Here is a 53,730-nt window from a genome sequence, read left to right on the forward strand (position 1 = left end):
ACTGTGTCCCATGACTAACTCGTCGTATCGTTTTATCAGGCGGGCATCTAGCCCAGTCATTTGATATCCATGCCGTCCCTTTATAGACCAGGATCGGGAGATGTGTAGATACCAATGCCCTGTGGGGCCAGCCTGCTGGCGATTCTTACAACCACCCCGACTTTTTGAAACTCGCCCACAAACTCACGCATCCCACCGTAATAAACCCCAATACACCGAAGTAGCCGTAATGCCAGCTCAGCTCTGGCATGTTCTGGAAATTCATCCCGTAGATCCCGGCCACCGCCGTCGGGAATGCCAGAATCGCCGCCCACGCCGCAAACTTGCGCTGCACCACGCTTTGCCGTGAAGCCTCGAGCAATACGCCGATTTCGATGGTCTGGCTGGCGATGTCGGCCAGTGTCGTCAGGTCTTCCATTTGCCGCGTTACATGAATCTGCACATCGCGGAAGTACGGGCGCATGTTCTTGTCGATAAACGGGAAGCTGAGCTTTTGCAGCTCCTCACCGATCTCGACCATCGGCGCTGCATAGCGTCTGAGGCGCAACACATCCCGACGCAAGCCGTGGAGTTTCTGAATGTCGTGTTCATTCAGGGCGCTGCACAGCACGTTGCGCTCCAGCTCATCGATCTCGGCATGGATCGCTTCGCCGACCGGTTGATAGTTCTCGATGACGAAATCCAGCAGCGCATAGAGTACGAAATCTTCCCCATGCTCCAGCAACAGCGGCCGCGCCTCACAGCGTTGGCGGACCAGCGCGTAGGACGCCGAGTGGCCGTTACGCGCAGTAATGATGTAGCCCTTGCCGGCGAAAATATGGGTTTCGATGAACTGCAACACACCGTTCTCGCGCACCGGCGAATAGGTGACGATAAACAAAGCGTCGCCAAAAGTTTCGAGCTTCGGCCGACTGTGTTTCTCCAGAGCATCTTCGATTGCCAGTTCGTGCAGGTTGAACTGGCGTTGCAGATTGGCCAGTTCCTGAGCGTCCGGCTCTTCCAGACCGATCCACACAAAGTGCCCGGTTTTCGCAGCCCAGGCCGCGCCTTCATCGAGGGAAATATTGGTGACTTTCTTACCGGCGCTGTAAACCGCAGCAGCAACAACTCGACCCATGGTGGTGGTTCACTTCTTATTGGCAGATGGCAGGGGAACACGGCTTCAGCTTAGCCGTGTCGATGCTTGAGAGTCAGTGAAATCTGCGCAGTTCACCCGGCAAAAGAAAACCCGCACAAAGCGGGTTTGGTTTTTTCATGCAGCTTGCAACTGCCGGTCCATCGCGGCGATGCATTCACGCATCTGCTCGCGGCACTTTTCGATGAGCATGGGCATGTCGTCCATGCTCAATCCCGCTGTAGGAATTGCCGGCAGCGAGCGTATGAGAATTTCCCCGCTGCGCCAGCGGTTCAGGCGCATGTGCTTGACGTAGCTGCTGACACACACCGGAACAATCGGCACGCCGGCAGCAATCGCCATCTGAAACGCGCCTTTTTTGAACGGCAGCAGATCTTCGCCCAGGTTGCGCGTGCCTTCCGGGAACACCCAGATCGAAGTGTCTTCATGTTGCAAAGTGTGCGTAGTGGTCAGCATCGACTGGCGCGCCTTCTGCGCGTTGCCACGGTCGATCAACACATTGCCGGCCAGCCAGAACAACTGCCCGAACAACGGCACCCACTTCAGGCTTTTCTTGCCGATGCACACGGTCCGGCGCGGCACCACGTTGCCGAACACGAACAGATCGTAGTTGGACTGGTGGTTGGCGATGATCACGCAGCTGTCAGGCTTGTTCATCAGCGGCGCGACATCCGTCTTCACCCGCAGACGCAAAATGTACATGGCGGGCAGTGCGTAGAGACGGGCGCACAAACGGCTGTTGTCCGGATTGAATGGTCGGCAAATACCGAGGAGCACCCCGAGCACACCCGCCAGAATAAAGTGCAGGCCCATCAACAACATACGAAACACAAACAGCATTCTCAGGCCCCACCGGCGCAAAAGGTGGCGCAGTGTACGGATGTGCACTGTTTTCGGCAATTGCTGCTATAGAGTCTGGAGATAGGCGATGTTTAAGCGCATGTTTCCGACTTGAGTGTCAGACGCGTCGTAGAGCTGTTGCGGAGTTTTAAACCGGGCGCGTAAGAAAAAGCCCGACACGACGTTCGGGCTTTTCTTGATCGGCTTTTACTTGGCTCAGCCGAGGTGTTCCTGATCCTGGATGATCGCGTTGTCCAGCGCTTCCAGAAGGGCTTTGCGCACCTTGAGCTTGGTGTTCTTGTGCGCGGTCATGTTGATCTTCTTCAACTGACGCGCTGCGGCCAAAGCGGCGCCTTGCAGCTCCTCGGCAGACACCACCTTGTCGAGAAAACCGGCATCCACTGCGCTCTGCGGATCAAACATCTCGCCATTGATTACCGAGCGGTGGAACGCCGAGCGGCGCAGACGATCACGCGCCAGCTCGATGCCAGCGTGGTGCATCGTCATACCGATCTGCACTTCGTTCAGACCAATGCTGAACGGGCCATCGACACCGATGCGGTAGTCGGCCGACAACAAAATGAACGCACCCTTGGCCACGGCGTGCCCAGGGCACGCGACAATCACCGGGAACGGGTGCGACAGCAAGCGACGGGCGAGGGTAGAGCCGGCAGTCACCAGCGCAACAGCTTCTTTAGGGCCAGTGGTCATCACCTTCAGGTCATAGCCGCCGGACAGAATTCCCGGCTGACCGGTAATGATCACGATGGCACGATCAGTCACCGCCTGATCCAGCGCCGCGTTGAACGCTGCAATCACGTCCGGCGAAATGGCATTGACCTTGCCGTTGCTCAAGGTCAGGGTCGCGATACCGTCTTCGAGATGGTAGGCAATCAGGTCGCTCATGACGCTATTCCTTATAAGAAAGATGGACAGACGTTACCCACCACCGCAGGTCAGGTAAAGCGCTGTGACTGACCCGCCAGTCACCGTTTCGCGCTTCGCGCCGCACCGCTGAGGTATCGCCTTCTATATAGAAGCGTTGCGCCCACCGAAGAATGGCCGGTTTGCCATGGACCGAAGCCAGGTAAAACAGCTAAATCTCTTAAGCGCATGAAAATTCTGAAAAAAAGTTTGCCATCGCAAAAGCTTTCGACTACATTAGCGCGCCTCGACAGACGCAATGCGAATGACGAGAAACGGTGAAGTGTCCGAGTGGCTTAAGGAGCACGCCTGGAAAGTGTGTATACAGGAAACTGTATCGAGAGTTCGAATCTCTCCTTCACCGCCATATTCAGTAAACGCAAACCCCTGATTTTCCTAGAGAAAGTCGGGGGTTTGTGGTTTTTGATGTCTGAAAAATAGCCATATGGGACTGATATGGGACTGGCGCATTATTTTGGTGCGGGAAAGGAGGGGGGCAGTGCGTATCTCGGCCGCTCTACTGCGGCCGCATGAGCTAGGCTGTGCAAACCTCTGATTTCCAGGATGAATCGCATGCCAGATAACTCAATCTCCAACATCGCCACTGCTGATGCACTGACATTACTTCTGCACAACCAGCATGCTCTGGCGGCGGCAATCGAGGAGGTCGCCGTATGGCTTTCAGCCAGTGGCGTGGAGGTAGTTGCAGATAACGCTGTGATTGCTATGGAGACCTTAGACACAAACGCAAAAGCGATTACAGACGCGATTATGCGGATACGGCGGTCCTAAGACTCGCCCTAGCAGGTAGCAAGCGGCCAGAAGCGGACGTTAGTGTGCAACCTTGTCCGGCCCGAGGGGCTTCGATTACCCCTCGTCATCAGTGCAATTTGCAGCGGCAGTCAACCAGTCACGGAATTGTCGTGCGGCCGCGGTCAGAGGCCGATCCTTACTTGTGACCAAGTAATATCCCCTTCCAGTACGCAGTTTGTGCGGAAATAACTGAACCAGGTTGTTTTCATTCAGATCCTCCTCGACAAGCCATGGACTGGTCAGCACCAACCCCTGACTTCGTCTAGCCGCATCGATGGCCGTTTCCGACTGGTCGAATCGTAGATGGCTTGTCATGCCATCGAAGGAGAGGCCGACCTGTGCGAGCCATCGCGACCAATTTGCGTGCGAGGTCGTTATTAGCAGAGTCGCCCGCGTCATATCCTCCACATTTACCGCTTGGAGCCACTCCCGATAAGCAGGGCTGCAATACACGCTCACTTCGTCAGGCAGCAGCAACAGAACATTCAAATTACCATCCTGGCCGTCGAAGTATCGGATAGCCAGATCGTATGTGTGGGAATTGAAATCCACGTTGTCTGCTGAAGCGCTGAGATGAATATTTAGGCCAGGATATCGACTGGTCAGTAGGGGCATGCGTCTTGCGAACCAAGTGTTGGCGAACGCTGGCGGCATGCTCAGACGTACTTGGGATTCGAGTCGACGCTGTAGCGTTGCATTGGCTTGGTCAATCTGCTGCAGCGCGGGCTTTATCTGTTCCCAATAGAGCGTCGCATATTCGGTCGGTTGCAATTTGCGCACGGTGCGTACGAACAAAGGAACGCCCAGCCAATCCTCGAGTTTACGAATCTGCTGGCTCACGGCACCCGGCGTGACAAACAGTTGTTGAGCAGCCAGCGCCGCGCTACCTGTCTGCATAACAGCGTCAAAGCAGGCAATGGCCTTGAGCGGGGTATCAGATCGCATAGATTAGGAATTCTCTCTTATAGCGATAAAACAGATGGTTTGTACGGCATAGGCGACACCCTGACAATCACCTCGTCAATCGTAGAGCTATGTAGGTGCAAGACATGAACATTCTGATCATCCACGCTCACCCCGAACCCAAGTCATTCAACGGCGCGATGACACAGACCGCTGTGAGCACTTTTGAAGCGGCGGGGCATAACGTCCAGGTCAGCGACTTGTATGCCATGGGTTGGAACGCCGCGCTTCACCCGAACGAGTTCGGCGATCGTGCTGATGCAAACTATTTTGATCCGTCCAATGAGCAAGAGCATGCGCAGGCCAATGAGACAGTGTGCCGCGAGGTCGAGCTTGAGCAATCGAAGGTCGCCGAGGCTGACTTGGTCATCTTTCAATTCCCGATGTGGTGGTTTTCCATGCCAGCCATACTCAAAGGATGGGTCGACCGGGTCTTCAGCCGTGGTTTCGCGTACTCGTCTGGGCGAAAGTATGAAACCGGACACCTCAAAGGCAAACGAGCAATGCTAAGCCTTACCACAGGTACGGCCAGCACACTGTATGAGCCAAACGGTGTTGATGGCGATCTGCACCATATTCTGTGGCCCATTCATAACGGGATTCTTGCTTACACCGGTTTTACTGTACTGCCACCTTTTGCCGCATGGATGCCTGCGCGAGTGAGTCAGTTGCAGCGCGAACAGTACCTTCAGGACTACGTTAAGCATTTGTCTGATCTGGACGAACTCCAACCCTTGTTCTTCCATCCCCGTCGAGATTACGACGAGCATCAACAACTCAAGCCAGGGGTCATCGCTCAGTCCGGTGTTCAGTGGAACCCGCGCGCAGAACAGACCTTCGAGGAGGCGGCAAGCAGTTTTGCGCAGCGCCGCATTGAAGATAAAACGAACTCACAAACTGCACGCGTCAACCAGATTAACTCCGCACTGGAGGATCCACAGTGAAAGGCTATTGGATCATTCTTGGAACGGATGTAATCGACGCTGATGCACAAAAAGAATATAGCCGGCTTTGGGCGCCGATATGTAAGAAGTATGGCGCCAGCGTCAGGCTTTTGGATCAAGGCGCGCTGCTGGAGTCAGTGACCACCAAACGTGTACTGGTTGTCGAGTTCCCGAGTTATGAACAGGCCAAGGCCTGCAACATTGACCCTGATTACGCTAAAGCCAGGTCGGTCGCGTTTCGCGCTTATAAGCGAGAAATGATAATAATCGAAGGTAACTTGGCATAACTTTTTGCGGGGCTGTTAGATGAGAAAGGCAGTTGACGGCATGGCCACGGGAATCATGGTTTTGCTATGCCTGGTCTGGGGAGCGCAACAGGTCGCAATGAAGGCAATTGCTGAGGACGTGTCACTCATGATGCAGGTCTCACTACGATCTGGAGTCGCGGCACTTCTGGTATGGCTCGCAGGCCGGTGGATATTGCGCGAGGCTTGGCTGCCAGGCGTCGGGCGACGCTCCGGTCTGGTCGTAGGCGCATTGTTCGCTGCTGAGTTCCTCTTTATCGCTGAAGGTTTGCGCTGGACGAGCGCATCGCATATGGCTGTATTCCTTTACACCGCACCACTGTTTGCCGCTATAGGTCTGCATATCCGGTTGCCGGAAGAACGCTTGAGCCTGCCTCAATGGCTTGGTATGGGCATGGCTTTTCTTGGCATCGCGGTAACGTTTTTGTTGCCTCGGGAGAACGCAGGAGGTGCTGCCATTTCGCACGGCCTGTTTGGCGATTTTCTCGGTCTGTGCGCTGGTATTTCCTGGGGGCTCACTACGGTCGCCGTGCGCTCCAGCAGATTAGCTGAAGCTCCAGCTACGCAGACTCTGTATTACCAATTGGTCGGCGCCTTCCTGCTAGTACTCCCCTTGGCATGGTTGACAGGGCAAACTTCTGTGCAGCTCAGTCCACAAACATGGGCCAGTTTAGGATTCCAGACGCTGGTCGTATCATTCGCCAGTTATTTAGTTTGGTTCTGGATGCTTCGCCGTTACCTTGCAGCACGCCTTGGTGTGATGGCTTTCATGACCCCGCTGTTTGGTGTGCTGATGGGATATCTCTGGCTGGATGAGCATACGACGTTGGGTTTCCTACTGGGGGCAGGATTGACCGTGGCAGGCCTGCTCGTGGTTAATATGAGCAAAGGCACGGTTGCTCCTTGAATTGTGAGAGCAAAGTCAAACCGGGACCGCCCTTCATCAATGGCTGCTTTGGTCGAGAGTCTGTCGAGAACGGCAGCTAGTGGCCGATCGCGGGCTTTGATAGCCGATGGATAGAATTCCAGCCTATGTTCAATCGGCCCCCACACCTAGGCCAGGCGTGGGGGCCTTTTTGTGGGGGCACGGAAACCACGACCGCCGGGACTGGTCTGCCATCCTTCGACGGTCTGGTCGACGCTCACTTGGCTGTGTACTTGGGCCAGCCTGATAGCGTCGGGGTGCTTTGCCGAAAGCGTGGGCCTCAGCGAATTTCGTGTGGAGCTGTAGCAGGGGCCAGCTTCAACGCCAGTTGCAACATGCCCACCACGTCCGGTCCGTCCTCGTTAATCCATGTCCCGTAATGCTGACGGATCATGTTGCCGTTGGTGTGGCCCATCTGCTCGGCAATCCAGTCGATCGAGGCGACACCGGTGGTCAGCAACTGACTGGCGTAGGTGTGCCGGCACTGGCCAGGTCCGCGATAACGCACCCCGGCCGCGAGCAAATGCGCTTTGAAGAATCGATCACGCACCACGAAGTCGTTGGCATGCGGCAGGCCGCTTTTGGTGTTCAGGAAGACAAAATGCAGTTTGTGCTGGCGGACGGTCTTGTTGTCCCGCTCGACGATCTCCACCGTTTCCGCTTTCCTGTGCCGGTTTAAAGCATCGATCTTGCGCAGTGCCTCCCACGCCGGTGCCAGCAGGCGCACCCGGCGTGTCGAGCGGCGGGTTTTCGTCACCCGGTATGCCCCGCGTACCTTGGACCGGCGAAAAGTCACCGTGCCTTGCGCCAGATCGACATCCTCCCAGGCCAGGGCGATCGTCTCCGAGACCCGAGGACCGGCCCATACCATGAACTGCACCATCAACAGCTCCTGCGTGCGTTGGGTCGGGGTGTCGAGGATCTGTTTGATTTCGGCCCGGGTGAACGGATCCGGCGCTTCGGGATCGGGCAGGCGCACCATCAAACCCTCGGTGGGATCGTGCGCGACTTTCATCCGCGTGCGGTACAGCCGAAACACCTGGCGCACGTTGCTGATGAGGTCGCGAATGGTCTTGTTCTTGAGGGTTTTCGACAGCGTGTCCTGAATCCACACCTGCAGGTCCAGGTGGTCGATCTGGTTGATCTGGACCTTGCCCCAGCGCGGCCGCACATGCACCTCGGCTTTGTTCGCGTAACCCCGATAGCTGGATGCCGCCACGCTGTTGGCCTTGATCTTCAGCCACAGATCCAAATAGTGGCCGAAGGTGTTTTCCACCAGCCTGGCCGAGTGCGGGAAGTGCCGCGCGTAATCAAAAGTGCCGGTCTGGATTTCATATTCGATGATGTCGGCCAAACGTTTGGCCTGGGCCACGGTGGCCGGTGTATTGCCGCCCGGGATCGCTTCCCGGCATTTTTCCCCGTTGTATTGAAAAAAGATTCTCACGGAATTGCCGCGAGCTTCGACGCCACTCATGTAAACCCCTAACGCTGTACTCGTGTATCGACAGTCTGACGATCGGAAACAAAAAGGCCCGTTTCCGGGCCAAGTATCTGGAAGCATGTCTTCTGGTGGACGCGGCTTACGATTTGGGCTTGTGCTCGCGTCGATGGGCGTTCTGCAGCTGACGCCGGCGGCTGCATTTGAGGTGGTTGCCCTGGGCACGCCACTTGCCGCATTGGTCGCACACGCTGGTCAGGTCTAGGTTCCAGGGAAAGCGCCGTGCGGAGGTTGCGGGGTCATTAGACATGGCGTGATACACCCCGTGTGGCGGGGGTGGCGAGCAACCGCGTCACCACGGCGGCATCCGTCGCGCTCAGTTCGCCCAGGGTGCGGGCCATCTGGCTGAGGCTTTCGAGGCGGGTGCGCGATTCAGGGGTTTTGTGTACCAGGTAACCGATCACGGCCGCGCCGATGATGGCGGTGGCCGCCAGGTGCCGCGCCGGTGTGGTAGCCTGCGTGCCGCTGCTGCTTGGGGTCTGTGCTTGCATGGTATTGCCCTCGGTAGTGGTCAGGTGTCGGGGAGCTGCAACTCCTCGGCACTGCTTCTTTTACGATCAGTCCTTGCGTGCCAGGTGAATCACCAGGCCATCGAACTCCGGCACATGCTCAACGCATGATTGCCACTCCAGCACCCGCAAAATCTGTTGCCTGCTGCAGTCGTCCACGAGGATTTCGCGCTGGCCACCGGCTGCCCGAACTTCCAGAATCCCCAGCAAACCGTCCTCGCAATAAGCCCCGGCCTGGATGATCGGCGCACTCTGGCCGGTGAAGTCCAGCCGGTCTTGCACTGATTGGAGCTTGTTGGTTTTGCCGTCGCCGGCATTGCCCATAAACACTTGGATCTGCATCGGTCTTGCTCTCCTTTACGCCTTGAAAGTCCAGCACTTGACGGTTGTCGGCCGGGGTTGTGAAACGGGGTTGCGGTGGTTGAAGGCCGCGCGCACGGCGCTGTGCACCGCCTTGTTGCTGTCGAGAAACTTGCGCGAGCGAGACTCTTTGAGCAGGTCGCGCAACATCGCCACGTCGGCCAGCTTTTGTTTGTGTTCGGCCGCGCGTTCGCAGAATTCGTTGAGGTTGATGGCGATCACGCTCGGGTCACTGCTGTGGTCGACCACCGGATCCTCACTCAGCGATTCGAGGTAGTCGTAGACCTCCCAAAACTCGGCGACGGCCGGATGGTCGGAGCTGATCGACGCCTGGCGCTCGATGGCCATCCGCACGATCTGGCGCTGGGTGGCGGCGACTTGCGGATCACTCAGTTTCAGGACCAGGCGCAGGCCATCGAGCAGCGAGAGCAATTGCGCGTGGTTCTTGCTGATGCGCTCCACGCGGATGTAGCCGCGCAGGTCGTAACCGCAACTGCTGCAGTTGCCTTGGTCGCTGGTATAGGCAGCGCTGCAGGCAAAACAGTGGGTGTGCAGCCGGCGCAGCTTGGCTTCGTGTTCGGGCATACGCTGGGCGAACAACTCCAGCACCGCGGATTCTTTGCCCACGGCGCGCAGCAGGAAGTGGCTGAGAGTGCTGCCGTCCAGCGCGTTCATCTGATCAGCGGCCGCACGGCTTTCCGGGGTGACGATCGGGCGTACGAAGTGCAGCTTGACGATGCGCGTCATGATCGCCTCGTGGGCGACCACGGCCGCGTTCTGGCTGATGGCGATCGTTCCGCGAAAGGGCGGCTCATAAGTTTCGTTGCCAGCGGTCTTGACGCCTTTGGTGGCGAGGGTGCCGCCACCGTAAAAGTCTTTCAGCTCGTCCCATTCGAAGGTTTTAGCGTGTGCTCGATCATCGCCATGGCGATCGGCTTCCAGGAACACAACCGGCATGCCGGACACCTGACCCATCAGGCGCGAGCGCCCGGCCTTGGTCGATTTCATCGGGTCGAAACCTTCATAGCCTTCGCGGCCGAGCAGTTTCCACAGCAGGTTGAGCAGGGTGGTTTTACCGGCGCCGGCCTCACCGGTGGCTTCCAGAAAGGGGAAGGACTGGTAGCGTGCGCGGATCTGTTCGCAAAACAACGAGCCGAAGAAAAAAGTCAGGGCGACGAAGCCTTGGGCGCCAAAGCAGGTCCACAGCAACTTTACCCACTGCTCGTTGAAGTCTTTTCCATCACGCTGCAGCTTGATCGGGACGCCTTTCTGCAGAGTTTTCAGGCGCAGCTTGCCGAACTCGAAATAGTCCTCACTGTTGACCTTGTAGGTGGTCCCGTCCTTGATCGCGATATCGCCGTAGACGTAGCAGGCGTATTCCTTGCTGTAGCCCACGTAGTCGATGGTCGAAACGGTTTTGATGCCGAATAGCTGGTCTTTCATCAGCTTGTCGAGCTGCTGACCACTGCCCGTGAACATCGCACCCGCTGCCATGCCGAGCAGGCGCTTTTTGAATTCACTTGCGGCCGATAGCTGACCGCTAGTGAAGGTGTTTTTCACGCTCTCGGAGTCGTGCGGGAAGTCCACACGGAGGTAGTACCAAGACTCGTCCGTGACTTCGTTGCGTTGAAAATACAGGGCTTGCGGGTAGCAGTTGGCAATCTCCACGACGCTGCCGGACTGCTGCAGTGCCTTTTCGCGTTGCTGCGCTTGGTTGAGCAGTTGGTCGTCGTGGTTTTCGCTGTCCTCGATGTCGGACATCGCCCGGTTGAATTTCTCCATGTCCAACTTGAACCAGTACAGACGGCTACCGAACCCCAGGTGAAATTCCCCGCGTTTGTTCCAGTCGTACATCAGTAGGGCTTTTTCCGCCGCGCTTTCCGCCAGCAGCAGGGCGCCCTGATGACGGGCGTGCTTGAGGTCGGTGGCGATCTGTTCGGCACGCTTGGTGTCGTCCTGGATAAAGCTCCAGCGCTGGTGCAGATCGTTCCAGTCCGCTTTGCGGCCGTCGCGTTGCGGGATCTGCGCAGACTCGCAGACGAAGCCCAAGGCTCGCGCCTCACGTACCCAGCGCTTGGTGTAGGCGTTGGCGCTTGGCTCGTTATCCAGCGCCCATACCAGCTTGGGCAGCTTCCCGCCCTCACGCGTTTTCACCAACGCCTTGAGCGAATCACCGGGGAAGGCGTTGGACGACATGGCGGATACCGCCGCAATGTCGTTGTGCACCAGCGCGATGGCATCAAAGATGCCTTCGACGATCCAGATTTCCTTCGCTTCAAGCAGGTCGACGCAGGGCGGGCACCACCAGACGCCGCGATAGCTGTCTTTGGATTTGAAGCGGGCCTTCATCTTGCCGAAACGGTGCGGCTGATCAATCAAACGTTCCCACCAGCCGCCTTTTTCCAAAGCGAAGCGCACGGTGGCGCTGCCGGCGTTGTGTTCAGGTGAATAGAAACTTTCCTGCGTGAACCAGCCCTGGACCAGCTCAAACCGAAAGCCCCGGGCAAACTCCAGGTAAGCACGCGCAGTGGCATTGGGGTGTTGATCCGTAGCTGGCGCTCGCTTGCTCCAGTCTTCAAAAAGATCGTCGTACAGCTCTTTCACATGCAGGGTGTGGCCACACTTTTCGGGACGACCACAGATCACCATCCACGGCGTATCAAACCGCGAGTACAGCTCTTTTTTCCTGCACTTGGGGCATGTGCCGCCGCGCATGTAGTCAGTGCCAGTACGGTGCTTAAGCCCGAAGTCAGACTGGAGGCGTTGCAACACGTCGTGGCGAAGGTCTTCTTTCATGGTTACTTCACTGCTTTGAGGCTGAGGGAGAGGGCTGCCATCAGGCGTTTCTGAGCAGCCATCACCGGGGTTCTTTCGAGAATTGAGCTGTGCCGTTTTTCTTGTGGGACATAGCGGTATTCATCGGCATACCAGTAGTCGTTAAGGCTCAAGCGGTACTGCTCACGCATCGCAGCCAGAAGCGCTTCGGCCTCTGCGGATGGCAGCTGAGCGGTCAGAATTACGGCGTTTCCCATCTTGAAACCTCGATTTCGGGCGCAGCTCACCCATACCCACGGGCTGTAGGCTCAGGATTGTTTAAGGAGAATTAGAAAAGGGTGCAGGAACGGCGAAGGCTTTCGCCCTCTGTGACGATGATGCGTTCGTAGATCAGATCGACAGGCACGGACCACGACATCCCAGATGTAGGCTCGTAGATTTCGACGGTGGTCTGTGAACTCGCTCCCAAGTCAATACACTGGCCGCTGCGAACATCGTTCCACTCGCTGTACGCGAGTTCGGCCAGCCTGCGCGCAATAGGTAAGTCAACATTCAGCGTCGCAACTAGGTGGCTAGTGATGCGGCTTAAAAGCTGAGTGTCGTTGTGTAGATGCTCTGAGTGATGACGTACCAGGAAGCCTTTGGCCGCGATCAACATGCTGTCTTGATAATCCTGCTGCTTAATCGAATTGGTCACTTGGCTTTCCCTGTGCGGTATAGGGCGATGGCTGCCAACACTTCCGCGTGTCGAGCTGCCACATGAAGGTCGTGAGCATCCAAAATAAGCTCTGCTTCCTCCTCGCTGATTGAGCCATCCTCCAGAGCTTTGGCGATCGCTTGATCTACACAACCGCGCTGAGCTGCGACCTGCACCGAGCGGATGTAAAGCTCGACGTTGTCCAAGGTCTCAGGATCAGCCACCGGCACGAACAACCCGCCATACATCGACGCGATGTAGTTAGGGAGATGGTGAGTACCGCAATCCTGTTCGAGCATGAAAACGTGCGAATCACTGAGTGGACTGCAGCCGGCGTTTTCATAGGCATGGTTGTCGAACTTTTTTAGCTTGATCCCCAAGCGCGCTGCGGCGGCTTCGCGCCCGCCGGCATAACAACGAATGATCTCGCTCATAACTTCTTTGCGGGTATCTAGGATTGGCTTTTTCATCTTCTACTTTTCCCTGTTGGTCGATGTCGTTACTGTTCGATCACACCCTTCTTAACGCCGAGCAATACTGCGGCGCGGTGTGCCTCCCCTCGGCGACATTGGCTTTGGCCACTCAGCACTGCGTAAACAGTGCTGGGACTCAGGTTGTGTAAAAGAGCAAAGTCCTTTGCGGATTGACCGCGCTTCTCCAATGCTCCCCGCGCTCGTTCGCGGGCTTGCTCGCTGATGCTTGTCTTCGGCATAGTGCAAATCCATGCAATTTCATGTGGTGTGAAATGCAGAATGATGCACTTCGATGCATTTGTAAATATTTAGGGTGAATAATTTTGCATCTTTCTGAAGATATTGGTTCTCGCCTGCAGGAAGAACGGAAGCGCTGCGGAATGACCCAAGCCGAGATTGCCGAGGCAATCGGCGTTGTGAAGCGTACTCAAGCGAATTACGAGGCAGGTACAAGCGATGCGCCTGCGCCGTACTTGAGCAAGGTCGCAACTCAGTTCGGTTTTGATATCCCCTACATCCTTACCGGCTTTCGAACAAACCTGGCCGAAAGCGTTTTGAACGATGTGGAAGACTGCCTAATCACGCAGTTTCGAAGCATCCCCGAGGACGACCAAAAAGCGATTCGCCGAATTCTTGAAGCCATGTCTGATGACGCAGCCCGGCACAGGAAATAACTCGCGACAAAGCCTCTGATCCATTGGGGTTGTTCTCATTCCAAAGCCGTTTGTATCACTTCATAAAGTCCATTCAGCAATGCACTTTATGGAGTAGTAAGCATGTTGGATCGCAAGAAGAACGGTCAGACCGCGTTCGAAAACACCGAGTCGCAAGCAACTGGACTCACTGTCATCGAGCGTCGTTTGATTGATCTGTATCGCCGGCTGAACCTGGTTGAACAGCAGCAAGTTCGCCGGGTGACCGAGATACTGGCAATCAACCCAAAGGAGGCAGCAGGGGGCTGAACGTCATTCTTTGAATGATCCCGATCGCCAACGCGCCAGCGTTGGCGGTTTGCAACTAAGCCACCGCCTGCGATCCCAGTCGTTCGAAAAGCTCGCGCTGTTTCGCCGTGGGCATCTCCCTCAATCGATCTAACAGCATCCTTTCGAACGACTGAGCCGATGGACTCAGCGTGTGAGAAAACGTCAACTCTGCGACCCATGTGTGCCCGCACTTTGCATCCAGGCACTGGCAGTACAGCTTCGCGAAATCCACGGAAAACTTCTCTCTTGAAGCGATCCGTCCCCGATGTCCGCATTTGCATTCAACTCTCATTGTGTCCCTCCCCAGGGGCAGCTGATCGCCACCATTTTGCCACAACATGCAGTGGTATTCTCTTTTGAAAAGCACCCTATGCAGTGGTATCCACTGGTTCTGGTTCGGCTCTCCAGCTAAAGCGCCTGTCCTCGCGAAGTACGGTATTCAGCTGGCTGAACAGCTGACATATCGGCCGAATCTCGTTGCTGGTGTACACCCGATCGATCTTTTCGATGTCGCCGAAACCGCCGGTGTTTTCCGGAATGATGCCTGCCAGCGCCGGGTTCATTCGCCAGGCGGCGATGACGTCATTTCGGGTGATGTTTTTCACCTTCTCCAGCTCGTCTTTGGCTTGGAAATCACCCACCGGGATGATCTGGATCGCGTTTTCCTTGCCGTTGGGAATGTTGACGAACATCGAGCGGAAGTTACCCACACCCTTGCTGGCGCTGATCTGTGCGCGCAGTTCGTCTTCGTCCTCTTCGGTCAGGTCGGGGTCATTGGTGTAGAAGATGTAGCCCGCGTGGGCGCCGTTGCTGTAGTACCGGCGTCGGAATAGGGTGGCGGCTTCATTGAGCAGCAGCGCTTGCAGGCCGCCGAGATAATCCGGGATCCCGTAGATGTTCTGTTCCACGTCGTAGTCCAGGACATGGGAGATTTCATGCTGTTCGAACTCCATTTCCTTGTTGTCGGGCAGCAGCATGACGAAGCCGCCCCCGACCTTGACCCGCATGTTGATCGCCGGGAGGTGCTGCAGCTCTAGCACCTGGCCGAACGCGTTGGTGTCGTTGTAGAAGTACGATTCGCCAAAGACCATGTAGTCCAGCCCGGCGCGGCCCATCGTCTCTGTGCTGCAGCCAGCCGAGGCGATGAACTCACGCAGCAACAGGTTGCGCTTGAACTTGGGAATGGCGCCGTGGTGAGCGTTGGCGCGCAGCAGCTTGGCCAGCCCTGCCCGCGACACTGGCGGCTTGTAGATCTTGCCGTCGTCGCTGGGGAACACTCCCACGTACTCGCCGATGTTGCCGGACAGCACCTGTTCCGGCTCCCCGAACGTGAATGAGCGCATCGGCTGTTGCGGTGATTGGACTGTGTGCTGCTTTCTGCGTTTGCGGTTGGCCATGGCTGCTCTGGTTACTCGTGACGTAGCGGCTGCGGCGCCGCTTGTTGGTGTTCAAAGGTTCGTTGGCCAAGGCGTGCATGATCGCCCAGGCAATGTCGGCGTGGCCGGTGGCATCGGTGCGCGAAGCGCTGTAGGTGATCTGGCCACTGTTGGTGGATCCGCGCTTGATGGTCAGGAACGCCTGCGCGATATCCGTCCAGCCGGCGTCCCACTCGATGCGACTGCCTTGGATCGTGTCCTGGGCTTTGAGCACCAGGGCGTTTTTCGCCTCAAGGCTGTAGTGAATCGGTGTCGCCTTGGCGTAGAAGTCGCGCACGATGTCGAATACCCCGTAACCCACGCCGGTGACATCGATACCGATGTGCTGGACGTTGAAGCGCTCGGTCAGTTTCTTGACTTGGGAAGCCTGGTAGGTGAACGAGTGGCCCCGCCAGCTGTGTTTTTCCAGGATCCGGAACTTCGCCCCGGGTTCGAGCGGTGGCGCGATGACCACGCAGGTTGCGTCGTCGCGGGTGCGGCTCGGGTCGTACCCCAGCCAGACCGGACTGTTGCCGAACGGCCGATCCAGATCTGGGTTGTAGTCCTCCCAGAACGATTGGTCGGAATAGCAGCGCTCCAGATCCTTGAGGCTGAACGCGCTCTGGGTGCTGTCGATGAACTTGCAATAGAACAGCTGCTGAAACTTGTCCTCGTCGTACTCCAGCTGCAGCTGCTCCAGATCGAACAGGTCGCAGCCGCCAGCGATTGCATCGTCCAGGGTGATCGTCTTGCGCCATTGTCCGTCCGGACACAGTGCGCCCTGCGTGTAAGCCGTTTCGCTCGGCCACACGCCGCCGGCCTTCTTGCCGCGCTTACTGTTGCGAAATTCCTCTCCCGACCAGAACGGGTACGCCTGGTGCGAAACCGCGCTGGGCGTCGAGAAATAGGTTTTTCGCCATTTCTTGTGCGTGCCCATGGCGCTGGCCACGGTGCTCAGCTTGTCGAAGTCGCGAATCCAGAAATACTCGTCGACGTAGACGTGACCGTGATAGCCCTGGGCGGTGCTGCTGTTGGTGCTGAGAAAACGCAGTTCGGCGCCGTTGCTGAGTGTGATGGGATTGCCCGTCAGCTCGATGCCGAACCACTGCTGGGCGAACTGGATGATGTAGCTGCGGAAGATCTCGGACTGCGATCGGCTGGCGGACAGGAATACCTGGTTATCGCCACTCAGTACGGCGTCCATGAATGCTTCGCCGGCGAAGTAGTACGTCAGACCAACCTGTCGGCTTTTGAGGATGTTCCGGACGCGGCGCGTCAGCGGGTTTTGCTTCGCCGCGAACAGCTCTTTCTGGTAGCCGTACATCTTGGAGATGAACTTATCCAGGAAGTCCACTTCGGTCAGGCCACTGATGTCGTTCTTCGCCTTCTTTTCCCGCTTCTTGCCGCCGCCCTCAGCCCGATCGCGACGCTGTCCGGAGGGGCGTTCGCGTGGTTCGTCCGAGCTGTCTGGCGGCGCTGTCGGCGTCGGTTTGTTCGATTGCTTGATCAGGCGTTCGCGCAGGGTGGTGAGGCGTTCCAGCTCGTCGAGTTCCCCCTTCGTCAGCGTGTCGGTTTTCTCAAGGATCAACGTGATCCGCCGGCTGACGGCGGTCAGTGGTTCTTCGTCCGTCAGCATCTCGTCCCAGCATCCTTGGCGGATCCAGTAGTAGACGATTCGGATATTGGGCAGCTTCAAATGCGCCTGGATTTCCTTCACCGAACAACGGCGCAGGTAGAGGCGTTTTGCGGCTTCTTTGACTTCGGTCGGGTAGTTCATGGGCCGCAGTCTATGCGGCGAAAACCCCGGAAACGCGGGGTTAAATTCTGCGATCCACCTATATCGCAGAAATAGGAGAAGGGCGGAATTCAACCGTTTGTTTGGGGGGGGACGGCTCCCTATCGTGGCGGCTCATTCAACGATTGAGCGCAGTTACTCTCATGCCCCGTTCCCTTGTCTCCTACTGGAAACGTGTTGCCACCAGCGGCCCGACCGTCGATGGCCGCGAGATCCTTCCCCAGGAACTGCGCGACATCGCCGAAACGTACGCACCCACGTTGTACACCGCTGTTATCTGGTGCGAACACGAACGCTGGTTTGGATCTCACGGGACGGTTTTTGCTGTGCGCCTGGTCGAGGAGGGCGACGATCTGGAGCCTGGCCAAGTCGCCCTTGAAGCCCAACTGAAGCCAAACGACAAGTTGCTGCGCCTGAACGACGCCGGCGAAAAATTGTTCACCAGCATCGAGATCAAGCCGAATTTCCGGGGCCGTGGCAAAGCCTACATGACCGGTATCGCGGTCACCGACGAACCCGCCAGCGTCGGCACGCAAGAACTCTACTTCTCCAGTCGCACCAGCCGCGATGCGTACTACGCCGCCTCGCAAGAACTCGGCCCCCTGCGCGAAACCGAAGCGCAGGGCGAGATCGGGCGCCTTGCCGGCATGTTCACCCGCTTGTTCAAGCGTTTCGGCATTGACGAATCGTCCACCGAAACCACTCCGCAAACCCCAACCGAGAGCAAAACCCCAATGGATGAAGCTACCGCAACGGCCTTGAAAGCCCTGCTGGCGCAGCTGCTGGTCGTCGCCGCCGGCATTCAGGCCGTGATCGAGCCTGCCGCCGAAGATGCACCGGAACCCGATCAGGCCCCAATTGATGACGTAACCGCGGCGGTCGATGACATCGTCACTACTGCCGAAGAAGAACGCGAGTTCAAGCGTACTGGCGGCGCTTCGAACAAGGCTGTGCTGGCAGCTCTGACGAGTCTGCAGCAGCAGTTCACCACGCTGCAGAACACTTCCACTGGTCGTCAGCTGCCGCGTTCCACCGGCGCCGCCGATAAAGCCAAAGCGCGGGTACTCTGACATGGCCCGTTCCCTGAGCGCCTACGGCGCCAAGATGTATGCAGCCATGCAACTGGCCATGGCCGAAACTTACGGTGTCGAGCTGTCCAGCAAGATGTTCAGCGTCGAGCCGTCCATCACCCAGGAACTGAACGACGCAATCACCGCCAAGTCGGACTTCCTTTCGCGCATCAACGTCATTGGCGTAAGCGAAATCAAGGGCGAGAAGGTGTTCATCGGCGTGTCCGGCCCTGTCACGGGTCGCACCAACACCAAGACCACCGACCGTGAAGCGAAAGACGCTTCGGAGCTGAACAACACCACCTACGAACTCTCGTCGACCGAATCCGACGTGGGGTTGCCGTACGCAAAAATCGACGCCTGGGCTAAGTTTCCGGACTTCCATCAGCGCTACTCGGCCGCTGTGCAAAAACAGATCGCCCTCGATCGCATCATGGTCGGTTTCCACGGTTTGAAAGCGGCTGCGCAGACTGATATCGCTGCTTACCCGATGTTGCAGGACGTGAACAAAGGCTGGTTGCAGCAACTGCGCGAGCAAGCCCCGCAGCAGGTGCTGAAGGAAGGCAAAGTCGCCGGCAAGGTGACCTTGGGGCCGGACGGCGACTACGCCAACCTCGATGCCTTGGTGCATGACACCAAGCAGATGGTGGACGAGCGTCTGCGCGATGGCGGCGACCTGATCGCGATCATCGGCACCGATCTGTTGGCCGCTGACAAAGCGAAGTTGTACGCCAAACAGGGCGATGTTCCGACCGAAAAAGAGCGCATTGAAGATGCACAGGTGATCGCCACTTACGGTGGTCTGCCGAGCTTCAGCGTGCCGTTCTTCCCGGTCAATGGCGTGCTGGTTACCAGCTGGGACAACCTGTCGATTTACTTCCAGGACTCCAGCTGGCGCAAGCAAACCGTGGACAACCCGAAACGCTCCCGCGTCGAGGATTACAACAGCCGCAACGAGGGCTATGTGATCGAGCAGTTGGAGAAGATCGCGATGACCGAGAACGTGGAGCTGGTGAAGTGAGTCTGGCTCTAGCCCACAAGCGCCGCACTTTGGCGGATGGATCCGCTGCAGTGATCGCTGCTGCAGCGGCACCGCTGGCGTATTCGCCGGCGGAAGCCCTGAGCAGTCCGGCCAACGCCAAAAAGCATCTGCTGCTGCAGGAAGCATCTCTGGATCAGGATCTTGAACGCTTGAGCGCAATCAAGGGCTTGGCCGGGCGCCAGGCACTTAAGCGCGAAGAACTGCTGCCCAAATACCAGGACTTCATTCAGCGCTACATGGAATCGGGCCTGGTGATGCCGAACCGCGTTTTGGTGCAGGTGATGGTCTGGCTGTTTGACACCGAGCAGTTCGAAGACGGGCTGGAACTGGCGGACTTTGCGATCGAGCAAGGCCAAGAGATGCCGGAGCGTTTCAAGCGCCGTGACGTGCAGACCTTCGTCGCGGACGCGGTGATCGACTGGGCCTACGCGGAGTACAACGCCGGCCGCAGTCCGGAGCCGTACCTGAGCAACCTGTTGCCGCGTGTCGATGGTGAATGGCAGCTCACTGAACAGATCCCGTCCAAGTACCACAAGTTGATCGGCATGCGTGCGATGGAGGCCGAGCAGTGGGAAACCGCGCTCAAGCATCTGGAACGTTCCACTGAGCTTTACGCGAAGGCCGGTAACGAAACCCGCATTGCGAAATGCCGCAAGGCTTTGGCCAAACAAACACCCGTCGTCACCGGCGCCGAATAACCGACTACCCCCCCCAGCGGGAACCTGTGGAAGTGAGCCGCCCATTTATGGACCGTCCCACTGAAAACAGGCTTCCCGCCCTATTTGAGCTGTCAGCAATGAGCTTTTCCGGGAATCCCACCAACTTTGTGGAACAGACAATCGAGAACGACGGCTTTTGGCCGAACCTCTCCGTGTCCGAGTTTCAGAAGGGCTACCGCCTGCCGGCGGAGTTCCTGGGCGATCTGCTGACCGACGCTCTGATGATCGCAATGGCCGAGGTCAACACCGACCTGACCGAGCGGAAACAACGCTGGGAAGCCTCGGGCATCACCAACGTCGAAGCGGCGGATCCGCTGCTACTTTCGCAAGGTTTGTGGAAGGCCAAGTTGTATAAGCGCGCCGTGTACTGCCGCGCCAAGGCCAGCGCGTTGCCTCAGTTCGCATCCGTAACCCGACGCGAAAGCGCCGAGAACACCGCGAAGGAAGCACCTGAACTCAAGGAAACGTTCTTGGCGTACAGCCAGTCGGCCGTACGAATGCTGCAGGGCCGTGGCCGCATCACGGCGGCGCTGCTATGAACAAGCTGCAAGGTCTGACCGCGTACCTGCGCGAACGGCGCCTGGTGGAGCCGGAGCAGCTCGACAGTTTCACCGAGCAAGTGAAGCTTGTGCTGGTCTGGAAGCCCGACGTGGATGGCATGCACTTTGCCGACATGCACTATCGCGCCGCGATCATTCTGGAGCGCTTCGCCGACCATCCTGCGCGGCTGATGGCCCTGGTCGGCAGTTGGCTGGAAAACCACGACACCGACCGCGACCGGTACGAACTGCCGACGCCGGAATTCGCGGTAGATCCATTGGACACCGACCTGTTCGACGTGGAAATCACGCTGGAATTTGTCGAGCCGCAGTACCTGTCTGAAGACCCGGCCGGGGAGATCGAAGCCTTCGGCAAACGTTGGGCCTTCATCCCGTTTGACCTGTGGATTGCCGATCGTGGCGAGGTAGCCACAGGTGAGCGCTAATCCGTGCGACCTCGATGTCCGAGGCTTGCTCAACGTCGACGCCCAACTGGCCTTGCTTGAGCTGCCGCCCAAACTGCGCCGGCGTCTGCTGAACAACGTGACCAAGCGGGTGCGCTCGATGAGCCGCAAACGCCAGCGCGATCAGCAGAACCTGGACGGTACGCCGTTCGCCGAGCGCAAGGGTTCAGCCAAGGGCAAGAAAAAGATGGAAGCCGGGCTGGCCAAGCTGCTGGTGGTCACGCGGGTCAGTGCGGACGAAGCCGAATTGGGCTGGAAAAACGCGCTCACTCGCTGGGTTGCCACGCAGCAACACAACGGCGCCACCGAGCGACGTACCGCCGCGCAAATGCGCCGCTGGAACACCGTGCCACCGGGCATTGCTTGCACTGACAAACAGGCCAAACGCCTGCGGAAGCTCGGATTCAGCGTCCGGCAGAAGGGCAAGAAAAAGCCGACACGGCCGTCAGTCGCGTGGATTCAGCAGCATGTGAATTACGCCAAGGCCGGGCTGCTGATCCGCATTTTGAACAACGAAAAAACCGAGACGTCCGGCGCGCAAAGCTGGGACATCACCCTGCCCAAACGTCAGTTCCTCGGCGTGGCCACCGGTAATGAAACCCGCGAGCTGGTTAACCAGGTCTTTCAACAAATCCTAACTTCACCCCGCTAACGAGGCACTGCATGGCACTCGGTCAAGTCACCGTCGACAATCTCAATCTGGGCCAGGGTGCCGTGACTGAGATTGAGCGTTACTTTCTTTTCATCGGCCCGGCCGGCAAGAACGTCGGCCAGTTCATCGCGCTGAACACCGACAGCGATCTGGACGCTACTTTGGGCGTTCCGGCCAGCGATCTGAAAACCCAAATCACCGCCGCCCGCTTGAACGGTGGCCAGCGCTGGGCCTGTGTCGCCGCGCCGATCGGCGCCGAGGGCGATTGGGAAACGGCGCTGGAAAAAGCCCAGCAACAGGGCTTTTCCGTGGAGGCTGTGGTGATTACCAAGCCTGTCACCACGGCCGCCGAGCTGTCGGCCATGCACGATGCAGCAATCGCCCTCAACAACAAATACGGGCGCCGCGTCTTTGTCATGGCATCCGTTGCCGGCATCACGGCCGAGCAGACCTGGGCGCAGTACGTGAGCGAGCGAAAGGCACTGGTGGCGGATCTGGCCGCACCGCGTGTCTTGCCGGTACCGCAACTGCACGGCAATGACCTCGGCGTTCTCGCCGGGCGCCTGGCGCATTCTTCCGTGAGCATCGCGGACAGTCCGATGCGTGTAGCCACCGGCCCGGTGCTGGGCCTTGGCCCCGTGCCAATGGATGGCGAAAAAGTGCCGCTGCCGTCGGCCGTACGCAGTGAGCTGGATCGAGCGCGTTTCTCTGTGTCGCAGACCTATCCCGATTACCCGGGCGTGTACTGGGGTGACGGCAACATGCTGGACACCCCCGGCAGTGACTTTCAGGTCGTGGAATATCTGCGCATCACCGACAAGGCCGCTCGCCAGATCCGCCCGTTGCTGATCCGCCGCGTGGCCGATCGCCGGTTGAACAACACCCCCAACAGCATGGCTGTGAATACCAACCAACTCATGGCGCCGCTGCGTGCCATGTCCAAGTCCGTCAAGTTCAACGGCGAAGTGTTCCCCGGCGACATCGAGCCACCGAAAGACGGCGACCTGGTACTGGAATGGCTGAGCAAAACCAAGGTCGCGGCCTACATCAAGCTCAAACCCCTGAACTGCCCGAAAGACCTCACGGCGAACATCGCCCTGGATCTTTCCACTGACAAAGCGGAGTAACGCCCCATGGCAAAGATTGGCGGCAAGAACTTCGACGTGAGCCTGGGCGATATCGCGCTGCACGTCGAAAGCTGCACCCTGGACATCACCGACAACTCGGCAGTGGCCCAGACCCGGGGTGTGCCGGATGGCACCGTGGACGGCGACGTCTCTGCTGCCGGCGAATTCGAATTGGATACCACCAACTTCAATTTGCTGATCGACGCGGCGCGATCGGCGGGCAGCTTCCGCGCACTGAAACCGTTTGATGCGGTGTTCTTCGCCAAGGCCGGCGAAGACGAGGAACTGCGCGTGGAGGCGTTCGGCTGCAAGGTGAAAATCTCCAGCCTGTTGGGGATCGATCCGAAGGGTGGCGAGAAAACCAAGCATAAAGTGCCGTTCGACGTCACCAGTCCGGACTTTGTCCACATCAACGGCGTTCCGTACCTCGACGCTTCTGAGATCGAGGGGCTTCGGTAATGGTGGACTGGTTCGACCGCGCCCAGGAGCTGGAGCAACGCCAACGTGACCAGGCGATCAAGGCCCAGCTGCTGAAGCCTGTGCCGGTCGGGCCAAGCCTGACCCATTGCCAGGACTGCGACAAAGAGATTCCACCGGCGCGCCAGGCGCTGGGCGGCATGACGCGGTGCGTCCCGTGCCAGACCGACCATGAGCAGAGTAAGTGTCGATGACCACTGAAGCCGCACGCCTTGGAGCGCTGGAGCAGCGATTCGCCGTGTTTGAACACCGGCTGGACGAGCTGGCAGATCGACACGAAACCGTCCCGACCCGTGTGTCCAAGCTGGAGCAGGGGTTTGAGCACATGGCCGGCCAGTTGTCGGAACTCAACGCAGGCCAGCAGACGCTGACCGTGGCGGTAAACGACATTGGCACGAAAGTAGGCCGCTTGCTGACCATCCTGACGCTGGTCGGCGCCGTGCTGCAGATGGTTGTGCCGGCGCTGCTACGGGTGTGGTTTCCATGAGCCTGCGCGGCAAGATCCAAGCCGGCGTTATTGCGCTGGCCAGCGCTCCGCTGGTGATCTTTTTGGGCACCTGGGAAGGCAACGGCCAGAACACGGTGTATGCCGACAAGTTGGCCGGTGGCCTGCCCTCCGTGTGCAAAGGCATCACTCGACACACCAGCCCGTTTCCGGTCGTGGTCGGTGATTACTGGTCGCCCGATCGGTGCGCCGAGGTGGAGCAACTGGTGATCCGCAAAACGCAGCTGCAGCTTGCTGACTGCATCACCAATCAACAGGTAGGCCAGAACACGTTCGATGCTCTGAGCAGCCACGCACACAACGTAGGCGTGCCCAGCACCTGTGCCAGTCGGGCGGTGGGCTTGATCAACGCCGGCCGGATCGCTGACGGCTGCAAGGCGTTGGCCTGGGCGCCTGACGGCAAGACGCCGGTGTGGGCTTTTGTCACCGATGCCAAGGGCCGCAAGCGTTTTGTTCAAGGGCTGCACAACCGTCGGCTGGGCGAATCCCGGCTGTGCGCGGAGGGGCTGTGATGCTGCGCGAAGGGTTATTCCTGATCGTGCTTTGCCTGGTCGTCTGGGTCGGTTTCGCCACATTAGAAGACCAGCGCGACACCGCGCGGCGCGAGCGTGATATCGCCCAATGGGAAGTGAACGGCCTGCGTGAAGCGGCACGCATCAGCGGCGAAATGCTCGCAGAGCGGGACGCGATCGACCAACGAAACACCACGGAATTGACCCATGTACGTACTGAAAATGACCGTCTGCGCCTCGCTGTTGACGATGGCAATCAGCGGCTGCTCGTCCGCGCCGCCTGTCCCGCCACCGGATCTGTGCCTGCCACCGCCGGCGCCGCCCGCGTGGCTGATGCAGGACGCGCCGAACTCGCAGCAGACGCTCGACCGGATTATTTCACCCTCCGGGATCAGCTCGCCCTCAGCCGGCAAATGATTCTCGGATTGCAGCAATACGCGCTCAGCGTGTGCCGGCAATCGCCGGCGAAACAGAGCACCACTTTTTTAAACCTCAACAAGAGATTTACCCCATGAGCGAACAAAACACCGATATCACCCTGGAAGTCGGCGAACACGAATTCACTTTCACCCTGACCCCGGCCGACGTCACCAAGTACTTCAACGCCCTGACCCAGACCAACAAGGTCGCGCCGGGCAACAACCTGTTGATGAACACCGTAAAGCAGGAAGAAAAAGCCACCCTGAAACCGTTGCTGGCCAACCCGGTGATGGTGATGCAGCTCGCCGGTGCGCTGCTGGAAGAGTACGGCCCGAAGGTTGAGGTGCTTGTAAAAAAGCGCTCGGCCACGCTGAGCGCCTAAGCGAAAACGGACTGGGCCAGTTGGTGGCCCTGACGAACCACTGGCTACCTGGTGCCGAACCCACGCCCGAGGCGATGGGAACGGCCAAGTGGCTGGAGGACGAACACTGGAAACGCATGGAGTTTGCCGTGGCTAACGGCATCGCCCTCGCGCTGAACGGATAACGACTTTGGCAGACCAAAGCGCCAGCCTGGCTTTCATTCTGAGCCTTACCGACAAGGTCACCGCGCCCCTGGGCAAGGTGAAAGCGGGGTTTTCCGACCTTGCCGATCAGAGCGAGCAGCACATCAAGACGATCGGCCTGGGCATGGCTGGTTTGACGGCGTCGGTCGTCGCCATCACCGAATCCATGGAACCGGCGCTGGAGGTCAATCGTTCCCTGGGCGATGTTCGATCGCTGGGCGTGGCCGAGGATGCATTGTCTGCGCTCAATTCCAAGTCGCTGGAGTTCGCGGTGAACTACGGCGAGAACGCCAAGGACTTTGTGGCCTCGGCGTATTTGATCGAGGGGGCTATCAAGGGGCTTGCCGGCAACCAGTTGGCGACCTTTACCAACACCAGCAACCTGCTGGCCAAGGCCACGAAATCCGACGCAGAAACCATGGGTGAATACGTCGGCACGCTCTACAACCTTCAGAAGTCCCAAGCCGATGCGATGGGGAAAGGCGCTTGGGTTGAAAAGCTTGGCGGGCAAACCGCACTGGCGGTGCAGTTGTTCCGCACCAGCGGCGCCGCGATGAAGGACGCATTCAAGGAAGCCGGCGCGATCGCTACGACCTCCGGCGTGGATCTGGCCGAACAGATGGCGGTGATCGGCACCCTGAGCAGCACCATGGAAGGTGGCGATGCCGGCGGACGCTACAAGGCGTTTTTCGAAAACATCGGCGCTGCCTCGGAAAAGCTCGGCATGCAGTTCACCGATCAGCAGGGCAAAGTCCTGCCGATGATGACCATTCTGGACAAGCTACAGGGCAAGTTCGGCGACCTCACTAGCGCGTCGGCCGGGGCCAAGCTGATGGAGGCTTTCGGCGGCGAAGGTGCCCAGGTGATCGGAGCGCTGGCCAAGGATACCGACCGGCTGCGCAACGGCATCGAGCAACTGGGCAACGTGCGTGGGCTGGAAAACGCCGAGCAAATGGCAAAGGAGATGGTTGATCCATGGCAGCAATGGGCGTCCCTCGTCGAGGTCATGCGTGTGGTGTTCGGCCAGGTGCTGATTCCGGTGCTGACGCCATTCATGAACAAGATGGTCGACATCGGCAAAACGCTGGTGCGTTGGTCGCAGCTGTTCCCCAACATCACCCGCGTGATCGGCATCACCGCGTTGACGATCATGGTCATTGTCGGTGCATTGTCGTTGCTGACGATGGTGGTGGGTATTGCACGGATGAGCTGGCTGGGTTTAGTCACGGTCTGGAAGGTCGTGCAACTGCTCAACCTGCGCACCGTCGCCGGTTTCGTTCTGCAGAAGGTGGCGATCCTCGCTTACATGGCGGTGATCTACACACTGAGCGCAGGCCTCGCCCTGGTGCGCGGCGCCATGCTGCTGTGGCAAGGCGCGATCTGGGTGGTCAACGCTGCGCTGCTGGCCAACCCGATGGTGTGGATCGTGGTTGGTGTTCTCGCCTTGGTGGCCGTCATTGTCGCGGCGGTCTACTACTGGGACGAATGGACGAGCGCCCTGATGAACACGGCCGCGTTTCAATTCGTCGCGGACAAATTCCAGCAACTGGCCGACTGGTTCAACTCCATGGGCGGCTGGTCGGGGATGGCCAAGGCTGCGTGGGACAGCATCGTTGGCATCTTTACCAAAGCTGTGAACGGCGTGATCGAGCTGCTGAACAGCATCCCGGGCGTGAACATCGAAGCGCGGTTCGGCGGTATGCCCGAGATTCCGGGCGTCGATGCAGCGACCAACGCTTCCGACACGGCCACCGCCGCGCAGAAAGCCCAGCAAACCATCAACTCGGCAATCCCTAGCCTTTCCCCTGCGCGGCCTACAGCGGTGCCGGCGGGTGGCTTGCTGACCAGCATTCAGAACACCAACAGCAGCCAGAACAAGGGCACGCATGTGGAGAAGGTGGAGATTCACACCAACAAACCGATGTCGCCGCTGGAGATGGAAAACATGGTTGCGATGGGGATAGGCGGGTGAGCGATTACGTAGATCTGTTGATCGTCGACAACGACCTGGCGCTGGATCCGTCGCATCAGCCTCGGCTCATCGATGACCGCGCCTGCATCGCCCAGGACATCGCCCACATGATCCGCGACAGCGGACTGCTGGTCGTTCTGGTCGCTGAGCGCGATCGATTGAAGCAACGCGATTGCATTCAGCAATTGGAGCTGCTGGTGGAGGACGACGTGCGTCTGGTGCCCGGTACCGCCCGCATCACTCAACAGGAACCAGGCGTGTACCTGGTCACCGCCAAAACCCTGAAATTCGGATCGATCGAGGTAAGTCTGTGAGCGTCGATTTTAAACAAGTGATCGCCGATGCCGGGATTCCAACCACCGAGGCGCGATTGAAGGCCGCGTGGGAAAAGGAGGTTGAGGCCCAAGGCGCCAAGGTCGCCAACACCAGCAGCTATTCCCCGTTCTGGCGAGTGATGACGGCGCTGGTGACCAAGCCGGTACTGTGGCTGCTCGACTTCTTATGCATGACCGTGCTGCCGAACTTCTTTGTGAAAACGGCGGTGGACGCCTGGCTGGACACGCTCGCATGGGCAGTCAACGTCGAGCGCAAGGGCGCGACCAAAGCCAAGGGTAAATTGCTGTTCACCCGGGCGACTCCGGACGGCGTGATGGAGCTGGAAAAAGGCATCGTCGTGCAGTCGGCCGCGATCAACGGCAACGTCTATCAGTTGGTCACCACGGCGCCGGCAACCTTCCTGCAGGGCCAACTGCAGGTGGACGTTCCGGTGGAGGCGATCGAGGCCGGCAGCGGTTTTAATCTGGCCCCTGGTTACTACGCGATCTTGCCGGCGCCGATCCCGGGCATCGTCCAGGTGGTGAACAAGGACAGTTGGCTGGAGTCGCCCGGGGCAGATCCGGAACCGAACGACCAGTTGCGCCTGCGCGTGCGCAATCAGTTCTCGGCCGTGAACCAGTGGCACACCGACGCGGTGTATCGCGCCATGATTTCAGCCTTCCCCGGCGTGCGTCCGGACGGCGTGTATTTCGAACACGGCGCACCGCGTGGGCCGGGCAGTGCCAACGCTTTTGTGCTGTTTGATGCGGGTGTGCCGGCGGCGACTTACCTGGAGCAAATCAACGCTCATATCCGCGACCTGGGCAACCATGGCCACGGCGATGATCTGTTGGCCATGGTCATGCCGCAAGTGCCGGTCAGCGTGGAAATGTCCTTGTGGCCGCAGCCGAATCTGAGCGCGGAGCAGATCGAGACGCTGAAAAGCGAAGTCGAACTGTTCATCCGCGCGGCGTTTCGTGAAAGCACGCCCCGCGACTTTCAACCGACCCTGACTTATCCACAATCCCGATTCAGCTTCAGCCGCCTGGCCGAAGAGCTGCACCAGCAGTTTGCCGATATCGCCTCGCTGCGGTTTACGCCTGGGCTGGACATCGTCAGCGGCCTGAACATTCCGCGCCTGTCCGCCGTGAAAGTGAGCGTGCAATGAACAAACTCAAACTGCCGTTCTGGTTGGGCGGTACCGAACTTTCAAAACTGGTCGCGGCTGCACAAGCGTGGTGGGAAACCGTCACCGGCTGGCTGCGCTGGCCCTATTCGCAGATCGATCCCGACACCTGTCACATGAGCATTCTTGAGCTGTGGGCCTGGCAGCGCGACGTGACGCGCTTTCAGGGCGAGCCTGAGACGTTATTCCGCCTGCGCGTAAAGCACGCCTTCATCAACTCTGTGGACGCCGGCAGCACCGCTGGCATGAAGCGCATTTTCGAGCGTCTGGGCGTGGGTTACGTCGAGATCGAGGAGCGTCAGCCCGATCGGGATTGGGACGTGGTGCTGCTCAAATTCAGCAACGCCCAGCTGTCGCTGAACCCGGAACTGTTGCGCGTACTGATCCAGCAATACGGCCGCACCTGCCGGCGCTATGACTTCGTGACCATCACCCCCGTGGGGCTGCAAATCGCCCTGATCGACTTCAACGACGACCAGCAAACGCTGGTTGCCAGCCTGTAGGAGCGCACCGTGAGCGCCAGTATCACCTTGGCCGGCGAAAGCCAGATTGCCCTGAAACATAGTCAGAAAAAGCCGCTGATCATCAGCAAATTCATCTTTGCCAACGTGCCCGGTTTGAATACCGAAGCGCCAGTGGATCGCGCTGCCGGCAAGCCGCCGGCGGGGCAGATCGTCCAGGTCTACGACATCCCCGAGGAAAATCGAGGATTCGTGAATCCCAACCAAGTGGTGTACAGCGCTCAACTAGGTTCGGACATTGGCGACTGGGATTTCAATTACGTCGCGCTCGAGGACGCCGACGGGATTTTGTTCGCCGTGTCTTACGTGCCGCTGCAACAGAAGCGCAAGAACATCCCGCCCCTGCAAATCGGCAACAACGTCACCCGCAACTTTCTGGTGGCCTTTGACGGTGCCATGCAGCTGACCGGTGTGAAGATCGACGCCAGCACCTGGCAACACGACTTCACGGTGCGACTGGCGGGCATTGATGAGCGCCACCGCCTAAGCACGCGCAAGCTGTACGGGCGGGCGTGCTTTTTCGCTGGCTCGTTGATGTTCGAAAAGATTGGCAGCGCGTTCCAGATCCGCTCTGGCCTAGCGTTCATCGAGGGTATCCGAATAGATCTACCTCAACCGTTCGTCGTCACTGGTGTCATTCCTTACGGTCGGATCTGGCTTGACGTGTGCCTTGAGCGCCAACTGAATGATCGGGTAGCCAAATGGAAAGTGGTTTACGGCGAACAAGCCGACTACACCGACTCTGCTGGTGGCCGGCATTACTGCGTGGCGATTGCTGATTACCAATCTTCTATCAACATCATCGACCTGCGGCCCGACGAACCAGCAGATGGCCCACTGATTCAATATTTTGCGGCCCGAAACGGCGACTACCCACTGTTGCGCGCCCGGGCCACGACCAAAGAAGACGTAGATCTGGGCAATCTGCCCAACGCCATAAGTGATGATCCGAACACCAACAGCAGCGATATCCTCGCCACTACAGCTGCGTTGAACAGACTGCAAAAGCAAGTCGGCGATTCGATGACCGGCATGGTGGCGACGTTCAGCATGAATAGCCCACCAGCGGGTTGGTTGGCGTGCAACGGCGCGGCGGTTTCCCGCACCGCGTTTGCTGGTTTGTTTGCGCGGATCGCAACGCTCTACGGCGCCGGTGACGGAGCGACCACCTTTAACCTGCCTGACATGCGTGGCTTGTTCCCAAGAGGCTGGGACGATGGGCGCGGGCTTGACCCTGGCCGAGCATTCGGCAGCTATCAGGACATGATGATCCATTCCCACGCGCACACGGCCTCGGCCGCAGCCGTCGGTGACCACGCTCACACTGCGTGGACGGATGCCCAAGGCAATCACGTCCACCGGGCTTGGACTGATGCTCAAGGCGCACACAACCACTCGGCCCCGAGCGCACCCGGTATTGGGCAAGGCGCCGGAGGTATCAACTCTGTTCAACAAGCCGGGGGGGCGCACGAAACCTCATGGGCTGGCCAGCATGCCCACAACATCGGGATGGATGGGGCCGGTAACCACGCCCACAACGTCGGTATCGGCGCCGGCGGCGCGCACACCCACGGCGTGTCCGTAGCTGCTGCTGGCGGAATCGAAACCCGGCCGAGGAACTTGGCCCTTTTCTACTGCATCAAATATTGAGATCGAGCATGACTGAAAAACTCGTTTATCAGACCAATCACCTGGGCATCCTCGTGGGTGCGGTAAAGGCCGACGAATCGCCACTGGAGCCAGGCGTTTACATGATCCCAGGCGGCTGCGTAGAAACCGCGCCGCCGGTGATCCCGGAACACAAAGCCGCCTGGTGGAATGGCGTCGCGTGGCAACTGGTGGACTTCTTCGGCGGCGTGGTGGTGTACAGCACCGACACCGGCGAGCCGCGAACACTTGAAGGTTTCGAACCAGTACCGGCGGGTTACACCATGACAAAGCCCGGGCCAAACCAGATCTGGAAGAACGGCAAATGGGTTGACGACATCGATGCGGTGTTGGCCGCGCTCCAAGACAAAAAACTGCAACTGATCAGTGCCGACTGCGCGGCATATATCGCCGGCGGATTCAGTTCCAGCGCCTTGGGCGAGGTGTACCGCTACAGCAGCGCGATCGAAGACCAGGTGAACTTGAACGGGCAGGTGCTGCTGGGCATGGACGATGCTTACCCGTGTTACGACGCCGGCCAGGTGCTGGCGTTCCGGCCGCACACGATCGCCCAGTTGCAGAAAGTCAGCCATGACCTGGTGCGTTTCCGCCAGGCTGCGCAACAGCACGCCGAGACGCTGCGTAAGGCTGTGGCCAAAGCCGTGAAAGACAAAAACCTAAAGGCACTCAAAGCCATCATCTGGACGCCGCCGGCATGACCTGGGCACCGGTGACGATACGCTGGCCAGCGCAAGCGACGCAGTGGATGGATGGCCTCAATGCCGCCAAGAACCTTGCCGGCGGTGAGCTGGCCAGCACCGCGCAGCGCCTGGCTGGTTTGGATGGTTTGGCCAGCACCAGCCCGGGGCCGGTCGGTGATGCGGCGAAAAGCGCGATCGCGGCCGGGCGGGCGGCGCTTGCCGAGCAGTTGGGCGAGGTGCCGGCGTGCCTGGTCGTGACACCGTTTCAAAGCGGGATCGGCCAGGGCAAGGGCTATCAGCGCTTCCTGTCGGCTCCGAACGTGCTGGAACACCTCGCGAAAAAGCTTGAGGACGTTACCGACACCGGGCGCCCGGCCGGGCCGCAATACGCACTGTCGATTTTGTTCCTGGGCACGCGTCTGGACCAGTTGGCCAGCGGTCTGTCGCGCTTCAACGCATTGCTGCCGATCGGTGACCTGGTGCGTGCCGAGCGCCGTGCTCAGCACCTGGTCAAGCTTGAAAGTGAAAAGTGGGAGATCCCCGGCGCCGGCACGCTGCCGCGCTGGCAGGCGCTGCCCTTGGAGCGCTGCACCGTGGTCAAGGCTGCCAAGCAATCCATGGCCGGCCAGTTGGCCGTGCTGGAGGGCTACGCGGCTGACAGTTCGCCGCTGGGTGATCTGGCGGCGCTGGCCGCCCGCAAGAGCGCCCAGCAGCAGGGACGGGATCAGCAACTGGCCGACCTCAAGGATCTGCTGGCCGGGGGAAATCCTGACATCAGCATGCGCGCCCGTCTAATTGGCCCGGGCACGGCGAGCGAGCTTCGCCGTGACCTGCTGAGCGGCGACGCCCCGGGGCATGAGTGGGTGCAGTGTGCTGGCCTGTTGTTGGTCGGGAGCAAGCAAGGGCTGAGTTTTGTACAGGAGCTGGTGGGCCTATGACGCTGTTGCTCGATGGGCAGAAAGTCCAGGGGAAGAACCTCAAGGTCACGGCCAACCTGCGCATAGAAAGCGGGGATATGTCGGGGCAGACCAGCAACACCGACACGGCGCACAAGGGCTTCAAGCCTAAGACGCTGACCGTCTCGCTGATGATTCCCTTTGTTGATCGGGTGCAACTGACCGACCTGATGCGCCTGGCCGAATCCACCGCCGGCGGTGGCCAGATGCACCTTTACCGGATCGTCAACGACACGGCCGAGGCCTTCGGCGTGCGCCAGGTGGAGTTCTCGGACGGTATCAGCGCCCGGGAGGCGGACAACCTGAAAGCCTGGCTTGTGCAGTTCACGCTGAGCGAGCGCGAATCGAACCCGGAAAAGGTCGAAGGCCGACGTGCCGGCAACAAGGTCAACGCCCAAGGCGCCCCGGGCAGCGCGGTTGGTGGGGGCGGTGCCGGCACCGGCGGCGCCGATCCATCGAGCGACAACCCGGAGCTGAGCGGTTTTGAAAAGGTGCTGGGCCGGGTGGACAAGTGGCTGGGCGGGAGTGAGCCGAAGTGAAACTTCACAAGGTGTTGACCATCAACGGCGCGCCGATCGAGCTAATCAAGGAGGACGTCCGACTGGACGCCACCAGCCCCGGCCGGGCGAACTTTACGGTGCAGTCCGCCGTGACGCTGAAAGGTCTGGTGACGCTGGATATCGGCTACAACGAAGGCACGCTGCAGCGACACTTTATCGGCTACGTCGAACGTTGCACCGCCGCCAACGCGGTCGAGCAAGTGTTGTTCTGCAGGGAGCTTGCCGCCGTGCTGGCCAACCCGCTGCCGATGAACCTGCGTCACGTTGATCTGCGCGCCGTGCTGGCCGAGATCAGCGAGCAGACCGGCCTGCGCTTCCGCGTTCCGGATCGGCCTTACGCCGGGGTGAAGACGCCGTATTTCTACAACCTCGCCGCCGGTTACCAGGCCATGGACAGTCTGGCCCGCGTGTTCGGCATTCCCGACTTCACCTGGCACCAGCTGGGCAATGGCGAAGTGTTCGCCGGCAGTTGGGCCGACAGCTTCTTTGGCGTCCGGGCGCCGCTGCAAATCCCCACGGAGCTGTTCGACGGCTACCAAGGCAACCAGAGCGCAATGGTCGCGGCCCTTCCCGGGTTGCGACCAGGTGCAACGATCAACACCGGCGAGCGCGTCACCAGCGTGGCGCTCGCCAATGACCAGATGGCCATCCGATGGAAGACGCAATTCGCCGCGCAGTAGAGCGCCAGTTTCCCGAACTCACCGGTGGTTACCACCTACCGCGCTTCGCCCAGGTTACCGCCGTGGCCGATGCGCCGGCGGACGCCGGCATCTGTGACGACTTCCGTCCGCGCTACGCCGTGGACATTGTTGTTCTCGGCCCTGACGACGCGCCGGATCCGGCCATGCCGCCGCTCACTGGCGTTCCTCTGCCGCTGCCCACCGGTGGCGAGGAAATGGGCATCTACGCCTTTCCGGAGGAGGGCACGAGGGTGGTGGTGTGCTTCGCCTACGGGATGCCGAACAAGCCCTATATTCAATCGATCTTGCCCCACGGCCTGACCATGCCCAAGGTGCCGAAAGGTGATCAGGTGTGGCAGCACAGCTGCACCGCCCAGCAGCGCGTTGACGCCGAGGGCAATTGGCTGCGCCAGACCGATGGCAAGATCCGGGATCATGCGATCGAGCGCGAGGTTGAAGCCCTAGAGAACCGCGAGCAGTTCCAGAGCCACACGCAGACGATCGATGACCATTCGACCGAGTCCGTGGGGGGCGTAAAAACGATCGAGGCGCTGGGCGCGCTCAAGCTAATGTCGGGCGGATCGGCGAGCCTGGCGGCAGTTGACGATCTGCATCAGGCTACAGGCCGAGATCTGAATCTGGTCGTGGGGCAGAAGCACAACGTCACGGTGGGTGGCGATATGCACGAGAGGATCGAGGGCTTGCGTGAGAGTGTTGTGAAAATAAGTCAAACAATGCTAGCGCCAAAGACATGGATTGGATCTTCTGATTTAAACTTGTTGCGGGTTTTGAGTGAATTGATAACTTTAGTAGAGGAGATGAATGGTAGTTTAGCTGTGCATGTTCACTCGGTAGGGGCGCCGCCAAATAACGCTCCTTCGTTCTCAATTAATGCTAGGGAGGCTAGGATAATTAATTCTAAAATTAAATCTATTATGCTTTAATCAAGTATGGCTGATAAGTTCTAAATTTTATTTTGATCTTTGAGGCGAAGTTGATATTGATCTGGCTATATTGAAATTCCGTTAGTTATTTGACTGGTGGGGCGGGTTAATTGTTAAGGTGAGCGGTTTTTGAAGTTAGAGAATCTATAAAAATCTCTAGTGTGCGGCTGAAAGCCTTGGCGTCGTTGATATCTCGACTTTTATTAAAGCAGTTGCTCAGTGAGTTGTAGCACTGAAAGGTTTTTTCATGTCGTATATCGGATTTTGCAAGGGTTTTTTTTAGATGGGTCTCGCAAGATTTTAATTTGGACTTGTCACGTTTAAGTCCGGTATAAAACGGTATAAGCCAGCACTCGGTAGAATGAACTGCTATGGCAAATATGACTCTGTGGCCAAATTTTTCTAAAAAATCTTCAGTTAATTTTGAGCCGATAAATTTTTCCACGTCGCTTGCCAGTTGCTCTGCGGAAAGTTCGATGCCGTCTTTGAAGTACGGAACATTAAAGTTTTCGTGCGCGCAGCAGTCTGTATCAATTTGAATTACTAGAAATTCGTTGTATTCCAATGCTTCTGTTAATTTTTCATTGTTTGAGCAGAACTCCAATACTTTTTCCCAGCCGCCAAAACTGTCTCTCGCCTGCCGTGCGACGTCTGTGGCATCCCGGAGTGGCTGCAAAACATTAATATCAGCCTCTTCACCTAAGGTACTTTCGATCACCGTGAAAATAATGCGCTCGATTACTACCTGATCTGTAATTCCCTCTGTGACTAATGCAAAACTTGGCATATCAAAATCCTTTTGGAAGTCCACCAATCACGCCGCGCATAAACATTTCAGACAGTTTTAGATCTTGACCTTTAGGTTTTGTGATTCTCTTAATGCGGGTGTGTCCATGAGGATTTCGGCTAATTACGAAAAGACGCTGTTCATCATCCTCAAGGTTTAGTCCGTCTAAGATAGCAGGGTTGTGTGTGGTAAGTAGTGCCTGCTTGTCGTGAGACGCAGCGAGAGTGCTTAGTTCCTGTATCAATTTTGAGCAAAGTTTTGGATTTAGGGATGCGTCGATGTTGTCGATTGCAAATATTTTGGGCGTGAGATCTGTTGAAAAGAGTGCAAAGTAGAAAAGCAGAAACATAAATCCTTCGTTGGCGCTTCTATGATCTAACTTTGCTTTTCCAACTTTCAAATATCTGTCGGTAATGTCTAGCACTGCTGTTGAGTTTGAGGTTTTATCACTAACTGAGAAATGTTCGAACCATCCGAGAACTTTTAGGCAGTTGTTTATTTCTAAAATTTTAGCGTGGTCGTTGTCTTCGGATATAACAAGCAATAGCTTAATTAGCCCTTCGCCATTTATCCCAAGTGGTTCCAGCTGACCTTCTTTTTCAAGAAGCCTTAATGCTGTGTTTTCAGGTGAGTATATAACAAAGTTGTTCAGCTCCTCTAGGTGAGCGTCATATTCGGACTTGAAATTGTTGATGAGTGTGCCGATGAGTGTGGATGTTGGAACTTGTATTTTCGTGTTTTTCCTTTTTCCAGTTGGTGCTAGTAAATTGTTAACTTCCTCACTAGTGAGGAAATCCATGAGTTCAGATACGGAGTCTTTCAGCTTTTCCAAGTTGGCTTTATCTTCTGATAAGAATTCGCCTATACGGCTTTTGTAGTAGTCACCAGAAGTTGTGTTGTTTCTTAAAATTTCATGCGTCCAGTTTGAATAATGTTTGTTGTCATTTTGGAGAGTGAAGCTCGATGTGTTGCCGTTGTCTTCATTTATGTTTATTAAGATCGGGTCAGCATCAGAGAATCCTGTGAATTGTGGCCGCATTAGTGGAGCGGAGGTTACCCTGATTCCGCGAGACATTAGAAATTCGTTATCAAGTTTAGAGGCGTTAGCTGCACCCGCCAGCGCAATCGCTTCTAAAAAATTGCTCTTTCCAGCACCGTTTTCACCAATGAAAACGTTGATTCGGCCAAGTTCAACTTGGACTTTGTCGATCGATTTGAAATTCTGAATTTCGATCGTTCTTATCACGAAAATTCCTCTACCTTAGAGTCAAATATAGGAGTTTATGTGGCAGGGGCTCAGGTAGCAAGGCTCGCCTGACGTCGAAGGTGATCTTCGCTTTTCGTACTATCCGATACAGGCCAAAAAATCGCTAAGGTAGAAAAAAATTAATCCAAAAAGCACTTATCCCCCTCCCGCCGACGGGCTTTGCGTCCCTTTTTTGTGCAAAGGTCAGAGCGGTGCAACCACCGGCTCTGCCCAGGCCTACTGCGGGTGCTGTGGGCGTTGTAGCGATTGCACGTAGTGCAAGGTTTTGAAAAAAAGTGCAGAGGCGTCGCACAGCATTAAAGAGCGTCGGCGAGTTGGCCAAAGGATTGAGACGCCCGGCGTGTAGGGGCTACGGCCTGGAAAACTTACTGCACAGGAGGTTTTTGTTTTCGGAACTGTTCGCACCAGCTGCGAATCCGGCACCGCCAAGTCCGCTTGCAAAACGGCTGTAAGGCCCAGCCTGCTTAGCTCGCCGGTGGTTTTCCGGTATTGCACAGCGTCACCAAGAATTTCCTAGCTATCAGTACCAATTTGCATGATGTGAAAAACGTCGAAAAGGGACGTCGCCTTGACCGTTTTTCAGACGTGGGCTGGGGAAAAGGTAATTTTGGTAAGCGAGGTATAGAAATGGGCTACAGCCCTTGTGTGGCATGGCCTTCAGTCATTACCTCAAGAGGTAATTTTAGGTAAGAGTTAGGGTAATAATTTCTGAAGTACCCCATTTTACTGGGTTTGAGGGCTATCAGGGATTACTCATAGGAAAGGTAATTTTCTAACCTCATACTTACCAAGTTATTACCTCTGCGGAATTCTCTCAATGGCCCGATTTTCAAGGCTTCCAGAGGTGGCCTCATGCTGCATTACCAAAATTACCTTTTTCCCATGGGTCAACATGAAACGTCGAAATGGCCTTCGCGACCCTGTTTGGCAACCTGGTGCGCAAAACCCATGGGACTGGCATGGGACTGAGTTTCAAAATCTCGCTCCTCTGCAGCCCTTATAAACCGGGGGGGTATGCTCCGAAAACCGCAAACGGGTAGTTTCGAATCTCTCCTTCACCGCCATATTCTGCAAACACAAACCCCTGATTTTCCTAGAGAAAGTCGGGGGTTTGTGGTTTTTGGTGTCTGGAAAAGGGCGATATGGGCCTAGTAGGTAGTGTTGTATACCTAAGCAAACCCGTCCGTATCCAGAGCGAAGTCAGCGTCTTCGCTAAGCATTGAAGCTTGGTGCGGCAAGTGTGAAGCCTGAGAAGCGAATGTCTAAAAGCCATGCCTGCTGCACAGCAGCAATAAGCGTACTTCCTTACACGACTCACGGATTCCCCTGACAGCATCGCCCCGACTCCTCCCGATATCTTGTAGCCGTGCCATACGGACGGTGAACTTTGTTCTACAAAAAAATCGCTTTCCCGAATCAGGTAGCGGTGTTCTTTGTATTGGACGCTCGAGGGCAACGGGTCCCGAGCGCGTTTTGAATTGAACGGAGTGGTGGCGACCTTTAATCGGCCTCACCCAGACAAAGAAGCGAAGCCCTACCAAGTGCGTGACGCTCGGGCTTTCCTTGAGCAAGCAGGAGTCATCCCGTGAACGTAATGAATTACAACGGCTATGCCGCGCGAATCGAATACAGCGATGAAGACGGCCTTTTCGTCGGCCACATCGCAGGTATCAAAGATATCGTTGGGTTTCACGGCGAGTCAGTTGCTGAGCTGCGAAAAGCCTTCCAGGAGGCCGTTACGGATTACCTCGAAACCTGCGCCAAGCTCGGGCGCTCTCCTCAAAAACCCTATTCGGGCAATCTCAGCCTGCGCTTGGCGCCGGCGCTCCACGCGACAGTTGCTGTGAAGGCGCAGTTGGCGCAAAAAAGCATTAATCAATGGGTGGCTGATGTACTTGATCGAGAGGTGCATGAATAATCGCCAGTTCGCGGACCGCTGCCGTTGAACCGCGTAGCTCTTCAAACAAGTGGCTTACTATCGCCAACTTTTCATCTGCACAAGGATTGCCGTTCAATGATCACCACCACAACCCACACTATCGAAGGCCGACAGATCACCGCTTACCTCGACATCGTCAGTGCCGAATCGGTGCAGGGCGTCAACGTGATTCGTGACACGTTCGCCGGGATGCGTGATTTTTTCGGTGGGCGTTCGCAGACGTTGGAGCGTGCGCTTAAAGAAGCGCGTATTCAGGCTACGGATGAAATCAAGGAGCGTGCGCAGGCGTTGAACGCGGACGCGGTCGTCGGACTGGAGTTCGAGATCAGCATGCCGGCGGGCAAGGGCGGGATGGTGGTGGTGTTCGCTACCGGTACCGCAGTGAAGTTACGCTGATGCGCCCTCACCGAGCAGAGGTTTGCGATTGGTAGATTTCGATATTTCCATGTTTAAGTTGCTTGTAGGCTGTGTAGGGCAGGACCAGGGTGTCGGTCAGGCCGGAGAGCATGATGTCGAGCACAACCAGGCTCGCCGTCGGGGTGCCTTTCCAGCTTTTTTGCGGCAACTCCGGCGCATGCATGATGCAGAAGTCGTAACCCACTCCGCTGTATATCCGCGAAATCGAGTCACAGTACGTTTGGCGTTTTTTTAGATCGTTGCCTGCCACCGAGTCGTCCTGCAGCACGCTGCTGACCGTGCCGCAGCCTGTTAGCGCGACTGTCATGAGTATCAAGCCAATACTTTTCGGGGTGATTGCCGTTGTCATGTTCGCGTTCCTTCGCGGGTGATGGTGTGTCACGCGGAAGTAAGGCTAGCTGAAAGAGGCCGTTGTTCCAGCGAACGGGCTGGTCGGCTTGTTTTTACCTAGGCCATTCGTCGGTCGCCAAGCAATCTGAACCACAGGTCCAGGAATGACCGACTAGTCTCAAAATTCTTGAAGGTTGATATTTTTCCAGGCAAATCGGCTTGCCGGTATCGATCCGATCTTATGAAGGAGCGAAAAATGACTAATCCGTACATCGAACACGACGCGGCTGAGTTTTCCGTTAACAACTGCGTGCACTGTGGTCAGACCGAATACCATGCCGGGTTTGGCGAGGATCCAGCGCAGAATGACAAGATCAAATCGGTAGTACCCAAGGCGCAGAAAGCCAAGTTTTTGCCCAGAGTGTCGGCGCGATCCAGAAAATGAATCATCGGCGCCAAACCCCGTCATCGCACGGGGTTTTTTGTATCTAGCGTCGGGGCGTAGAAATTTCCTACAGATCGGTACACCTCGTTCGATTGTTTTCACAAACTTTTCACAGCCGTCGATCTAAGGTGAAGCCATCCGTTAGAAAGCAAGTCTCCAGCCCGTCTCCCCAGCGGGCTTTTTTTTGTCCGCGATAAAACCTTTTGCATAATCGCTGTCCAATTGGCGCCTGGTGCGCAGTGGTGTTGGACTTTGTCTGGACTTTACCGCCGTAACGGCATTCAATCCCCGCCCTTTGCTCATCCCTATTGTTGAGGTTTTCGTCATGCGTTTAACATTGCCTGCTCTGGTTCTTGGCCTTCTGGTCGCTCAAGGCGCGATGGCTGCCGGCGACGGCACGGCTGCGGTTGGCGGTGGTCTGGGCGGCGCGCTGGGTAACGTGCTCGGCCAGAAAATGGGTGGCAGCACGGGTGGCGCGATTGGTGCCGGTGTAGCAGGCGCGGCCGGCAGCGCAATGGCGGCGCGCAAAGGCAGCCGGACGAAAGCGGCTATTGGCGGCGGTGTCGGCGCGGCGGGCGGTTCGGTGATTGGTAACAGCCTCGGCGGCCGTACCGGCGCGACCATTGGTGCAGGTCTGGGTGGTGCAGCCGGTGGCGCGGTCGGTAGCAATTTGTCGAAAGGCCACAAGCGTCACTAAGCGAAATCACGTACGAAAATGTTCGGCTTGATGTCTTTTTTTCATCGCTGAACGTTTGTCGAGTAAACAGCTCTAATGGCACATAGCCCACTGCGTGGGCATACCGTCCCGGTTCGGGAACTGTGAGGTTCAAATGCGTTTGACACTATCTGCACTGTTTTTCGGATTGTTTGTGGCTCAAGGCGCCATGGCCGCTGGCGATGGCACGGCCGCTGTCGGAGGCGGGCTAGGCGGTGCACTTGGCAACGTGATTGGCGGACAACTCGGCGGCAGCACAGGCGCAGCGGTTGGCGCAGGTGTCGGCGGCGCGGCGGGTAGCGCAGTTGGCGCCCGCAAAGGCAGCCGCACTGAAGCGGCGATTGGTGGCGGTTTGGGTTCGGCGGGTGGATCGGTGATTGGTAACAGCATTGGCGGCTCGACCGGCTCGACTATCGGTGCAGGTCTTGGTGGCGCAGCGGGTGGCGCTGTGGGCAGTAACCTCGGTAACGATGACGGCAAATCCCACTCTGGCAGCGGCCATAAGCACAAGCACAAGAACAAACACAAGAATCGGCATGACTGATTAATTGTCGAATCTCTGGAAACCCGGCGTGATGCCGGGTTTTTTGCATCTGCGATTCGCAAATCGGAACGTTTGGCCGCGGGGACTTTCGAACTTTATACATTCCCGAACAATGCGAGGCATGCCATGAACGCAGAGACTGAAGGCAAGGAAGAGAAGGGCCCGAGCGGAGTGCCGTTTATCAATGATCCGGAGAAGCGCGAGTTGAATGATCCGGGGAATGAAGATCCGGGGTCGCTGATGGATGATGCGACGGTGCCGTTGAATGATTCTGATGAGGCGGATATGGAGTATGACGAGGATGAGGATGAGCAGTGATTGGTGAGTGTTCGCGTTGAGTAGGGCACATGCATCATCGTCGAGTTTTAAGGGCCTGTGGGACAGGCCCTTTTGATAAGCGACGCAACTAGAGAAAAACTGTCGATTTTGTGCTTGAGAGTACGTAGTTCGTCTATTTAATTTTCGGGCGGACTAATATGTAAAGATTGTCTTCGGCCGACATTTTTTCTATTTTTTGTGCAGATACGTACTCCCAAAATTCTTTTTCAAGTGTTTTTTTATCGCAGTATTTTTTATAAACCATAGGCCGGTCATCGGCGTACATATACAGACGCCAAATGTCAAACCCGTCAGTGCGGCTGTTCGAACCATAGTCGAAATCCACGGATTCCGTTGGGAAGTGTATAGCGCACCCGACCCCATGCAATTCGTAGTGAGCCTCATCGGTTATAATTCCGCATCTTTGTATTAGGTTGCTTCGCCATAGTCTGAGAATATTCCGAGTTCCAAATTTCGCCTCTAATAGCTTCGTACCACGATCTACTTTAGACAGAAAGTCGGTGATCAAATCTTCAAGATTTTTTTCTGGTCTGCTCATCTTCTTCTGTGATGCTCCAGTCTGTCATTGCCGACATTATTTGCGGACTCTAGTACTTCTTCAAGGTTGTTTAGAGTACCGAAATGTTCTCTTATGTTGGTTATCAACTTTATGGTGACGTTCGTTGTCGTTTTTCTAGCAGCCGCTGCGCGGTGATGACCGTCAAGAATGTAGAACTCGTTATCGTGTTCCACTACGTCTATTGGATATTCATTGTCGTATCCAGTATTTCGCATTTCTTGGATTATGTTCTCGACTCGCTTTGTCGAGGTTTTTCCCGATATTGCATGTGTTCGCTTTAAAGTCTTAGGGTCGACGCCATGATTAATAGTAGGTAATTCTGGCGCGCCCTTATCAACTTTTACGTTGGCTACATCACCCGGAACCGCACAACCCGGCTTGTTCGGCGGCGGACAGTTGGAACTCAACCCCAACGGATCCACCCACCCCGTCGGATTCGGCACGTACTGGTACTGATTCAGCCCACCCGCCAACTTCACCGGATCTGGCGTCAGGTACCGCCCAACATCCGGATCGTAATACCGATGCCGGTTGTAATGCAGGCCACTTTCTTCATCGAAGTACTGCCCCTGAAAACGCAGCGGCTGGTCGAGGTAGTCTTCGCCGGCCAGTTCCACCGAGGTGGTTTTGCCGTACGCGGCGTACTGCGCCGACCAGGCGATGTCGCCGCTGTAGTCGGTGAGTTCCTGCGGCGTGCCCAGGTGGTCGAGTTGGTAGTAGAACGGGCAGGCGCGTTTTGGGCCTTTGCCGTCGAGCATCGCGAGCGGGCGGAAGGTGCCGGGTTCGTAGATGAAGCTGCGGTGTTGGGTTTTGCTGCTTTCGGCGACGAGGTGGTCGCCTTGCCAGAAGAATTCGGTGGTCTGGCCGTCGACGGTTTTGCTGATGCGCCGGCCGAAGGCGTCGTAGCGGTAGCTGGCGGTTGTTCCGTCGGGGCCGATCAGGCCGATCAGGCGGTGCTGGCTGTCGTAGCGGTATTCGGTGATCAGTTGTTGCGCGAGGCCGCGGCGTTCGCGGATCAGGTTGCCGAAGGCGTCGTAGTCGTAGTGGCGGTCGCCCTGGGCCAGCAGGCGGTTGCCCTTGACGCTGCTCGGTCCCGGACGATCCTGCATCAGCAGGTTGCCGGCCGGGTCGTGAGCGTAGCTTTCCGGCAGATGGTCGCGGGTGTGGCACACCCGGATCAGCCGGTCGAGGGCGTCGTACTGGTAGTTGCGCTGGCCGTGGCGGGTGTCGGCGATCTGCTCCAGATTGCCGTTGGCGCTGTAGGCATAATCGCGGCGATACACCGAACTGCGCTGATGGCCTACGGCGTGCGCCTGTAAACGACCTTGTTCGTCGTAGGTATATTCGCTGAGCAGCAGGCCTTGCTGGCGTTGTTGCTCACGACCGGACTGGTAGACGTGACGGGTCAGCTGCGCGCCGTTGAGGTTGATCGCGGTGAGTGCGCCACCCTTGGCGTACAGGTAGTCGAGTTTGCTGTTGTCCGGCAGGCGCAGGCGTTTGAGCTGGCCGCAGGCGTCGTAGGCGTAACGCAGGGTGCCCCAGCCCTGGTGTTCGGTGATCAGCCGGTCCTGAGTGTCGTAGGCAAATTCCAGCGGGTGCCGCTGGCCATCGTCGACGCCGCTGAGTCGGCCGAGGCGGTCGTAGCGGTATTCCACACGCTCGCCATCGGGCAGGGTCTTGACCAGCAGACGTCCAGCCGCATCACGCTCGTAAGCGGTGACCAGCGTCGAACCGTCATCGCCAAACTCGGTTTTCTCCAGCAGATGCCCGTTGCGGTCGTAGCCGTAAGCGGTGCGCCTGCCGTCGAAACCGGTTTCCTGTCGGATCAATCCCGTCGGCGTGTAGTCCAGAAGATACTTTTCACCGGACTCGTTCTCGATCTGTGTGAGCAGCAGCTGCGCATGGTCGTAGCGATACTGCACCTGCGTGCCGTCCGGATTGATCCGGCGGCTGACCAGGTGCAGATCGTCGTCGTACTCGTAGCGGGTGATGCGACCCAGTTCATCGCGCTCGGCGGTGATCTGGTTGTAGGGGCTGTAGCTGTAGGCGCGGCTGGCACCGGTCGGAGCGATCGTCTGCAGCAGTCGGCCGACGGCGTCCCAAGTCTGCAGAGTAAGCGCGCCGTGTTCGTCGCGGGTGGTAATCCGCCGCCCCAAAGCGTCGTAGGAAAACTGGCGTACGCCGCCATCGGGCAGGGTTTCCTCGACCAACTGCCCTAGGTCGTTCCACACCAGCACATGGCGGCTGGTGTCCGGATAACGGATCGACAGCAACCGACCTTGCGGGTCGTAGTGGTAATGCGTGACATGCCCGTCAGGATCGACCAACTCGGTCACATCACCCTGCGCATTACGCCGGTAGGTCCACACCGCCTCCCCGCGCGAACGGGTGTGCAGGAAACCGTTGCGATACTCGTAGGACGTGGGCGCATCTTCCGGTGGAATCAGCGCAATCAGGCGTCCGGCATCGTCATAGCGATACTCGGTGACCGCCCCCAACGCATCCTGCTCGGCAATCAACCGCCCCGCATCGTCGTAAGCCTTGAGCTGCTCACCACCATCCGCCGCGACCTTGCGCACCAGCCGCGCACGGTCGTCATGGACGTACGTTTCCTCGGTGCCATCGACGTACTGCACCGCGACACTGCCGGCGTCATCCCAGACATAGCGCGTGTCCATCTGCGAAAACGACGCCCAGTGCCGCACGCAGCGCGCCGCTTTGCCGGACCGTTCCCACGCCCAGAAGAAACTCGCCCCACCGCTGAGTTGCCGCTGGAGGATGACGTGCTGATCGTCGTAGTCGTAACGCTCGCTGTCGCCGACCGCGTTGGTCGCCTCGATCAGCCGCTGACGGGCGTCGTAGCGGTAGCTGACGAGGGTCTGCTGACTGCGCCAGACCGCCTCGCGCAACACCTGATAATCCACCGCCACCAGGTGCGTGCGCTCATAGCGCAGAAACAGGCAACGCCCCGCACCGTTATCCAGCCGCTGAATACGATCCTGACGATCGCGCGACACCAGCAAGCGGTTGTCGTAGGCATCACTGATCGCCGTCAGCCGCCCAGCGCGAAAGTGATAAAAGCGCGCTGTTTCCCCGGCCAGTGCGAGGATCAGTTCCTCCGGCTCATCCCCGAGAAATATCGCCGCGCGCGACAGGCTGTTGTGAATCGCCGGGCGCGCAACACTCGGCAGCGGAAAGCGCGTGCGCCGGTTCTCGTGATCGACCCAGACAACCGCGTCACCGTCGATCTCCAGCCGATGCGCCAGCGAATGGCTCCAGCCAAAGCCCAGGCCGACGTCGATCTCGGCGGCGCTGTTGCGATACAACCGAGTGAACTCGAACGGCAGCAATCCATCGAGGGAACCGTCGGTCAGCGTCAACAATTCCTCGCCAGTGACCATCGATACCGGGCAGCCGTTGGTGCAGGTCAGCGGCGCACAATCCGCGCTGTCACCGTTGGGGTTTTTCGCCTGATCCGACGCCTCATCCCGAGGCTCGTGCCGCTCCAGCCGCGTCATGTCTTGTGACTTGTTGCGCGAGATCGCCGCCGGGTTGGGCACCGTCAAAACCGGCGCCTCGCCCTGACGAATCTCCAGCGGCACGGTCGGCGTCGGCTTCAACGGTGCCTGCCGCGCATTGACCGCCAGCGGCCTCAGCGCATTCGCATGCCGGGTCAGATCGGGCTCGGAGGTCAGCTCAGCCAAACGCAATGCCGCCGCCGACAACCACTCCCGCGCACGCGGCGATTTGATCTTGGAGAGGACCTTGGCGCTCAACAGCAGCTTCACGCCCATGCCGCGCCCAACGCACATCAGCAGAAAGCCAATCAGCAACTCGGCGCGAACTTCCGCTACCACCTCGGCCAGATACTGCGGCGGCAGCATCTTCAACCAACTGGTAAACGCCGCCAGATGAATAAACAGCAGCGGCTCGTCACTGAGCATCAACAACCCGTTGGCGATGGCCTCGGCCGAGGCGCTCAACAGGGCGTCCAGTTCAAGCGCCGATAAATACGCCAGGAGTTTTTCGCTGTTGGCCTGCAAGTCCGCAAGCAGCGCAAACACTTGCTTCACGTCGTCCCAGACGCCGTTTAACGCGCTCTCAAAACCGCGCCAGTCAGCCTGTTGCAACAAGCCATAACGCTCACTGAACCCGCCACTGGAAAACTCCTTCCACTGCGGCTCAAACCCTGCCCATTCCCCACGCAGCCAGACCTCAAGTCCATCGATGAGACCTTGATAAGACGCGTACAGCGTTTTGACATGCTCGGAGGAAACATCAGGAAAGAAGGTGATGCGATAACGCTGGCCCCGATTGCAGTCGGACACCTCGAGAATGCCGCTGGGGCCGATGGTGTGATGCAGCGGTTCGCCGTAGCTGAGGACGCCATCAACCTCGGCAACCACCGGTTCCAGCATCACCGGCGTATTACCAATCGGCACAAACCGCGCCGCATCGAACATGTGCACCAGGGTCAACGGACCTTGGGCAGGGCACATGAACACCGACGGACTGACGGCCTTGCGCGACTTGATCGGCGCAGTCAGCGACACATCGTTGCCGACCTTGAACACCTGCTCGACATCCAGCGCCGTTCCAGTCCAGAACTGCTCGGCCCAGGCGTCGTAGTTGTTCAAACACAGGCGAAATTCGCCGAACAGCGCTTCGGCGTCGGGCTGCTCGGGATTCAGCGCCGCGACCACCAGCAAACCAATGGTGTTATTGAGTTTCAGCAGAGGATCGGGTGGAAGCATTCGCAGTCGCTCGCGCAATTCGATGGAAGGCGCGCAACTGTGCGGGGGATCAAACGGGAAAGAAGTCAGCCAAGTAGGCGGTGGCTGTAGGGTATTTCGCTAATTGCCTGCGACTGGTTTAAACCAAACAGCAGAGATTGCCCGTTGCCCAATGGCGATCACGCTCGTTATGCTGCTGAACCCTTTAATCAGATCCGTGCTGCTGCCTCAACGGCGCGGGGCTGGATGACATTGCTGACGGATCCGATGATGAATGCACCGCTGAAGGCGTTCGGCCCGATCAAGGCCGTGATTTTCGATATGGACGGTTTGCTGCTGGACACCGAGGGCATCTACACCGAGGTCACGTCGATGATTGCGGCGCGGTACGGACGCACCTTCGACTGGAGCATCAAGCAGAACATCATTGGCCGTGGCGCAGGTGATCTGGCGCGCTACGTGGTTGAGGCGCTGGATCTGCCGATCACGGCTGAAGAGTTTCTGGTGATCCGCGAACCGTTGATGCGCGAGCGTTTTCCCACTGCCCAGGCGATGGCGGGGGCAGAGGAACTGGTGCGTCACCTCAAGGCGCACAACATTCCGATTGCGGTCGGCACCAGTTCATCGCGTCAGTCGTTCGCTCAGAAAACCACGTTGCACCGCGAGTGGTTTGCGCTGTTCGACTTCATCGTGACGGCGGATGACCCGGAGGTTGGCGCAGCCAAACCGGCGCCGGATATCTTCCTGACGGCTGCCCGGCGTTTGGGTGTGGCGCCGGAAGATTGTCTGGTGTTCGAGGACTCGCCATTCGGCGTGACGGCGGCCAAAGCGGCAGGCATGACCGCCATCGCGATTCCTGATGCGGCGATGGCCGATGAAAAATACGCACACGCCGACGGGATTCTTCGTACGTTGAAAGCGTTCACTCCAAGTGCCTGCGGATTGCCGGCGCTGGATTGGGCCTGACGTAACCGTAAGCAAAAAAACGCCGCCCCTCCATAAAGGAAGGGCGGCGTTTTTCATTCTGCAGACTCAAAAACTGTCAGGCGCCGAAACCCCCGTCGATGGTCAGGCTGGCACCGGTGATGTAGCCGGCTTCAGGGCCTGCCAGGTAGGCGACGAAGCTGGCGATTTCTTCAGCCTTGCCGTAACGGCCGACCGCCATCAGCGGTATCAGGCTGTCGGCGAACTCGCCGTGGGCCGGGTTCATGTCGGTGTCGACCGGGCCGGGCTGCACGTTGTTGATGGTGATGCCGCGTGGGCCGAGATCGCGTGCCAGGCCTTTGGTCAGCCCAACCAGTGCCGATTTGCTCATCGCATACACACTGCCACCACCGAAGGGCATGCGATCGGCGTTGGTGCTGCCGATATTGATGATGCGCGCGCCTTCGCCCATGTGCTTGGCGGCCTCCTGGGAAGCGATGAACACGCTGCGTACGTTGATCGCCAGGGTCTGATCGAAGTCTTCCAGTTTGAAATCTTCCAGCGGCGCGATGGCGAGGATGCCTGCGTTGTTGACCAGGATATCGAGGCGGCCAAAGGCTTCAACGGTGGCAGCCACGGCGCTGCGGATGGCATCGGCGTTGGCACTGTCGGCCTTGATTGCGAGGGCTTTGCCGCCGTTGCCGGTGATGCTGTTCTGCAGTTCCTGAGCCTTGGCGTCGGAGCTTACATAAGTGAAGGCCACTGCTGCGCCTTCGGCGGCCAGACGTTTGACGATGGCGGCGCCGATGCCGCGAGAGCCGCCTTGAATCAGAGCGACTTTACCGCTGAGGTTTTGAGTGGTCATGTGCGATCTCCAGAAATTTCAAGGCAGGCTGCCTTGGTGTCGGAGTCGAGTATCTGCCGCCAGCCAGCAACCGTGTAGCCCGAGGTTGCTATAGTCTGTGTAAACCAGAAGTTTATAGTGGCGACCATGGAAACATTCAGTAGTATCGAATGCTTCGTCCGCAGTGCCGAGGTCGGCAGCTTCGCCGAAGCCGCCAGACGCCTCAGTCTGACTCCGGCAGCGGTCGGCAAAAGCGTGGCGAAACTCGAAGCACGTCTTGGCGTAAGGCTGTTTCAGCGCAGTACCCGCAGTTTGACGCTGACCGAGGCCGGGCAACTATTTTTGAGCGAGGTCAGCGCCAGCCTCACCACGATCCAGAATGCTGTGGCGAATCTGGCCAGCGCCGAAGGGCAACCGGCGGGTACGTTGAAAGTCAGCATGGGCACGGTGTTTGGGCGGCTGTACATCGTGCCGCTGCTTGGGGAGTTCCTGCGGCGCTTCCCGGCGATCAACCCGGACTGGCATTTCGATAACCGTCAGGTGGATCTTATCGGGCAGGGTTTTGATGCGGCGATTGGCGGCGGATTTGAGCTGCCGCAAGGCGTGGTCGCGCGCAAGCTGACTCCGGCGCATAGGGTATTGGTGGCGTCTCGCGAATATCTGGATAGCCACCCGGCAATTAATCAGCCGGAGGACCTGAAGGATCACGACGGTATTCTGATCCGCTCACCGCAAACCGGCCGCGTGCGCTCGTGGCAGTTGAGCGATCGCAAGCAACAACACAGCCCCTTGATCCTGCGAGTGCGAATGACCATGAGCGATTCCGAGGCCGCTTGCGCCACGGCGGCGCAGGGCTTGGGCATTGCGTTAGTAAGCATGCCGTTTGCCGTTGGTTATCTGGACACCGGGCGTTTACAGCGAGTGTTGCCGGACTGGTACGTCGACGATGGCAACATCTCGATCTATTACGCGGAGCACAAATTGCTGCCCGGCAAAACTCGAGCATTTGTCGATTTCGTCATCGAGCAGTTTGCCGAGCAGGGACTGGCCAAACGCTTCAGTGCAGTCTGAACCCGGCTTGAAACCGGGTGTTGGCTAAGCCTTGGATTTGCCGATGATGTTCCCGGCGTGCAGCCCACACTCTTTTTGCGTGGCTTCTTCCCACCACCAGCGACCTTCGCGCTCGTGCTGGTTTGGCAGCACCGGGCGGGTGCAGGGTTCGCAGCCGATGCTGATAAAGCCGCGCTCATGCAGGCTGTTGTACGGCAGCTCAAGCATGCGGATGTAGCCCCAGATTTCCTCGCTGGTCATCTGCGCCAACGGGTTGAACTTGTACAGCGTGCGTTCCGGAGTCGAGAACGCAGTGTCGATTTCCAGTACCGCTACCGCGCTGCGGGTGCCCGGGCTCTGGTCACGGCGCTGGCCAGTAGCCCAGGCTTTGACGCCGGACAGTTTACGGCGCAGCGGCTCGATCTTGCGGATCCCGCAGCATTCGCCGTGGCCGTCCTTGTAGAAACTGAACAGGCCTTTTTCCTTCACGAACGGTTCGAGTTTTGTGTAGTCCGGCGACACCAATTCGATGTCGATCTTGTAGTGCTCGCGCACCTGATCGATGAAGCGGTAGGTCTCCGGGTGCAGGCGCCCGGTGTCGAGACTGAAGACTTTGACGTTCTTGTTGAGCTTCCAGGCCATGTCCACCAGCACCACATCCTCGGCGCCGCTGAAAGATATCCACAACTCGTCACCGAACTCGGCGAAGGCCAGTTTGAGGATGTCTTGCGCGGATTTGTTGGCATAGGTCGTGGCGAGTTCCACGACGTCGAACGTTGGGCTCATCAGGGCGGCTTCCTACAGGTCGGTGGCGCTGGGCGCTCTATATGGCGGCGATGTTAACAAAAAGTCGCGTTGGCCGGGGCGTGCTGTGCGTTGCACGGGCCGGGTCGAGCCGCTAGAGTTCGGGCTCGCTCGACTCAATAAACATTACAAACGGAGTGTCCTGTGGAAATTGCCTGTCTTGATCTTGAAGGGGTGTTGGTGCCGGAAATCTGGATCGCCTTCGCCGAGAAAACCGGAATCGAATCCCTCAAGGCCACCACCCGGGATATTCCCGATTACGATGTTCTGATGCAGCAGCGCCTGCGCATCCTCGACGAACACGGCTTGAAACTCTCGGACATTCAGGAAGTGATCGCCACGCTCAAGCCGCTGGATGGCGCGGTGGAGTTCGTCAACTGGCTGCGCGAGCGCTTTCAGGTGGTGATTCTATCGGACACCTTCTACGAATTTTCCCAACCGCTGATGCGTCAGCTGGGCTTCCCGACCTTGCTTTGTCATCGTCTGATTACGGACGACAGCGGGCGGGTCACCAGCTATCAACTGCGTCAGAAAGATCCGAAGCGCCAGTCAGTGTTGGCGTTCAAAAGCCTGTATTACCGGGTGATTGCCGCGGGCGATTCCTACAACGACACGAGCATGCTCGGTGAAGCGGATGCGGGGATTCTGTTTCATGCGCCGGACAATGTGATTCGCGAGTTTCCGCAGTTCCCGGCGGTGCATACCTTTGCCGAGTTGAAGCAGCAATTCATCAAAGCCTCGAACCGCAATCTGAGTCTCTAATCACTTTCTGTGGCGAGGGAGCTTGCTCCCGCTCGGCTGCGTAGCAGTCGCACAAATTCTGGGGGCGCTTCGCACCCCAGCGGGAGCAAGCTCCCTCGCCACAGTTAATTAAAGGGTGTGCAGGGTTTGCAGGAGGATCTTCACTTTGGTGATCGATTCCTGATATTCGGCTTGCCAGTCGGAATCGGCCACAATCCCGCCACCGCCCCAGCAACATACCTGCCCATCCTTGACCAGCAAACTGCGAATCGCGATGGAGCTGTCCATCTCGCCGCGCACGTCCAGATACAGTAACGAACCGCAGTACAACCCGCGCCGGGTCGGCTCTAGCTCGTCGATGATCTGCATCGCCCGAATCTTCGGTGCGCCGGTGATCGAACCGCCGGGAAAGCTGCCGGCGATCAGGTCCAGCGCATCGCGGTCATCGGCCAGTTCGCCGGTCACGCTGCTGACCAGGTGATGCACGTTCGGATAACTTTCCAGACTGAACAACTCCGGCACCCGCACCGAACCGATGCGGCAAGTGCGCCCAAGGTCGTTGCGCAACAGATCGACGATCATCAGGTTTTCGGCGCGATCCTTGGGGCTGGCCAGTAACTCGGCGGCATTGGTGGCGTCTTCGGCAGGCGTCAGACCGCGTGGGCGAGTGCCCTTGATTGGGCGGGTTTCGACCTGGCGCTGGCTGACTTTGACGAAGCGCTCGGGGGACAGGCTCAACACTGCGCCGCCGTCGGGCAGGCTCTGGAAACCGGAGAAGGGTGTTGGGCACGCCGCGCGCAATGCGCAATAGGCCAGCCATGGATCACCTTGGCACTGGGCGCGAAAGCGTTGTGCGAAGTTGACCTGGTAGCAATCGCCGGCCTGAATGTAATGCTGAATGCGCTCGAAGGCCTGGCGGTATTCATCTGCCGACAAATCGGCCGTCATCGGACTATTTAACGAAAAAGGTGCCGAAGCCTCTGTCGTCAATTGAGTGAACAGATCAATCAGCCGGCGCTGCTCGTCGGCACTCACTGAAGGATGAAACACCAATTGGCTGGTCGCCAAAAGGTGATCCGAGATCAACGCCCAGTCATGCAGCCCGAACCGCGCATCCGGCAGTTGCAGATCATCCCGCGCCTCGCTCGGCAGATGTTCCAGATGCCGACCGAAGTCGTAACTCAGATAGCCGATCAGACCGCCAGCGAATGGCAGTTCATAACCGTCGGGCAAATCCGCTTCGCCCAAACGGGTCAGGTTTTCGCGCAGGCGTTGCAGGAAAAGACTGCCGCTTTCGTCTGGCAGAACTGCGAGCTGTTCCAGCGGCCAGGCGCTAAGCAAATCATAACGGCCACGTTCTGCGCTCGGCCGGCCGCTGTCGAGCAGCACTGCGCCAGGGGCATGACGGATTGCCGCGAAGTAGTCGGCGGGGTTGGCGCGGTAGGGTAGGGGGTGTACGGAACAGGTCGGCATGTTCGGGATCAACCCTCGACCGCCGGAATATGCCCAAACAATTCCTGCGCAAACGCCACACGCTCCTCAACCGTCTCTGACACCCCACGCGCCTTCAACTCTTCCAGACGCGCTTCAACCGCATGCGTACGCAACGTCAGCCCGCAATCGTTGGCGATCTGAATATTCAGCCCCGGCCGCGCATTCAGCTCAAGAATCAGCGGGCCTTTTTCCTGATCCAGCACCATGTCCACGCCGATATACCCCAACCCGCACAGCTCGTAGCAGCCCGCAGCGAGTTTCATGAAGCCGTCCCAGTAGGGCAGTTGCACACCGTCTACCGCGTTGGTGGTGTCCGGGTGTTTGGTGATGATGTTGTTCAGCCAGGTGCCGCGCAGGGTCAGGCCGGTGGCCAGGTCAACGCCGACACCGATCGCGCCTTGGTGCAGGTTGGCCTTGCCGCCGGACTGGCGAGTCGGCAAGCGCAGCATGGCCATCACCGGATAGCCCATCAGCACGATGATGCGGATGTCCGGCACGCCTTCATAGCTGATGCTTTTGAAGATCTGGTCCGGGGTCACGCGGTATTCGATCAGTGCGCGGTCGCGGTGTCCGCCCAGTGAATACAGGCCGGTGAGGATGCTTGAGATGTGATGTTCAAGCTCTTCGTGGGCAAGGATCTTGCCCGAGATCGTGCGATAGCGGCCCTCGAAACGGTCGGCGATCACGATGATGCCGTCGCCGCCCGCGCCTTGGGCCGGTTTGATCACGAAGTCGCTGCGCGCGCCGATGATCTCGTCGAGCTTGTCGATTTCCTTCTCGGTGGAAATCACGCCGTACAGTTCCGGCACATGAATGCCGGCCTTGATCGCGCGCTCCTTGGTGATGATCTTGTCATCGACAATCGGGTAC

General features: G+C 58.1%; 64 protein-coding genes and 1 tRNA gene (1 of these 65 only partly in view). 41 read left to right on the forward strand and 24 right to left on the reverse strand.

The genetic code is table 11. The annotated features are described in order from the left end of the window. Positions 1-145 precede the first annotated feature (145 nt). The 3 genes from ACP7BN_RS15090 to ACP7BN_RS15100 all read right to left on the reverse strand — a co-directional run bounded on the left by ACP7BN_RS15090 (position 146) and on the right by ACP7BN_RS15100 (position 2,881). The gene (locus ACP7BN_RS15090; protein WP_426205055.1) at positions 146-1,117 is read right to left on the reverse strand and encodes a magnesium and cobalt transport protein CorA; all 972 of its coding nucleotides are present in this window, start codon (positions 1,115-1,117) and stop codon (positions 146-148) included. Between the two features lie 135 nt (positions 1,118-1,252). After that, entirely contained in the window at positions 1,253-1,975 is a 723-nt protein-coding gene (locus tag ACP7BN_RS15095) for a 1-acylglycerol-3-phosphate O-acyltransferase (RefSeq protein ID WP_426205056.1), read from the reverse strand. Between the two features lie 216 nt (positions 1,976-2,191). After that, the gene (locus ACP7BN_RS15100) at positions 2,192-2,881 is read right to left on the reverse strand and encodes a crotonase/enoyl-CoA hydratase family protein (RefSeq protein WP_420650443.1); all 690 of its coding nucleotides are present in this window, start codon (positions 2,879-2,881) and stop codon (positions 2,192-2,194) included. Between the two features lie 295 nt (positions 2,882-3,176). On the opposite strand from ACP7BN_RS15100, the gene ACP7BN_RS15105 reads away from it, so the two are divergent. Together ACP7BN_RS15105 and ACP7BN_RS15110 are read left to right on the forward strand one after the other, a co-directional pair. After that, positions 3,177-3,266, forward strand: a tRNA-Ser gene (locus ACP7BN_RS15105). 206 nt (positions 3,267-3,472) lie between these two features. Beyond that, on the forward strand, positions 3,473-3,691 hold the full coding sequence (locus tag ACP7BN_RS15110) for a hypothetical protein (protein WP_426205057.1): 219 nt from the start codon (positions 3,473-3,475) through the stop codon (positions 3,689-3,691). Between the two features lie 75 nt (positions 3,692-3,766). Here ACP7BN_RS15110 and ACP7BN_RS15115 read toward each other — a convergent pair whose 3' ends face one another. Further along, entirely contained in the window at positions 3,767-4,657 is an 891-nt protein-coding gene (locus ACP7BN_RS15115) for a LysR substrate-binding domain-containing protein (RefSeq protein WP_426205058.1), read from the reverse strand. A 104-nt stretch (positions 4,658-4,761) separates the two neighbouring features. Here ACP7BN_RS15115 and ACP7BN_RS15120 point away from each other — a divergent pair, with 104 nt between their 5' ends. The 3 genes from ACP7BN_RS15120 to ACP7BN_RS15130 are packed head-to-tail and all read left to right on the forward strand — an operon-like array spanning position 4,762 to position 6,831. Continuing rightward, positions 4,762-5,619, forward strand: a complete 858-nt coding sequence (locus tag ACP7BN_RS15120) for an NAD(P)H-dependent oxidoreductase (RefSeq protein ID WP_426205059.1) — start codon at positions 4,762-4,764, stop codon at positions 5,617-5,619. Further along, on the forward strand, positions 5,616-5,906 hold the full coding sequence (locus ACP7BN_RS15125) for a DUF1330 domain-containing protein (RefSeq protein ID WP_426205060.1): 291 nt from the start codon (positions 5,616-5,618) through the stop codon (positions 5,904-5,906). The genes ACP7BN_RS15120 and ACP7BN_RS15125 overlap by 4 nt, the downstream gene beginning before the upstream one ends. A gap of 40 nt (positions 5,907-5,946) precedes the next feature. Then, positions 5,947-6,831, forward strand: a complete 885-nt coding sequence (locus ACP7BN_RS15130) for a DMT family transporter (protein ID WP_426205061.1) — start codon at positions 5,947-5,949, stop codon at positions 6,829-6,831. Between the two features lie 298 nt (positions 6,832-7,129). Here the strand turns inward: ACP7BN_RS15130 and ACP7BN_RS15135 are convergent, their stop codons facing one another. From ACP7BN_RS15135 to ACP7BN_RS15170, 8 genes are all read right to left on the reverse strand, one after another. Then, on the reverse strand, positions 7,130-8,323 hold the full coding sequence (locus ACP7BN_RS15135; protein ID WP_426205062.1) for an Arm DNA-binding domain-containing protein: 1,194 nt from the start codon (positions 8,321-8,323) through the stop codon (positions 7,130-7,132). Positions 8,324-8,589: 266 nt separating this feature from the next. Next, entirely contained in the window at positions 8,590-8,838 is a 249-nt protein-coding gene (locus ACP7BN_RS15140) for a hypothetical protein (RefSeq protein WP_426205063.1), read from the reverse strand. A 66-nt stretch (positions 8,839-8,904) separates the two neighbouring features. Beyond that, a complete protein-coding gene (locus ACP7BN_RS15145) occupies positions 8,905-9,198 on the reverse strand; it encodes a hypothetical protein (RefSeq protein ID WP_426205064.1) in 294 nt (97 codons plus the stop codon). A 15-nt stretch (positions 9,199-9,213) separates the two neighbouring features. Continuing rightward, positions 9,214-12,012 carry a toprim domain-containing protein gene (locus ACP7BN_RS15150; protein ID WP_426205065.1) on the reverse strand — a complete coding sequence of 933 codons (2,799 nt, stop codon included), beginning with the start codon at positions 12,010-12,012 and terminating at the stop codon, positions 9,214-9,216. Positions 12,013-12,014: 2 nt separating this feature from the next. Continuing rightward, complete coding sequence (locus ACP7BN_RS15155) at positions 12,015-12,248, reverse strand: hypothetical protein (protein ID WP_426205066.1); 234 nt, start codon at positions 12,246-12,248, stop codon at positions 12,015-12,017. Positions 12,249-12,319: 71 nt separating this feature from the next. Beyond that, the gene (locus tag ACP7BN_RS15160) at positions 12,320-12,688 is read right to left on the reverse strand and encodes a hypothetical protein (protein ID WP_426205067.1); all 369 of its coding nucleotides are present in this window, start codon (positions 12,686-12,688) and stop codon (positions 12,320-12,322) included. Beyond that, the gene (locus ACP7BN_RS15165; RefSeq protein ID WP_426205068.1) at positions 12,685-13,158 is read right to left on the reverse strand and encodes a YmfL family putative regulatory protein; all 474 of its coding nucleotides are present in this window, start codon (positions 13,156-13,158) and stop codon (positions 12,685-12,687) included. Before ACP7BN_RS15165 ends, ACP7BN_RS15160 begins: the two co-directional genes overlap by 4 nt. A 29-nt stretch (positions 13,159-13,187) precedes the next feature. Then, the gene (locus tag ACP7BN_RS15170; RefSeq protein ID WP_426205069.1) at positions 13,188-13,400 is read right to left on the reverse strand and encodes a DNA-binding protein; all 213 of its coding nucleotides are present in this window, start codon (positions 13,398-13,400) and stop codon (positions 13,188-13,190) included. 84 nt (positions 13,401-13,484) lie between these two features. Here ACP7BN_RS15170 and ACP7BN_RS15175 point away from each other — a divergent pair, with 84 nt between their 5' ends. Next, positions 13,485-13,835 carry a helix-turn-helix domain-containing protein gene (locus tag ACP7BN_RS15175; protein ID WP_426205070.1) on the forward strand — a complete coding sequence of 117 codons (351 nt, stop codon included), beginning with the start codon at positions 13,485-13,487 and terminating at the stop codon, positions 13,833-13,835. 102 nt (positions 13,836-13,937) lie between these two features. Further along, complete coding sequence (locus tag ACP7BN_RS15180; protein ID WP_426205071.1) at positions 13,938-14,123, forward strand: hypothetical protein; 186 nt, start codon at positions 13,938-13,940, stop codon at positions 14,121-14,123. Positions 14,124-14,178: 55 nt separating this feature from the next. Here the strand turns inward: ACP7BN_RS15180 and ACP7BN_RS15185 are convergent, their stop codons facing one another. The 3 genes from ACP7BN_RS15185 to ACP7BN_RS15195 form a co-directional block, all read right to left on the reverse strand. After that, positions 14,179-14,436, reverse strand: coding sequence for an ogr/Delta-like zinc finger family protein (locus ACP7BN_RS15185; protein ID WP_426205072.1), 258 nt, complete (start codon positions 14,434-14,436; stop codon positions 14,179-14,181). A gap of 76 nt (positions 14,437-14,512) precedes the next feature. Further along, the gene (locus ACP7BN_RS15190; protein ID WP_426205199.1) at positions 14,513-15,382 is read right to left on the reverse strand and encodes a phage portal protein; all 870 of its coding nucleotides are present in this window, start codon (positions 15,380-15,382) and stop codon (positions 14,513-14,515) included. Then, on the reverse strand, positions 15,294-17,336 hold the full coding sequence (locus ACP7BN_RS15195) for a terminase large subunit domain-containing protein (RefSeq protein WP_426205073.1): 2,043 nt from the start codon (positions 17,334-17,336) through the stop codon (positions 15,294-15,296). Before ACP7BN_RS15195 ends, ACP7BN_RS15190 begins: the two co-directional genes overlap by 89 nt. Before the next feature lie 161 nt (positions 17,337-17,497). Between ACP7BN_RS15195 and ACP7BN_RS15200 the strand changes: the two genes are divergently transcribed. From ACP7BN_RS15200 to ACP7BN_RS15315, 24 genes are all read left to right on the forward strand, one after another. Next, entirely contained in the window at positions 17,498-18,424 is a 927-nt protein-coding gene (locus tag ACP7BN_RS15200) for a GPO family capsid scaffolding protein (RefSeq protein WP_426205074.1), read from the forward strand. 1 nt (position 18,425) lies between these two features. Then, complete coding sequence (locus tag ACP7BN_RS15205) at positions 18,426-19,445, forward strand: phage major capsid protein, P2 family (RefSeq protein WP_426205075.1); 1,020 nt, start codon at positions 18,426-18,428, stop codon at positions 19,443-19,445. Beyond that, on the forward strand, positions 19,442-20,164 hold the full coding sequence (gene gpM, locus ACP7BN_RS15210; protein WP_426205076.1) for a phage terminase small subunit: 723 nt from the start codon (positions 19,442-19,444) through the stop codon (positions 20,162-20,164). Before ACP7BN_RS15205 ends, gpM begins: the two co-directional genes overlap by 4 nt. 98 nt (positions 20,165-20,262) lie before the next feature. Then, complete coding sequence (locus ACP7BN_RS15215) at positions 20,263-20,724, forward strand: head completion/stabilization protein (protein ID WP_426205200.1); 462 nt, start codon at positions 20,263-20,265, stop codon at positions 20,722-20,724. After that, complete coding sequence (locus tag ACP7BN_RS15220; RefSeq protein ID WP_426205077.1) at positions 20,721-21,170, forward strand: phage tail protein; 450 nt, start codon at positions 20,721-20,723, stop codon at positions 21,168-21,170. Before ACP7BN_RS15215 ends, ACP7BN_RS15220 begins: the two co-directional genes overlap by 4 nt. After that, positions 21,160-21,840 (forward strand): virion morphogenesis protein, encoded by a 681-nt coding sequence (locus ACP7BN_RS15225; protein ID WP_426205078.1) that lies wholly within the window; start codon positions 21,160-21,162, stop codon positions 21,838-21,840. Before ACP7BN_RS15220 ends, ACP7BN_RS15225 begins: the two co-directional genes overlap by 11 nt. 11 nt (positions 21,841-21,851) lie before the next feature. Beyond that, on the forward strand, positions 21,852-22,967 hold the full coding sequence (locus ACP7BN_RS15230) for a DUF2586 domain-containing protein (RefSeq protein WP_426205079.1): 1,116 nt from the start codon (positions 21,852-21,854) through the stop codon (positions 22,965-22,967). Positions 22,968-22,973: 6 nt separating this feature from the next. After that, the gene (locus tag ACP7BN_RS15235; protein WP_426205080.1) at positions 22,974-23,426 is read left to right on the forward strand and encodes a phage protein; all 453 of its coding nucleotides are present in this window, start codon (positions 22,974-22,976) and stop codon (positions 23,424-23,426) included. Then, positions 23,426-23,638, forward strand: coding sequence for a TraR/DksA family transcriptional regulator (locus ACP7BN_RS15240; protein ID WP_426205081.1), 213 nt, complete (start codon positions 23,426-23,428; stop codon positions 23,636-23,638). Before ACP7BN_RS15235 ends, ACP7BN_RS15240 begins: the two co-directional genes overlap by 1 nt. Next, positions 23,635-23,931, forward strand: a complete 297-nt coding sequence (locus ACP7BN_RS15245; RefSeq protein ID WP_426205201.1) for a hypothetical protein — start codon at positions 23,635-23,637, stop codon at positions 23,929-23,931. The genes ACP7BN_RS15240 and ACP7BN_RS15245 overlap by 4 nt, the downstream gene beginning before the upstream one ends. Next, on the forward strand, positions 23,928-24,461 hold the full coding sequence (locus tag ACP7BN_RS15250; RefSeq protein WP_426205082.1) for a lysozyme: 534 nt from the start codon (positions 23,928-23,930) through the stop codon (positions 24,459-24,461). The genes ACP7BN_RS15245 and ACP7BN_RS15250 overlap by 4 nt, the downstream gene beginning before the upstream one ends. Further along, positions 24,461-24,976, forward strand: coding sequence for a lysis system i-spanin subunit Rz (locus ACP7BN_RS15255; RefSeq protein ID WP_426205202.1), 516 nt, complete (start codon positions 24,461-24,463; stop codon positions 24,974-24,976). The genes ACP7BN_RS15250 and ACP7BN_RS15255 overlap by 1 nt, the downstream gene beginning before the upstream one ends. Beyond that, the gene (locus ACP7BN_RS15260) at positions 24,973-25,263 is read left to right on the forward strand and encodes a putative phage tail assembly chaperone (RefSeq protein ID WP_426205083.1); all 291 of its coding nucleotides are present in this window, start codon (positions 24,973-24,975) and stop codon (positions 25,261-25,263) included. Before ACP7BN_RS15255 ends, ACP7BN_RS15260 begins: the two co-directional genes overlap by 4 nt. Before the next feature lie 23 nt (positions 25,264-25,286). Then, a complete protein-coding gene (locus tag ACP7BN_RS15265; RefSeq protein ID WP_426205084.1) occupies positions 25,287-25,427 on the forward strand; it encodes a DUF6890 family protein in 141 nt (46 codons plus the stop codon). A gap of 5 nt (positions 25,428-25,432) precedes the next feature. Continuing rightward, the gene (locus tag ACP7BN_RS15270) at positions 25,433-27,418 is read left to right on the forward strand and encodes a phage tail tape measure protein (RefSeq protein ID WP_426205085.1); all 1,986 of its coding nucleotides are present in this window, start codon (positions 25,433-25,435) and stop codon (positions 27,416-27,418) included. Then, positions 27,415-27,732, forward strand: a complete 318-nt coding sequence (locus ACP7BN_RS15275; protein WP_426205086.1) for a DUF2590 family protein — start codon at positions 27,415-27,417, stop codon at positions 27,730-27,732. The genes ACP7BN_RS15270 and ACP7BN_RS15275 overlap by 4 nt, the downstream gene beginning before the upstream one ends. Then, a complete protein-coding gene (locus ACP7BN_RS15280) occupies positions 27,729-28,901 on the forward strand; it encodes a baseplate J/gp47 family protein (RefSeq protein WP_426205087.1) in 1,173 nt (390 codons plus the stop codon). Before ACP7BN_RS15275 ends, ACP7BN_RS15280 begins: the two co-directional genes overlap by 4 nt. Beyond that, positions 28,898-29,422, forward strand: coding sequence for a phage tail protein (locus ACP7BN_RS15285; RefSeq protein WP_426205088.1), 525 nt, complete (start codon positions 28,898-28,900; stop codon positions 29,420-29,422). The genes ACP7BN_RS15280 and ACP7BN_RS15285 overlap by 4 nt, the downstream gene beginning before the upstream one ends. A gap of 9 nt (positions 29,423-29,431) precedes the next feature. Further along, complete coding sequence (locus ACP7BN_RS15290) at positions 29,432-31,090, forward strand: phage tail protein (RefSeq protein WP_426205089.1); 1,659 nt, start codon at positions 29,432-29,434, stop codon at positions 31,088-31,090. A gap of 8 nt (positions 31,091-31,098) precedes the next feature. Then, complete coding sequence (locus ACP7BN_RS15295; RefSeq protein ID WP_426205090.1) at positions 31,099-31,806, forward strand: hypothetical protein; 708 nt, start codon at positions 31,099-31,101, stop codon at positions 31,804-31,806. Further along, positions 31,803-32,726 (forward strand): hypothetical protein, encoded by a 924-nt coding sequence (locus tag ACP7BN_RS15300; RefSeq protein WP_426205091.1) that lies wholly within the window; start codon positions 31,803-31,805, stop codon positions 32,724-32,726. Before ACP7BN_RS15295 ends, ACP7BN_RS15300 begins: the two co-directional genes overlap by 4 nt. Next, complete coding sequence (locus tag ACP7BN_RS15305; RefSeq protein ID WP_426205092.1) at positions 32,723-33,283, forward strand: DNA-binding protein; 561 nt, start codon at positions 32,723-32,725, stop codon at positions 33,281-33,283. The genes ACP7BN_RS15300 and ACP7BN_RS15305 overlap by 4 nt, the downstream gene beginning before the upstream one ends. Beyond that, positions 33,280-33,984, forward strand: a complete 705-nt coding sequence (locus ACP7BN_RS15310) for a hypothetical protein (RefSeq protein ID WP_426205093.1) — start codon at positions 33,280-33,282, stop codon at positions 33,982-33,984. Before ACP7BN_RS15305 ends, ACP7BN_RS15310 begins: the two co-directional genes overlap by 4 nt. Beyond that, positions 33,957-34,928 carry a hypothetical protein gene (locus ACP7BN_RS15315; RefSeq protein ID WP_426205094.1) on the forward strand — a complete coding sequence of 324 codons (972 nt, stop codon included), beginning with the start codon at positions 33,957-33,959 and terminating at the stop codon, positions 34,926-34,928. Before ACP7BN_RS15310 ends, ACP7BN_RS15315 begins: the two co-directional genes overlap by 28 nt. Positions 34,929-35,034: 106 nt before the next feature. Here the strand turns inward: ACP7BN_RS15315 and ACP7BN_RS15320 are convergent, their stop codons facing one another. Then, complete coding sequence (locus ACP7BN_RS15320; RefSeq protein ID WP_426205095.1) at positions 35,035-35,715, reverse strand: hypothetical protein; 681 nt, start codon at positions 35,713-35,715, stop codon at positions 35,035-35,037. A gap of 1 nt (position 35,716) precedes the next feature. Continuing rightward, positions 35,717-36,961, reverse strand: a complete 1,245-nt coding sequence (locus ACP7BN_RS15325; protein WP_426205096.1) for an AAA family ATPase — start codon at positions 36,959-36,961, stop codon at positions 35,717-35,719. Between the two features lie 1,454 nt (positions 36,962-38,415). Between ACP7BN_RS15325 and ACP7BN_RS15330 the strand changes: the two genes are divergently transcribed. The 3 genes from ACP7BN_RS15330 (at position 38,416) to ACP7BN_RS15340 (ending at position 39,317) form a co-directional block, all read left to right on the forward strand. Then, a complete protein-coding gene (locus ACP7BN_RS15330; protein ID WP_426205097.1) occupies positions 38,416-38,571 on the forward strand; it encodes a type II toxin-antitoxin system HicA family toxin in 156 nt (51 codons plus the stop codon). Beyond that, positions 38,568-38,900: a type II toxin-antitoxin system HicB family antitoxin gene (locus ACP7BN_RS15335; protein ID WP_426205098.1), complete on the forward strand. Its 333-nt coding sequence runs from the start codon at positions 38,568-38,570 to the stop codon at positions 38,898-38,900. The genes ACP7BN_RS15330 and ACP7BN_RS15335 overlap by 4 nt, the downstream gene beginning before the upstream one ends. Before the next feature lie 96 nt (positions 38,901-38,996). Next, a complete protein-coding gene (locus ACP7BN_RS15340; RefSeq protein WP_420650446.1) occupies positions 38,997-39,317 on the forward strand; it encodes a YbjQ family protein in 321 nt (106 codons plus the stop codon). Between the two features lie 7 nt (positions 39,318-39,324). On the opposite strand, the gene ACP7BN_RS15345 is transcribed toward ACP7BN_RS15340, so the two are convergent. Beyond that, positions 39,325-39,687: a YceK/YidQ family lipoprotein gene (locus tag ACP7BN_RS15345; RefSeq protein WP_426205099.1), complete on the reverse strand. Its 363-nt coding sequence runs from the start codon at positions 39,685-39,687 to the stop codon at positions 39,325-39,327. A gap of 237 nt (positions 39,688-39,924) precedes the next feature. On the opposite strand from ACP7BN_RS15345, the gene ACP7BN_RS15350 reads away from it, so the two are divergent. From ACP7BN_RS15350 to ACP7BN_RS15365, 4 genes are all read left to right on the forward strand, one after another. Beyond that, the gene (locus tag ACP7BN_RS15350; RefSeq protein WP_426205100.1) at positions 39,925-40,113 is read left to right on the forward strand and encodes a hypothetical protein; all 189 of its coding nucleotides are present in this window, start codon (positions 39,925-39,927) and stop codon (positions 40,111-40,113) included. Positions 40,114-40,438: 325 nt separating this feature from the next. Next, entirely contained in the window at positions 40,439-40,810 is a 372-nt protein-coding gene (locus ACP7BN_RS15355) for a glycine zipper domain-containing protein (protein WP_420650449.1), read from the forward strand. Positions 40,811-40,943: 133 nt separating this feature from the next. Further along, positions 40,944-41,372 carry a glycine zipper domain-containing protein gene (locus ACP7BN_RS15360; protein WP_420651505.1) on the forward strand — a complete coding sequence of 143 codons (429 nt, stop codon included), beginning with the start codon at positions 40,944-40,946 and terminating at the stop codon, positions 41,370-41,372. 126 nt (positions 41,373-41,498) lie between these two features. Then, positions 41,499-41,690 carry a hypothetical protein gene (locus ACP7BN_RS15365; protein WP_420650451.1) on the forward strand — a complete coding sequence of 64 codons (192 nt, stop codon included), beginning with the start codon at positions 41,499-41,501 and terminating at the stop codon, positions 41,688-41,690. A 133-nt stretch (positions 41,691-41,823) separates the two neighbouring features. Here the strand turns inward: ACP7BN_RS15365 and ACP7BN_RS15370 are convergent, their stop codons facing one another. Continuing rightward, positions 41,824-42,249 carry a DUF6896 domain-containing protein gene (locus ACP7BN_RS15370; RefSeq protein WP_426205101.1) on the reverse strand — a complete coding sequence of 142 codons (426 nt, stop codon included), beginning with the start codon at positions 42,247-42,249 and terminating at the stop codon, positions 41,824-41,826. Beyond that, a complete protein-coding gene (locus tag ACP7BN_RS15375; RefSeq protein WP_426205102.1) occupies positions 42,246-47,024 on the reverse strand; it encodes an RHS repeat-associated core domain-containing protein in 4,779 nt (1,592 codons plus the stop codon). The genes ACP7BN_RS15370 and ACP7BN_RS15375 overlap by 4 nt, the downstream gene beginning before the upstream one ends. A 249-nt stretch (positions 47,025-47,273) precedes the next feature. Here ACP7BN_RS15375 and ACP7BN_RS15380 point away from each other — a divergent pair, with 249 nt between their 5' ends. Further along, positions 47,274-47,969, forward strand: coding sequence for an HAD-IA family hydrolase (locus ACP7BN_RS15380; protein ID WP_426205203.1), 696 nt, complete (start codon positions 47,274-47,276; stop codon positions 47,967-47,969). Between the two features lie 76 nt (positions 47,970-48,045). Here the strand turns inward: ACP7BN_RS15380 and ACP7BN_RS15385 are convergent, their stop codons facing one another. Further along, positions 48,046-48,792: a 3-oxoacyl-ACP reductase family protein gene (locus ACP7BN_RS15385; protein ID WP_420648828.1), complete on the reverse strand. Its 747-nt coding sequence runs from the start codon at positions 48,790-48,792 to the stop codon at positions 48,046-48,048. Positions 48,793-48,918: 126 nt separating this feature from the next. On the opposite strand from ACP7BN_RS15385, the gene ACP7BN_RS15390 reads away from it, so the two are divergent. Beyond that, positions 48,919-49,842 (forward strand): LysR family transcriptional regulator, encoded by a 924-nt coding sequence (locus tag ACP7BN_RS15390; RefSeq protein ID WP_426205103.1) that lies wholly within the window; start codon positions 48,919-48,921, stop codon positions 49,840-49,842. Between the two features lie 24 nt (positions 49,843-49,866). On the opposite strand, the gene ACP7BN_RS15395 is transcribed toward ACP7BN_RS15390, so the two are convergent. Further along, the gene (locus ACP7BN_RS15395) at positions 49,867-50,607 is read right to left on the reverse strand and encodes a phosphoadenylyl-sulfate reductase (RefSeq protein ID WP_420648826.1); all 741 of its coding nucleotides are present in this window, start codon (positions 50,605-50,607) and stop codon (positions 49,867-49,869) included. A 162-nt stretch (positions 50,608-50,769) separates the two neighbouring features. Here ACP7BN_RS15395 and thrH point away from each other — a divergent pair, with 162 nt between their 5' ends. Next, positions 50,770-51,387 (forward strand): bifunctional phosphoserine phosphatase/homoserine phosphotransferase ThrH, encoded by a 618-nt coding sequence (gene thrH / locus ACP7BN_RS15400; RefSeq protein ID WP_426205104.1) that lies wholly within the window; start codon positions 50,770-50,772, stop codon positions 51,385-51,387. 108 nt (positions 51,388-51,495) lie between these two features. Here thrH and pabB read toward each other — a convergent pair whose 3' ends face one another. Then, entirely contained in the window at positions 51,496-52,839 is a 1,344-nt protein-coding gene (gene pabB / locus ACP7BN_RS15405) for an aminodeoxychorismate synthase component I (RefSeq protein WP_426205105.1), read from the reverse strand. Between the two features lie 8 nt (positions 52,840-52,847). Continuing rightward, positions 52,848-53,730 carry the 3' portion of an alpha-L-glutamate ligase-like protein gene (locus ACP7BN_RS15410; protein WP_426205106.1) on the reverse strand. Its footprint extends 104 nt past the window's final position, so the window shows 883 of its 987 coding nt (coding positions 105-987); the start codon falls outside the window, past its right edge; the stop codon is at positions 52,848-52,850.

The organism is Pseudomonas sp. TWP3-1 (assembly GCF_049896625.1).
GTDB lineage: Bacteria > Pseudomonadota > Gammaproteobacteria > Pseudomonadales > Pseudomonadaceae > Aquipseudomonas.

Excerpts from the sequence above, each read along its gene's own strand:
- ACP7BN_RS15220 (WP_426205077.1), top strand. The coding sequence starts at position 20,721 with ATGAACAAGCTGCAAGGTCTGACCGCGTACCTGCGCGAACGGCGCCTG.
- ACP7BN_RS15295 (WP_426205090.1), top strand. The coding sequence starts at position 31,099 with ATGACTGAAAAACTCGTTTATCAGACCAATCACCTGGGCATCCTCGTG.
- ACP7BN_RS15150 (WP_426205065.1), bottom strand. The coding sequence starts at position 12,012 with ATGAAAGAAGACCTTCGCCACGACGTGTTGCAACGCCTCCAGTCTGAC.
- ACP7BN_RS15100 (WP_420650443.1), bottom strand. The coding sequence starts at position 2,881 with ATGAGCGACCTGATTGCCTACCATCTCGAAGACGGTATCGCGACCCTG.
- ACP7BN_RS15145 (WP_426205064.1), bottom strand. The coding sequence starts at position 9,198 with ATGCAGATCCAAGTGTTTATGGGCAATGCCGGCGACGGCAAAACCAAC.
- ACP7BN_RS15345 (WP_426205099.1), bottom strand. The coding sequence starts at position 39,687 with ATGACAACGGCAATCACCCCGAAAAGTATTGGCTTGATACTCATGACA.
- ACP7BN_RS15385 (WP_420648828.1), bottom strand. The coding sequence starts at position 48,792 with ATGACCACTCAAAACCTCAGCGGTAAAGTCGCTCTGATTCAAGGCGGC.
- ACP7BN_RS15130 (WP_426205061.1), top strand. The coding sequence starts at position 5,947 with ATGGCCACGGGAATCATGGTTTTGCTATGCCTGGTCTGGGGAGCGCAA.
- ACP7BN_RS15180 (WP_426205071.1), top strand. The coding sequence starts at position 13,938 with ATGTTGGATCGCAAGAAGAACGGTCAGACCGCGTTCGAAAACACCGAG.
- ACP7BN_RS15245 (WP_426205201.1), top strand. The coding sequence starts at position 23,635 with ATGACCACTGAAGCCGCACGCCTTGGAGCGCTGGAGCAGCGATTCGCC.
- ACP7BN_RS15250 (WP_426205082.1), top strand. The coding sequence starts at position 23,928 with ATGAGCCTGCGCGGCAAGATCCAAGCCGGCGTTATTGCGCTGGCCAGC.
- ACP7BN_RS15285 (WP_426205088.1), top strand. The coding sequence starts at position 28,898 with ATGAACAAACTCAAACTGCCGTTCTGGTTGGGCGGTACCGAACTTTCA.
- ACP7BN_RS15380 (WP_426205203.1), top strand. The coding sequence starts at position 47,274 with ATGAATGCACCGCTGAAGGCGTTCGGCCCGATCAAGGCCGTGATTTTC.
- pabB (WP_426205105.1), bottom strand. The coding sequence starts at position 52,839 with ATGCCGACCTGTTCCGTACACCCCCTACCCTACCGCGCCAACCCCGCC.
- ACP7BN_RS15185 (WP_426205072.1), bottom strand. The coding sequence starts at position 14,436 with ATGAGAGTTGAATGCAAATGCGGACATCGGGGACGGATCGCTTCAAGA.
- ACP7BN_RS15095 (WP_426205056.1), bottom strand. The coding sequence starts at position 1,975 with ATGCTGTTTGTGTTTCGTATGTTGTTGATGGGCCTGCACTTTATTCTG.
- ACP7BN_RS15235 (WP_426205080.1), top strand. The coding sequence starts at position 22,974 with ATGGCAAAGATTGGCGGCAAGAACTTCGACGTGAGCCTGGGCGATATC.
- ACP7BN_RS15305 (WP_426205092.1), top strand. The coding sequence starts at position 32,723 with ATGACGCTGTTGCTCGATGGGCAGAAAGTCCAGGGGAAGAACCTCAAG.
- ACP7BN_RS15200 (WP_426205074.1), top strand. The coding sequence starts at position 17,498 with ATGCCCCGTTCCCTTGTCTCCTACTGGAAACGTGTTGCCACCAGCGGC.
- ACP7BN_RS15170 (WP_426205069.1), bottom strand. The coding sequence starts at position 13,400 with ATGCCGAAGACAAGCATCAGCGAGCAAGCCCGCGAACGAGCGCGGGGA.
- ACP7BN_RS15390 (WP_426205103.1), top strand. The coding sequence starts at position 48,919 with ATGGAAACATTCAGTAGTATCGAATGCTTCGTCCGCAGTGCCGAGGTC.
- ACP7BN_RS15370 (WP_426205101.1), bottom strand. The coding sequence starts at position 42,249 with ATGAGCAGACCAGAAAAAAATCTTGAAGATTTGATCACCGACTTTCTG.
- ACP7BN_RS15115 (WP_426205058.1), bottom strand. The coding sequence starts at position 4,657 with ATGCGATCTGATACCCCGCTCAAGGCCATTGCCTGCTTTGACGCTGTT.
- ACP7BN_RS15365 (WP_420650451.1), top strand. The coding sequence starts at position 41,499 with ATGAACGCAGAGACTGAAGGCAAGGAAGAGAAGGGCCCGAGCGGAGTG.
- ACP7BN_RS15260 (WP_426205083.1), top strand. The coding sequence starts at position 24,973 with ATGAGCGAACAAAACACCGATATCACCCTGGAAGTCGGCGAACACGAA.
- ACP7BN_RS15215 (WP_426205200.1), top strand. The coding sequence starts at position 20,263 with ATGAGCTTTTCCGGGAATCCCACCAACTTTGTGGAACAGACAATCGAG.
- ACP7BN_RS15165 (WP_426205068.1), bottom strand. The coding sequence starts at position 13,158 with ATGAAAAAGCCAATCCTAGATACCCGCAAAGAAGTTATGAGCGAGATC.
- ACP7BN_RS15375 (WP_426205102.1), bottom strand. The coding sequence starts at position 47,024 with ATGCTTCCACCCGATCCTCTGCTGAAACTCAATAACACCATTGGTTTG.
- ACP7BN_RS15320 (WP_426205095.1), bottom strand. The coding sequence starts at position 35,715 with ATGCCAAGTTTTGCATTAGTCACAGAGGGAATTACAGATCAGGTAGTA.
- ACP7BN_RS15255 (WP_426205202.1), top strand. The coding sequence starts at position 24,461 with ATGCTGCGCGAAGGGTTATTCCTGATCGTGCTTTGCCTGGTCGTCTGG.
- ACP7BN_RS15395 (WP_420648826.1), bottom strand. The coding sequence starts at position 50,607 with ATGAGCCCAACGTTCGACGTCGTGGAACTCGCCACGACCTATGCCAAC.
- ACP7BN_RS15110 (WP_426205057.1), top strand. The coding sequence starts at position 3,473 with ATGCCAGATAACTCAATCTCCAACATCGCCACTGCTGATGCACTGACA.
- ACP7BN_RS15090 (WP_426205055.1), bottom strand. The coding sequence starts at position 1,117 with ATGGGTCGAGTTGTTGCTGCTGCGGTTTACAGCGCCGGTAAGAAAGTC.
- ACP7BN_RS15120 (WP_426205059.1), top strand. The coding sequence starts at position 4,762 with ATGAACATTCTGATCATCCACGCTCACCCCGAACCCAAGTCATTCAAC.
- ACP7BN_RS15155 (WP_426205066.1), bottom strand. The coding sequence starts at position 12,248 with ATGGGAAACGCCGTAATTCTGACCGCTCAGCTGCCATCCGCAGAGGCC.
- ACP7BN_RS15340 (WP_420650446.1), top strand. The coding sequence starts at position 38,997 with ATGATCACCACCACAACCCACACTATCGAAGGCCGACAGATCACCGCT.
- ACP7BN_RS15350 (WP_426205100.1), top strand. The coding sequence starts at position 39,925 with ATGACTAATCCGTACATCGAACACGACGCGGCTGAGTTTTCCGTTAAC.
- ACP7BN_RS15240 (WP_426205081.1), top strand. The coding sequence starts at position 23,426 with ATGGTGGACTGGTTCGACCGCGCCCAGGAGCTGGAGCAACGCCAACGT.
- ACP7BN_RS15195 (WP_426205073.1), bottom strand. The coding sequence starts at position 17,336 with ATGAACTACCCGACCGAAGTCAAAGAAGCCGCAAAACGCCTCTACCTG.
- ACP7BN_RS15205 (WP_426205075.1), top strand. The coding sequence starts at position 18,426 with ATGGCCCGTTCCCTGAGCGCCTACGGCGCCAAGATGTATGCAGCCATG.
- ACP7BN_RS15315 (WP_426205094.1), top strand. The coding sequence starts at position 33,957 with ATGGAAGACGCAATTCGCCGCGCAGTAGAGCGCCAGTTTCCCGAACTC.
- ACP7BN_RS15355 (WP_420650449.1), top strand. The coding sequence starts at position 40,439 with ATGCGTTTAACATTGCCTGCTCTGGTTCTTGGCCTTCTGGTCGCTCAA.
- ACP7BN_RS15300 (WP_426205091.1), top strand. The coding sequence starts at position 31,803 with ATGACCTGGGCACCGGTGACGATACGCTGGCCAGCGCAAGCGACGCAG.
- ACP7BN_RS15230 (WP_426205079.1), top strand. The coding sequence starts at position 21,852 with ATGGCACTCGGTCAAGTCACCGTCGACAATCTCAATCTGGGCCAGGGT.
- ACP7BN_RS15140 (WP_426205063.1), bottom strand. The coding sequence starts at position 8,838 with ATGCAAGCACAGACCCCAAGCAGCAGCGGCACGCAGGCTACCACACCG.
- ACP7BN_RS15135 (WP_426205062.1), bottom strand. The coding sequence starts at position 8,323 with ATGAGTGGCGTCGAAGCTCGCGGCAATTCCGTGAGAATCTTTTTTCAA.
- ACP7BN_RS15360 (WP_420651505.1), top strand. The coding sequence starts at position 40,944 with ATGCGTTTGACACTATCTGCACTGTTTTTCGGATTGTTTGTGGCTCAA.